The organism is Streptomyces sp. 8N706 (genome assembly GCF_052245415.1).
Classification (GTDB): Bacteria; Actinomycetota; Actinomycetes; order Streptomycetales; family Streptomycetaceae; genus Streptomyces.
The window spans coordinates 1-54,956 of the sequence record NZ_JBQQBW010000015.1 but is presented as its reverse complement, the minus strand read 5'-3'; the positions used below and the strand labels follow the sequence as shown (position 1 = coordinate 54,956).

Below are 54,956 nucleotides of genomic sequence, written 5' to 3'. Positions count from 1 at the left end.
CGGTCTCGGACGGGATGAAGGTCCCCTCGTGGCCGAACTCCTCGACGAGGGACCGGGTCCTGGCCGCGGTGCGGTTGTGGACGGCGACGGTGTGACCGTGCCGGGCGAAGTTCCGGGCCAGGTTACGGCCCATCACCGCGAGGCCGGTGACGCCGATCTGTGCCAACGTGTCCATGCTCAACTCCAGGGATGGTGGCGAAGGGTCCATGGCCGTCCGCCATGGCCTCCACTCGTAAGCGTGCTCCTGAAACCCCAGTGGTGCTGCGTTCCGCCCACATTCTCACGATGTGAGCCGCCGCCTTTCGATCTGTAGATACGCAGGCGTGGAACAGGGCGCTCAATGGGGCTCCGGTGGAGCCGTCACGGTCGGTGCGGTGGCCGAGGGTACCGCGCGGCGCCGGATCCCGCGCGTCGGCCGGACGGTCCGCGGCGCTCCCGTACAGCGGTGGTGACCTGCGGCGGCGCGGCTGGGCCGGGTGGCTCGCCGCGAACGCACCGGCCGGCGCCGGGAGGCGCGGGAGGGGTGCGGGAAGGCGTGCGGTGAGGGCCCCGCTACGCGGCCCGGCGACCCTGTACGTGCCGTCAGCCTTGTTCGGACCATTCCCCGGTCTCGGGGACGATGTGCACGGCGGCTTCCTCGGCCGACGCCGCCGCGCCGTCGATACCGATGTCGCTGGCGACCATGTCCTTCTCGTCGTCCGGGTGGGCGCCCTCGTCCGGAGCCACGAGCCGGCCCGCACGCCGCTCTCCGACTTCCTCGTCCCACAACTCGCCGTCGCCGTCCGGCAGATCCCCGAGACCGTCCCCGTCCGGCACCTGGACGTCCGGCGTTTCATGGGCGAGCCGCTCCTCCAGGGGCTCGCCGTCGTGCTGCTCCCCCGCCGTCGTGCCCAAGCTCTCCACGCCCCAGGGTCTCTCCGGCGGCGAGTACCCCTCGTCGAGGACCTCCTCCAGCCCCCGGTCGTCGAGCGTGTCCTCGGGTTCGAGCAGACCGGCGTCGTCCTGCACCTCGGATCCGTCCGGCTGATAGACGTCGTCGCCCATCATGTTCTCGCTCATCGCTGGGCCTCGCTGATTCGTGAGCGGCGCGGGCCAGTCACCTCGAACTGCACGATCACAACGCCTTTACGGGGGCCTTTCGTCTCCAGCATCGCTCAGTCCCCGCCGCGGGTCCAGACAGGAGCCGCGGAGCTGTTCTAGGGCGTGTTTCGAAAGTAGCGCCGTCCGCCCGAAGGGCGGGGTCGCGGCGGCTGGTGCGTGCGATCGCAAGGCGGTGGGGGTACCCCCGGCCGGAGGCTGGGGGAGGTCGTCCTCGTACTGGGCGTACTCGGACGAGCCCGACAACGCAGCGAGCGTGCGTGCCAGGCGTCGCGGGCCAGGCGGGACTTTCGAAACACGCCCTAGGCGCCCAGGACCTCGCCGAGGTCGTAGCGGACGGGCTCCTCGAGCTGGGCGTAGGTGCACTCGCCCGGCTCCCGGTCCGGTCGCCAGCGGCGGAACTGTGCCGTGTGGCGGAAGCGGTCGCCCTGCATGTGGTCGTACGCCACCTCGACCACCCGCTCCGGGCGCAGCGGCACCCAGGACAGGTCCTTCGTGCCGGTCCAGCGGCTGGGGGCACCGGGCATACGGCTCTGGGCGTGCGCTTCCTCGCTCACCCAGTCCGCCCAGGGGTGGCCTTCGAGCGAGGGCATGCGCAGGGGCTCCAGCTCGGTCATGAGCTGCTCTCTGCGGCGCATGGGGAACGAGGCGCAGACGCCGACGTGCTGGAGACGCCCCTCGGCGTCGTGGAGGCCGAGGAGCAGGGAGCCCACGACGGGGCCGGTTTTGTGGAGCCGGAGACCGGCCACGACGCAGTCGGCGGTCCGCTCGTGCTTGACCTTGACCATGACGCGTTCGCCCGGACGGTAGCCGAGGTCGGGGTGCTTGGCGACGACCCCGTCCAGGCCTGCCCCTTCGTAGCGCCGGAACCACTGCTCGGCGACGGCGAGGTCGTCGGTGGCGGGGGCGGTGAAGACCGGGTCGGTGGCGTCCGCGAGCGCCGCGGTGAGCGCGTCCCGGCGCTCGCGCAGTGGTGTGTCCATGAGGGACGCATCGCCCAGGGCGAGCAGGTCGAAGGCGACGAAGCCGGCCGGCGTGGTCTCGGCGAGGAGCCGTACGCGGGAGTCGGCGGGGTGGATGCGTTCGAGGAGCGCGTCGAAGTCGAGGCGGCCGCCCCGGGCGATGACGATCTCGCCGTCGATGACACAGCGGGGTGGCAGATGGGTGCGCAGAGCGGTGACCAGCTCGGGGAAGTAGCGGGTGAGCGGTTTACCCGAACGGCTGCCGATCTCGATCTCGTCGCCGTCCCGGAAGACGATGGCCCGGAAGCCGTCCCACTTCGCCTCGTACCGCATGCCGGGAGGGATCGTGGCCGCGGACTTGGCCAGCATCGGCTTCACGGGGGGCATCACCGGAAGGTCCATGATCCTGATTGTGGTCCCGCTCCCGGCCGCGCGCCCGCCGGGAGGCGGCACGGCGCACCACGGCCTAGCGTGGCCCTATGGGAGAGACGGTGGAGCTCACGGTGGGCGGGCGGTCGGTGCGGCTGTCCAACCCCGAGAAGGTGTATTTCCCCGAGCGGGGGTTCACCAAGCTCGACCTCGCCCGCTACTACCTGGCGGTCGGCGACGGCATCCTGCGGGCCCTTCGGGACCGGCCGACGACGCTGCAGCGCCACCCGGAGGGCGTAGAGGGCGAGTCGTTCTTCCAGAAGCGGGCCCCCAAGAACCTGCCGGAGTGGATCCCGACCGGGAGGATCTCCTTTCCCAGCGGGCGGCACGCGGACGAGATCTGCCCCACCGAGCCCGCCGCCGTGGTGTGGGCGGCGAACCTGGGCTGTCTGACCTTCCATCCCTGGCCGGTCCGGCGGAATGACACCGAACACCCCGACGAGCTGCGGATCGATCTCGACCCGCAGCCGGGGACGGACTACGACGACGCCGTACGCGCCGCCCTGGAGCTGCGTGAGGTGCTGGCCGGCCTGGGCCTGCGGGGGTGGCCGAAGACCTCGGGCGGGCGCGGGGTGCACGTGTTCGTTCCGATCGAGCCGCTGTGGACCTTCCCCCAGGTACGCCGGGCCGCCATCGCGGTCGCGCGGGAGCTGGAGCGGCGTGCTCCGGAACGGATCACGACGAAGTGGTGGAAGGAGGAGCGCGGCGCGAAGGTCTTCGTCGACTACAACCAGACCGCCCGGGACCGGACCATCGCGAGCGCCTACTCCGTACGCCCCTATCCCCATGCCCCGGTCTCGGCGCCGCTGCGGTGGGGTGAGCTGCTCGAGGCCCGGCCGCAGGATTTCGACCTGGCGTCGATGCCGGTGCGCTACGCCGATCTCGGGGATGTGCACGCGGACATGGACGACCACGCGTTCCGGCTGGAGTCCGCGCTGGAGTCGGCCGCCCGGGACGAGCGGGAGCACGGACTCGGTGACCTGCCCTATCCCCCGGAGCATCCCAAGGTCGCGGGGGAACCCAAGCGGGTGCAGCCCAGCCGCGCCAAGCACTGAATGATCCGACGGAGCGTCAGAATTCGACCTTCTCGGCGCGGCATAGCTCGGCGCCCATATTGCGCTCCATCATGCGCAGCGCGGCCTCTGCGAGATCGTGGTGGATAGGGGCGACCGCGTCATCGGCGACGGCGACGGTCAGATGCCGGATGTGCGCGTCCAGGGCGGAGTACAGCACGCACTGCTCGGTGACCTGTCCGGAGAGGACGATGCGGCTGATGCCCTGTTGGGAGAGCAGATACTCCAGCGGTGTCTGGTAGAAGATCGAGTGCCGTGCCTTCACCACGAAGAGCGAGCGGTCGTCGGGCCGGACCGGCTCGACGAGATCGGCGTGCGAGCCCCGCAGGGCCACGTCGAGGATCTCGTCGTGGTGGGAGCGCCACCGTCCGAAGTTGTCGTTGACATAGATGACGGGCACGTCTTCGTCGCGGGCGCGGGCGATGAGGCCGCTCATGGCGGGCAGGGCCGCGCGGACGGAGGGGATGAGGAGATCGGCGTCCTCGTGCTCATAGGTGTTGATCATGTCGATGACGATGAGTGCCGTCTGCCGCATGGTCGCCTCCGTCCCGGGGCCGCTCACCCCTGCACTGTCCACGGTAGGCGCCCCGTGTCCACCGGAGGCGCCCGAGGACGCCTGCCCGCTCGGCGAGCGCGGGCCGGGGGATTGCGTCACGGTGGACAGTACGGCCGCCGGGTGGCCCGTACCGCCGACAGGTGGCCGGTGCGGCCTGGTGAGGAAGGAGCGGGCTGTGGATCCGGTGGCGGCCTTGGAGCGGATCGCGTTCCTGCTGGAGCGCGCCCAGGCCCCCACCTACCGGGTGCGTGCCTTCCGTACGGCCGCGGCCACCCTGGCGGAGCTGCCACCGGCGGAGGTCGAGCGCCGGACGGCCGCGGGCACGCTGGAGTCCCTGAAGGGGCTCGGGCCGAAGACGTCCCAGGTCGTACGGGAGTCGCTCGAGGACCGGATCCCCGCTTATCTGGTGCGGCTGGAGTCCGAGGCGGACGAGCCGCAGGCGGCCGGCGGCCAGGAGCTGCGCGCGGCGCTGCGCGGGGACTGCCATGTCCATTCGGACTGGTCGGACGGGGGCAGCCCGATCGATGTGATGGCGCGTACGGCGGCGGCCCTCGGCCACGACTGGGCGGCGCTGACCGACCATTCGCCGCGGCTGACGGTGGCGCGGGGGCTGTCGGCCGGCCGGCTGCGCGAGCAGCTGGAGGTGGTGGCGGAGGTGAATGCGGAGGTGGCGCCGTTCCGGCTGCTGACCGGTATCGAGTGCGACATCCTCCTCGACGGTTCCCTGGACCAGGAGGAGGAGCTGCTCGACCGGGTGGACGTGGTCGTGGCCTCGGTCCACTCCAAGCTGCGGATGCGGTCCGCGGAGATGACCCGGCGAATGGTCCGGGCGGTGCGCAATCCGCTCGTCGATGTGCTGGGGCACTGCACGGGCCGGTTGCTGTCGGGGCGTGGCCGGCCCGAGTCGCAGTTCGAGGCCGAGAAGGTGTTCGCGGCGTGTGAGACATCGGGGACGGCCGTGGAGATCAACTGCCGGCCGGAGCGGATGGATCCGCCCCGCCGGCTCTTGCGCCAGGCCGTGGAGGCGGGGGTGTTCTTCGCCATCGACACCGACGCCCACGCTCCGGGACAGCTCGACTGGCAGATCCACGGGTGTGCCCGCGCGGCGGAGTGCGGTGTTCCCGAGGAGCGGGTCATCAACACCTGGACGGTGCACCAGTTGCGGGACTGGACGCGCACCCGCACATCCCCGCGCGCACAGTGACCCACGGGAGGCGAAGGAGCGGCTCATGGCAGGGACGGACTACGCGTCGGCGGTGACCCTGCACGTCAACGGCGAAGCGCGCGAGCTGGTGGTCGACCACCGCACCACCCTCCTGGACGCCCTGCGGGAGCGGATGGGCCTCACGGGAACGAAGAAGGGCTGCGACCACGGGCAGTGCGGCGCCTGCACGGTGCTGGTGAACGGCAGACGGATGAACAGCTGCCTGCTGCCGGCCGTGGCGCACGACGGCGCCGAGATCACCACCGTCGAGGGGCTCTCCTCCGGCGGTCGGCTCCATCCGCTGCAGGAGGCGTTCCTGGACCGCGACGCCTTCCAGTGCGGTTACTGCACCCCGGGCCAGATCTGCTCGGCCATCGGCGCGCTGCGGGAGATGGCGTCGGGGTGGCCGAGCGCCGTGACCGGGCCCGGGCACCGCACCGGGGAGCCCGTACCGCCCGGCGACGAGGAGATCCGGGAGCGGATGAGCGGCAACCTCTGCCGCTGCGGGGCGTACCAGACCATCGTCCGGGCGGTCGGGGACGTCGCGGGAGACCGTACCGGCCGGGACGCGGGCCAATCTCGTCGATCTGATGAAGCTCGGAGTGGAGTCCCCCGGCCTGCTGGTGGATGTGACCGGGCTCCCCCACGACACCATCGAGCCGACCGCCTCCGGCGGGCTGCGCATCGGCGCGGCGGTACGCAACAGCGATCTGGCCGCCGACCCCGAGGTCGTCGCCCGCTGCCCGCTGCTCTCCCAGTCCGTGCTCGCCGGTGCCTCCGGGCAGTTGCGCAATGCCGCGACCGTCGGCGGCAATCTGCTCCAGCGCACCCGCTGCCTGTACTTCCAGGACGTCGGCAAGCCGTGCAACAAGCGGGTGCCGGGCTCGGGTTGCCCGGCCCGACCGCCCGGTGTGCACCGGGATCTCGCGATTCTCGGAGCATCACCGCACTGCATCGCGACGAACCCCTCGGACATGGCCGTCGCCCTCGCGGCCCTCGACGCGGACGTACTGGTGCACGGGGTGTCGGGCCCGCGGACCGTACCCGTCACCGAGCTGCACCGGCTGCCCGGCGAGCACCCGGAGCGGGACACCGTGCTGCTGCCCGGCGACCTCATCACGCATATCGAGATCGGGCCCGTGCCCGAGGCGGTGCACTCGCTCTACCGCAAGGCCCGTGACCGCGCCTCGTACGCCTTCGCTCTCGCCTCGGTGGCCGCCGCGCTGGAGGTGCGCGAGGGGACGGTCCGCCGGGTGCGGCTCGCCTTCGGCGCGGTGGCCCCCAAGCCGTGGCGGGCGCGGGTCGCCGAGGAGCGGCTGCAGGGCGCGGAGGCCACGGAGCGGTCGTTCGCCGGTGCCGTCGAGGCGGAACTGGCCGCCGCCGAGCCACTGCCCCAGAACGCCTTCAAGGTCCCGCTGGTCCGGAATCTCGCCGTCCGGGCCCTGACCGACCTCGCGTCCGGGGGGTTCGCCGCCGGCCGGGCGCCGGAGGACGCGCGATGAACGCCCCGAGCGGTCCGGGCGAGCCGGTCCCCCGTATCGAGGGCCGTGACAAGGTGACCGGCGCCGCCCGGTACGCGGCCGAGCACTTCCCCGACGGCAGGGTGTACGCCTGCCCCGTCCCCGCCACGATCGCCAAGGGCCGGATCACCGGCGTCGACTGTGCGCGGGCCCTCGCCGAACCGGGTGCGCTGACCGTCCTCACCCATGAGAACGCCCCGCGTCTGGCCGACTCCGGCGAGGCCACCCTCGCCGTACTGCAGTCCGCGCACGTGGCGCACCGTGGCCAGTTCGTGGCCCTGGCCGTGGCGGAGACCCTGGAGGCCGCCCAGGCGGCCGCCGCGGCCGTACGGATGGACTACGCGCCCGAGCCCCATGCGGTGCTGCTCGAACCGGGCGACGGCGACAGCGGCGAGCACGCCCCCGGCAGGGCGGACGACCGGTCCACGGGCAGCCGCGCGTGGGGCGACTTCGACGGCGCCTACGCCGCGGCGGACGTGCGGATCGACGCCGTCTACCGGATTCCCGCACTGCACAACCACCCCATGGAGCCGCATGCCGCGACCGCGGTGTGGGCGGGCGGCAGACTCCGCGTGTACGACTCCAGTCAGGGGGCGGGCGCCGTCCGCCAGGCGCTCTCCACGCTGTTCGGCCTGGACCGGAACCGGATCACCGTGGTCGCCGAGCACGTCGGCGGTGGCTTCGGTGCCAAGGGCACACCCCGGCCCCATGTCGTCCTCGCGGTCATGGCGGCGATGCGAACGGGCCGCCCGGTGACGCTCGCGCTGCCCCGGGCACGGATGGCTGCCGTGGTGGGCCACCGGGCCGCCACGGAGCAGCGGGTACGGCTCGGCGCGGCGGCCGACGGGCGGATCCGGGCCCTGGCCCATGAGGTGGACACCTATGTCTCCACGGTGGGGGACTTCCTGGAGCATGCGGCAACCCCGACGCGGTCGATGTACGCCCACCCGAACAGCCGTACGTCCCACCGCATCGCCCGCCTGGATGTGCCCGCGCCGTCCTGGATGCGCGCACCCGGTGAGTGCTCCGGGATGTTCGCCCTGGAGTCGGCCATGGACGAACTCGCCCTCGCCTGCGGTGTCGACCCCGTCGAACTGCGGCTGCGCAACGAGCCGGACGCCGATCCGGACTCGGGGCGGCCGTTCAGCAGCCGTCATCTGACGGAGTGCCTGCGCGAGGGGGCCCGTCGCTTCGGCTGGGACGGCGGTCCCCGGCGCCCCGGTACCCACGCCCGGGGCCGCCTGCTGATCGGAACCGGCATGGCCGCGTCGACGTATCCGGCCGACGTCGTCCCGTCGTACGCCGCGGCGCACGCGGAGACCTCGGGGGACGTACGGATCGAGGTGAACGCCACCGACATCGGCACCGGTGCGCGGACGGTCCTCGCCCAGATCGCCGCCGGCGTACTGGGCCTGCCGCCCGACCGGATCCGGATGGACATCGGCAACAGCGATCTCCCCAAGGCACCGGTCGCGGGCGGCTCCGTGGGCACCGCGTCCTGGGGCTGGGCCGTGCACAAGGCGGCCCGCGCCCTCGCGAGCCATCTGGCCGAGCACCCCGGCCCGCTGCCCGAGGCCGGGTGGAAGGTGTCGGTGGACACCAGGGACGAGGTGGCAGCGCTCTCGGAGGCCTACGCACGGCGGTCGTTCGGGGCGCAGTTCGCCGAGGTCCAGGTCGACCGGGACACCGGCGAGACGAGGGTCCGCCGGATGCTCGGCGTGTTCGCCGCGGGCCGTATCCTCAACCCCCGTACGGCGCGCTCCCAGTTCATCGGAGCCATGACCATGGGCGTGTCGATGGCGCTGATGGAGGGCAGCACGATGGACCCGGTCTTCGGGGACCACGCCGAACGGGACCTCGCCGCCTACCACGTCGCCGTCTCGCGGGATGTACCGGACGTGCAGGCGTACTGGGTCGAGGAGGAGGACCCGCACCTCAACCCGATGGGGGCGAAGGGGATCGGCGAGATCGGCATCGTCGGCGCCGCGGCGGCGGTGGCGAACGCCGTCCATGACGCGGCCGGAGTGCGGCCCCGCGCCCTGCCCATCACCCCCGACGCACTGCTTCCGGCGTTGCCGGACCCCGGCCGGGGGGCAAATCTGTAGAGGACTCGCGGACGGTCTGGGGCCTCCGCCGCAGGAGGCAGCCTTGCACGCTTTCATGCATGCGATCGGCGCGTTCGCCGTCCGCCGAGCCGCATCCGGGAGGAGGCCCGCACGCTGCCCCTGCGGCGGGCCGTCGCCCTGGCGCTGCACGCCACGGGTACGACAGTGACCTCGGCCGGGCTGATCCTGGCCGCCACGTTCGGGGTCTCCGCGCTGACGGGGCGACGGAGGAGATCAAGCAGCTGGGCGGCGCGATCGCCATGGGCATCCTGCTGGACACCTTCCTGGTCCGGGTGCTTCTGGTGCCCGCCGCGGTCATCCTGCTCGGCCGCTGGAACTGGTGGCCGTCGGCGCTGTCCCGGAAGCACCCCGACGAGCACACCGCGCAGCCCGCCCCCCGTGCCGCACCCTGAGCTCCGCTGCTCCGGGCCGCTCCGGGCTGCTGGGCTGCTCCGGCCTGCTCCGGGCTCCCGGAAGCCGTATGAGCATGGCGCCGAAAGGACATTCATGGAACGGCAGTCGGTGGGCAGACGTCGGGGAACGGAGGAGGCGAAAACGCATGGTAGTGATGGAGTCCGATGAGACGGACAGCGCCCGGGCACGGCACGCCACGGCCGACTTCCTGACCAAGGTCTGCCCCTGGGCGGACCTGGATGCCGTGATGCTGGTGGTGTCGGAGCTGGTGAGCAACGCCGCCCAGCACACGGCCGGTTGGTGGCGGCTGCGCGTCCAGGCGTTCCGCAGCCGGCTCGTGGTCGAGCTGGACGACGCCAGCGATGTCCTCCCCACCGCGCGCAGACCGGACATGACCGGTGGCGGCGGGCTCGGGTGGCATATGGTCCAGCGGCTGGCCACCCGCGTGGAGGTTCTCCACCAGCCCAAGGGGAAGACCGTACGTGCGATCTGGCTGCGCGCCGAACCCGCGCCGGGGCACGGCGGGTAGCGCGTAGCGGCGGGTTCCCGCCGTGCCTGGGCACGGCGGGCAGCCGCCGCTTCCGGAACGGTCCGGCGGCCGGGGCACCGGCACCCCCTGGGCGGCCGTTCACCTCCGGCCGCCAGGGGGCGCACCTGTGCTTCCTGTGGCCAGGCGTCCGTTCCACGGGCTCAGGCCCGGGCGATACGGTTCACCGCTACGGGCTCACGGTTGGGCCAGAAGTCCCGCCCGCAGCCGGGCCAGCACCTTCGACAGCAGTCGTGACACATGCATCTGGGAGACACCGAGCTCGGCGCCGATCTCCGCCTGGGTCAGTTCCTCACCGAACCGCAGCTGGAGGATCTTCCGGTCGCGGGGACCGAGCTCTTCGATGAGCGGCTTGAGGGTCTGCAGGTTCTCCACACCCTCCATGGCGGGGTCCACATCGCCCAGTCGGTCGGCGTAGGTGCCACCGCCGTTGTCGGAATTCTCGTCGACCGGGACGTCGAGGGAGCTGGCGGCGTAGCCGTTGCTCGCGACGATTCCCTCGATGACTTCCTCGGTGCTCAGCTGCAGATGCTCGGCCAGCTCCGCGGTCGTCGGCGTCCGGCCCAGGGTGCGGGACATCTCGTCGGTCGCCTTGGCGAGTTCCAGCCGGAGCTCCTGGAGACGGCGCGGTACGTGCACCGACCAGCTGGTGTCGCGGAAGAAACGCTTGATCTCGCCGACGATGTAGGGGACGGCGAAGGTGGTGAACTCCACCTCGCGCGACAGGTCGAACCGGTCGATCGCCTTGATCAGGCCGATCGTGCCGACCTGGACGATGTCCTCCATCTCGTCGGCCCGGTTGCGGAAGCGCGCGGCGGCGAACCGCACGAGCGACAGATTGAGTTCGATCAGTGTGTTGCGGGCGTACTGGTACTCGTGGGTGCCCTCCTCCAGCTCGGCCAGACGGTCGAAGAAGATCTTCGACAGCGCCCGGGCGTCCTGAGGCGCCACTTGGGTCGCGTCCTCGATCCACGGCAGGCCCGCGAGCGTCGTCTCAGCTGCCTGCGAGGTCTCGCTCAGCTCAAGGTCGACCGAACCGGTGGATGCCGTGATGCTCACTACGCCCTCCCATGTCGTATGTCGTGGCTGGACGATGAGCCGTGTACCCGGGCCGTACGCATCCACACATCCGTTACCCCTGCTCGTCGCCCCGGGCCCCCTCGGGCCCCGCCGAGGACCCTCTGTGCCGGGCCCGGGAACGGCTACGCCAGCAGCGCGGCGAAGTCGTCCTCGCGGGCGCGGAGTTCGAGCTCATCGAGGGCCTCGCGGGCAAGGGCAGCCGCCTTGCCGCTCCGTCGCCCGGGAAGCCGCGTCCGGTGCCCGTCCGGGAGCCGACCGCTTCCGGCCCGCCCTTCCACGGCCGACGACAGCCCGGCTACGTCGCGGAGTACGGGGAGAGTTCGAGCAGCCGGGTCCGGGCGGTCTGCAGCCGGTGGGCGAGGATCTCCGCGAAGGTACGCATCAGGACGACGCCGAGTGCGGGGTCCTCGTCGCACAGATCCCGTACGTCGTCCCCGTCGAACACGTAGGCGCGGACCGGGCTCAGCGCCTCGGCGCCGAAGTCCCATTCATACGGGGGGAACAGCCACGACCACCCCAGCAGATCGCCCGGCCCCAAGGTCGCGACGGTCGCTCGCCGCCGGCTCGACAGGCTCAGGTCGAGGGTGACGGCGCCGGAGCGGATCACCCAGAACCCCGCCGCCTTCCCCCCTTCTTCGAAGATCCGGGCGTCCTGAGGGAAGGACACCTCCTCGGCCAGTTCCATCAGACGATCGCGGTAGGCGACCGGAAGGGACCGCAGAAACCGGGGCGCAGTAGTCATGGCCGAGTGCCTCCTCGCCTCCGAACGCCACTGCCAGGCGTCGCCGGGTGGACGTACACCTGGTACCCCCATTGGACCCATGTTCGACCGTCGACGGCATCCTGAACTGTCGTCCCGTGCCTGCCATGGCGAAGCCGGACGGACAGCCAGGAGCCCGGGGTCACCCGGGACCGGCGGGGGCGCTGCTCGGGTCAGGAGGCCCGGTCGGCTTCCAGGACGGCCGCGGCGGTCCGGGCGAGACGGTCCAGATAGCGGTCGGGCAGCGGGGTGCGTACCACGGCCAGCCGCCAGTAGAGAGGGCCGATGACCGTGTCCAGAGCGAACCTGACGTCGGTGTCCTCGGGCAGCTCGCCCCGCGCGACGGCGCTGCGTACGATCGCGCCGCCCACGCTCTCCTGGGCTTTGATGAGGGCGGACTGGAGGGTGTGCGCGATCTCACCGTTGCGGGCAGCCTCCGCCAGCAGGTCGGGCACGATCTGGGAGGCGAGGGGGTGCCGCAGGGCCTGTGCCGTCGATCCCAGCAGGGCCCGCAGATCGCCGCGGAGGCTGCCGGTGTCGGGTGCGGGCGTGTCCTGGATCGCCACGGCGGACACCACCCCGATCACCATCTGCAGCTTGGACGGCCAGCGGCGGTACACCGCGGTCTTGCCGACTCCGGCGCGGCGGGCGACGGCCTCGATGGACATCCGCCCGTATCCGACCGCGGCGAGCTCCTGGAACACCGCGGCCCGGATCGCCGCGGTGACGTCCTCCTGGAGGACGGCGGCTCCGGCGGGGACGCGGCGGGTGATCGGCTTGTCCACTGGTGGCATGCGCTCACTCTACCCGCGCCACGACGAAACGGTTGCGTTGCGTCGCAGAGATGGCCTAGCTTGACGAAACGACGGGACGGTTGCGTTCTGTCGTTGACTCACGGGAGCGCACACCATGGACCGATCCCCCGCCGCCCTGGCAGCCCAGTACGGCTTGACGGTGAGCGGCGCTCGGCCGGGCCTGCCGGAGTACGTCGGCCGGCTGTGGGGGCGGCGGCATTTCCTCGTCTCCTTCTCGCGGGCGAAGCTGCATGCCCAGTACAGCCAGGCTCGACTGGGACAGTGGTGGCAGGTGGTGACGCCGCTGCTGAACGCGGCGGTGTACTACTTGATCTTCGGCGTGCTGATCGGGACCCGGCACGGCGTGGAGGATTTCGTGCCGTTCCTGGTGACGGGAGTGTTCGTCTTCACCTTCACGCAGAATTCGGTGCTGGCGGGCACACGGGCGATCTCGGGGAACCTTCGGCTCGTACAGGCGCTGCACTTTCCGCGGGCCTCGCTGCCGATCGCGCTGTGTCTGACGCAACTGCAGCAGTTGCTGTACTCGATGGTGGTCCTGCTCGCCCTCGTGCTGGGGTGGGGCGAGAGGCCGCATCTCGCCTGGCTGCTGGCCGCCCCCGCGCTGCTGCTGCAGTTCCTGTTCAACGCCGGACTCGCGCTGTTCATGGCCAGGATCGGCAGCCGGTTGCCGGATCTGGCACAGCTGATGCCGTTCACGCTGCGGGCGTGGATGTACGCGTCCGGGGTGATGTTCAGCATCGGCCACCTCACCGCGGGCAGGCGCGTCCCCGGCTTCGTACAGTGGTTGCTGGACATGAATCCGGCCGCGATCCATATCGATCTGATGCGGTTCGCTCTGATCGGCAGCTTCCGGCAGTCGGGACAGCTGCCCCCGTACGCGTGGACGCTGGGCGCGGGCTGGGCGCTGGTGATCGGTATCGGCGGGTTCGTGTACTTCTGGAAGGCGGAGGAGCGCTACGGCCGTGGCTGAAGAGAGCGGTACCCCCGAGGCACGGGTCCCCACCGTGATCGCTGACGATCTGCACATCGTGTACCGGGTGCATGGCGGCCCCCGGGGGAAGGGCAGTGCCACGGCGGCGCTGGCCCGGATGGTCGGGCGGGGCGGGAGCGGATCCGGCGTGCGTGAGGTGCATGCGGTGCGGGGGGTGACGTTCACGGCGTACCGGGGGGAGGCGATCGGTCTGATCGGTTCGAACGGTTCGGGGAAGTCGACGCTGCTGCGGGCGATCGCGGGGTTGCTGCCGGCGGAGCGGGGGAGGGTCTACACCGATGGTCAGCCCTCGCTGCTGGGGGTGAACGCGGCGTTGATGAACGATCTGACCGGTGAGCGGAATGTGATCCTGGGCGGTCTGGCGATGGGGATGTCGCGTGAGGAGATCCGGGACCGGTACGAGGGCATCGTGGACTTCTCGGGGATCAATGAGAAGGGCGATTTCATCTCGCTGCCGATGCGGACGTACTCCTCGGGGATGGCGGCGCGGCTGCGTTTTTCGATCGCGGCGGCCAAGGATCACGATGTGTTGATGATCGACGAGGCGCTGGCCACGGGGGACCGCAAGTTCCAGAAGCGTTCCGAGGAGCGCATCCGGGAACTGCGCAAGGAGGCGGGCACGGTCTTCCTGGTCAGCCACAACAACAAGTCGATCCGGGACACCTGCGACCGGGTGCTGTGGCTGGAGAAGGGCGAACTCGTCATGGACGGCCTGACCGAGGAGGTCCTCAAGGAGTACGAGAAGTCGGCGTCCTCCACCTGACCGACCCCCTGACCTCCGCCGCCGAGCGGATGAAGTACGCCCTCCTGCCCCACCATCGAGCTTCGCCACCGGGGTACGGGTGGTAGGGACATGGCCCATCGGAGGACGCGGTCCGAGGAGCAGCCGGCATGGAGTGGTTCACCGATTCCGACTACTGGCTCAGCCGACTGGTCTTCCAGCGGGCCCTCGCCGCCGTCTATCTGGTCGCCTTTCTGACCGCCGTGAACCAGTTCCGGGCCCTGATCGGTGAGCGCGGGATGCTCCCCGTGCCGTACTTCGTGGAGCGGGTGCCGTTCCGCCAGTCGCCCAGCGTCTTCCACTTCCGCTACTCCGACCGCCTCTTCGCCGCCCTCGCGTGGACGGGTGCCGCGCTCTCCGCGGCGGTGCTGGGCGGGGCGGCCGACGCGGTCCCGCTGTGGGGCTCGATGCTGATGTGGGCGCTGCTGTGGGTGCTGTATCTGTCGATCGTCAACGTGGGCCAGACCTGGTACAGCTTCGGCTGGGAGTCGCTGCTGCTCGAGGCGGGCTTTCTCGCGGTCTTCCTCGGTAACGAGCGCACAGCGCCGCCCGTCCTCGTGCTGTGGCTGCTGCGCTGGCTCCTCTTCCGCGTGGAGTTCGGCGCCGGGCTCATCAAGATTCGTGGTGACCGCTGCTGGCGCGATCTGACCTGTCTCCACTACCACCATGAGACCCAGCCGATGCCGGGTCCGCTCAGCTGGTTCTTCCACCATCTGCCGAAGCCGCTGCACCGTGTCGAGGTCGCTGCCAACCATGTCGCCCAGCTCGGCCTGCCGGTGTTGCTGTTCACACCGCAGCCGGTGGCGAGCATCGCCGCGGGCGGGATCATCGTCACCCAGCTCTGGCTCGTACTGTCGGGGAACTTCGCCTGGCTGAACTGGCTGACCATCATCCTCGCGGTGCCCGCGATCGACGGTGAGGCGGCCGCCGACGTACTGGGGCTGCCCGAGCCACCCGCGCTCGCCCTGGCGCCGGGCTGGTTCGAGGCCGTGGTGATCGCGGCCACTGCTCTGGTCGTGGTGCTCAGCTACTGGCCCGCGCGCAATCTGGTCTCCCGCCACCAGCAGATGAACCGGTCCTTCAACCCGTTCCACTTGGTCAACACCTACGGCGCGTTCGGCTCCATCAGCCGCACCCGCCGCGAGGTGGTCGTCGAGGGGACCGACGAGCCGGTGGTCACGCCGGACACCGTGTGGCGGGAGTACGAGTTCAAGGGCAAGCCGGGCGACCCCGCACGGCTGCCGCCCCAGTTCGCGCCCTATCATCTGCGGCTCGACTGGCTGATGTGGTTCGCCGCGCTGTCGCCGGCCTACTCGCGCTCGTGGTTCCTGCCCTTCGTCGAGAGGCTGCTGGAGAACGATCCGGCCACGCTGCGGCTTCTGCGCTCCAACCCCTTTCCCGACGCCCCGCCCACCCATGTCCGCGCACGGATCTACACCTACCGGTTCACCACGCGGCAGGAGCGGCGGGAGAGCGGGGACTGGTGGGCCCGGACCCTCGTGGGCGACCACCTTCCACCGGTCGCGCTGGAGAAGCCGGCGGGCAGTTCCCCGAAGGACGACACGTCCTGAGGTCACGGGCCGGACCACACCCGCACCTGGAGAGGCGTTCAAGCACCGCGCCGGTCACAGGGGTTCGAGCCGGACCATCGTGGTGTTCGCCGACGGGGCGGCAGGGCTCGGCAGGGTCGGCGGGCCCGATACGGCCGCCCGGCTGAACCGCGGGAACAGGGGCGTGCAATCCGGACGCATCGGGTAACCGCAGCAAGCACGGCGATTGCTCGGCACCGAGAAAGGCGGTTGCAGACATGGCAGAGTTCCTCACCGACATCCGGACCATCAGGGACCGGGCCCGCAATGAGATCGGCAAGGGCCCGGTGACCGACGCGTACGGCGCGGATCTGGGCCGGGTGGTCCAGGTCCTCAATGAGGCTCTGGCCACCGAGATCGTGTGCACACTCCGTTACAAGCGGCATTACTACACCGCAACCGGCCTCTACTCCGAGCCGGTCGCCGCCGAATTCCTCCAGCACTCCCAGGAGGAGGAGCAGCACGCCGACATGCTGGCCGAGCGCATCGTCCAGCTGGGCGGCGAACCCGACTTCAACCCGGACACGCTGACCCGGCGGGCGCACGCCGAGTACGACGCCAGCGCCGACCTGTTGGAGATGATCAAGGAGGATCTGGTGGCGGAGCGTGTCGCGATCGCCGCGTACACGGAGATCGCCCAGTGGATCGGCTCCGGTGATCCGACCACGCGCCGGATTTTCGAGCAGATCCTGGCGCAGGAGGAGGAGCACGCGGACGACATGCGGACGCTGCTGGAGCGGATTCCGCGGGACCGGCCGGGAGTCTGACCCGCCGTCTGAACCAGCGAAACCGGCGGAACCGGCAGATCAGCTCCCGCGGGCCGCAAGCGGACGGAGCGGCGGGCCGGCCCGCGGCGAGCCCGGCCGGAGCGGCCCTGCCATGGTCAGGGGCCTGCGGTTCCGTTCCGCTCGGCCGGCTCCGTCCCCGCGTGTGCGGCCCGCTCGAGTGCCTGGCGCTCCCGCCGTGCGCGGAGTCGGTCCGCCGCCGAGGCCTCGGTGATGTCGAGGAAGATCTGACCCTGCACCTGAAGCTTCTCCCGCATCGCCTCCTTGATGCGCTCGGAGACCTCCTCGACCTCCTCGCTGTCCAGCCCCGCCACCAGGTCGATACGGGCCGCCACCAGGGTGTCCTCCAGGCCCAGCCGCATCGTCAGCACCGTGGTCACCGTGTCGACCTCCGGCTGCCACTCCAGGAACTCACGGATGGCGTGGCGCAGTTGCGGGTCCACGGCCTCGCCGATGAGCTGCCCACGGGCCTCCGCGCCGAGCCGGTACGCCACGTACACCAGCAGCCCGCCGATGAGCAGGGAGGCCCACGCCTCGTAGACCACCTTCCCGGTCGCCATGTGCAGGCCCATGCCCACGATGGCCAGGACCACGCCGAGACAGGCCGTGCTGTCCTCCGCGAGGACCGTACGCAGCGCGGGATCCATCCCCGCCCTGAGCTGCCGGAGCATACCCCGGCCCTCGCGCCGCGCCTGGCCGCGGACCTGGAGCAGCGCCTTGGCCAGGGAGGTGCCCTCGGCGACCAGCGCCACCCCCAGGACGGCGAGCCCGGCCGCATAACCGCCGCGGGTCTCGCCAGTACCGGTGGACCGCAGGGCCTCGATGCCCTGGAAGAAGGAGAAGCAGCCTCCCATGACGAAGATGCCGACGGCGGCGAGCAGGGACCAGAAGTACCGCTCCTTGCCGTAGCCGAAGGGATGGTCGGCGTCCGGTTTCCGCTTGCTGCGCTTCAGCGAGGCCAGCAGGAAGACCTCGTTGAGGCTGTCGGCGACGGAGTGCGCGGCCTCCGAGAGCAGGGCCGGTGAGTGTGCGAGGGCCCCGCCGACCGCCTTGGCCACGGCGATGACAAGGTTGGCGGCCAGTGCCACGAAGACCGTCACCTTGGTCGTGCTGTCATCGGCGCGCTGCCCGGTGGCGCCGCCGTCCTGTGGTGCGCTCATTGACACGACGACTTCCCCGCCGGTGCCGCGTCAGTCAAGGCTGCCCGGTAGCGAGATGACCTGCTGCGATCGTTGCGAGGCGCCGGACCGGCCTCTGGGGTCCCCCATGCCGAAGGCCAAGGGGAGGGCTTGCTCGGCCGTCCGGGCACCGCAACCGGGGCACTCCCTCAGCCTCCGTTCCCCCAACCAGCGGTAGGTGGGGGGCCGTGCAGGGCGGCGAGCGGGGCCAACCTTGGCCGACGCGGACGAGGGCCCCGCTCGTACGCGCGGGGCCGCGGCGCCCGCCGAGCGAGGCCGGCGCGGCCCGGACCTCAGAGCCAACGGCCGCCGAAGGTGCGCCGCCGGCGGTACAGGACCCAGCCCGTACCACCTAGCAACAGGGCGCCCGTGACCGACGCGAACCAGACCGTGGGCGGCTTGTCGTCCGGTACGGCGACGGCCGCCGCATGGCTGACGGCGGTCCCGGCGTCCTTGACCGGCCGGTGCACGGCTTTCGCCGCGGCACCTCCGCGGTGGCCGTACAGCGTGCCGACGGCAGAGACCTTGCCGGACGCCGCGAATCCCCAGTCGAGCAGGGAGCGGGCCTCGTGGTAAACGGCGTTGAAGGCGCCCGACTGGGGATTCATCACCGTGACCACGAGCGTCCGCCCGCCGCGGCGGGCGGCGGCCACCAGAGTGTTGCCGGCATGGCTGGTGTAACCGTTCTTCACCCCGATCAGGCCGCGGTACCGGTCGAGACCCGGGGCGCCGACGAGCAGCCGGTTGGTGTTCTGGATCTGGAAGTAACCGGTCGCCTTGCCGTTCGGCTTCCGGCCGGTCGGAAAGCGCGCCACCGCGGTGGAGGAGTAGCGGACGAAGTCGGGCCGGGCCAGACCCGCACGGGCGAAGAGCGTCAGGTCGTACGCCGAGGAGACCTGTCCCGGGGCGTCGTATCCGTCGGCGGAGACCACCCGGGTGTCGTGAGCGCCGAGCGCGCGGGCCTTGGCCTTCATCTGGGCGATCGTCTTGGGCATCGATCCGTTCATCGCCCCCAGGGCGTGGACGGCGTCGTTGCCCGAGCTGAGGAACACCCCGCGCCACATGTCCGCGACGGTGTAGCTCTTCCCCGGCCGGATGCCGACCTGGCTGCTGCCCTCGCCGACCCCGGCGAGGTCCGTCGCGGTCACCTTGCGGAGCACCTGCTGCGGCAGCTTCGGCAGCACGGTCACCGCGAACAGCGTCTTCAGCGTGCTCGCCGGGGGGAGCCTGCGGTGCGCGTTATGAGCCGCCAGCACCTTCCCCGTATCCGCGTCGGAAACCATCCACGACAGGGCCGAGAGGTCCGAGGGGAGGTGCGGGGCCCCGGGCTTCCGCAGGACCTGCACACCGGGGCGGCTCAGCCTCGGCCCGCCGACCGAGGCGGTCCGGCCGTGGTGCTGCCCCTCGCCATCCGCATGCGCCGGCACCGCCGGGCAGGCGAGTACCAGGCTCCCGGCGGCGACGGTCATCGCGGCGATCCGCGTCTTCAGTCCAGCCTTCATGTCCATATCTGCACCGTAGGAACGGTGTGCGGCCTGTGCCGCGAGTTCCTGCTCCATCCGGGACGACAATCCGATAAGTCGTCAGGTTGGCGTAACGGCTGCCGATATGACGTGGTGTCGGCCATATGGGGTCACATAGGGGCCAGAAGCGGCTGCTGGCCCGACGGAGCGGAGTCGGCCACACACCGTACGGCGCCCTCGAGCACCGACAGCAACGGGGAATCCACCAGGTGGACCGACATCCCCACCATCCGGCCCAACTGCTCGGCCAGACCGCCCAGCAGCGCTCCCCCGCCGGTGAGCACCAGTCCGCGTTCGATGATGTCGTCCGCGACGCTCGCGGGGCAGTGGCCGACCACACTGATGACGGTGGCGGCGATCCGCTTGACCTCCGGAGCGGCGACCAGCAACAGCTCGCCCACCGACATCATGGCGGACTTGGGCAGATCGCTGACCCGGTCACGGCCGCGCACCTCCAGGCAGGTGTTCCGTCCGGCGGCCAGCGCCCGGCTGAGGGTGATCTTGACAGCCTCGGCCGCCTCGGCGCTGAGAGCCAGCGCGTGCTCCCGCTGCAGATAGCCGCTGATGGCCGCTCCGAAAGCGTCACCGGCGGTGGTGGTGGACTCCGCCGCCACCATGTTGCCGAACGCGAAGGCGGCGACCTCGGTCGTCCCCGCACCGATGTCGACCACCATGGTCCCGGTCGCGTCCCAGACCGGGACCCCGGCGCCGATGGCGGCCAGTGTGGCCTTGGGGACGAGGCGGACCGAGCGGGCCCCGGCGAACTGGAAGGCCTCCTCCACAGCGCTCTTCTGCACCTCGGTGGCCTGCGCCGGTACGCCTGCCACCACGCGGGGCGGCAGCCAGGACCGCAGCCGTCCGCGGTGCTGCTGCCCCAGGGCGTGCCACAACAGCCGGGTGGCCGCGTCGAAGTCGGTGATCACACCACGGCGGATGGGCGAGATCGTCTCGATGGCCGGTGGCGTACGGCCGGCCATGCGCTTGGCGGCATCGCCGACCGCCATGATCTTGCCGGTGCGGGTGTCCACCGCCAGGACCGAGGCGCCACGGAAGCGGACGCCCCGGGGCCCGTTCACCCTGGTGCAGGACGTTCCGAGGTCAACGGCCAGATGGGTGGCCCCAAGAGCCTGAGACAGAGCCATGGAGAGTCCTTTCACCACTGGTGTCCAGGTGTCCAGTTCTGTGTCCAGACTCCGGCCCGCACGGGCGATACCCCCGCATCACCCGCCGTCCTCCCCCAAAAGAGTGTGACGACCCGGTTGTCATATCCCCCGTCCAGCCCTCGCCGGGCGCGACTGCGGTCCCGGGGACCGCTCCCTCCACCGCCAGGCGCCCGACCCGCCCCTACGGTGCGGCCGACGGCTCGCGGGGCCGACGGAGCGTCAGTCTCCGACGGCCCCGCCGACTGCCGATGAGCCGTCAGTGCGCCGCGACCGGAGCCGGACGGGCGGTGTCGCGCGTCGTTGGGAGACCCCTCCGACAGGAGCGGCCTCTGCGGAAGTGAGGGCAAGCCCGGCCACCACCTGCGGCAGTGCGGTTGCCTTCGGCGAACATGAACTGAAATATCCCCTTATGAATGCGATGCGCACTCCGATGTCCCTCGCGGCCGCCGCCGGCATCCTCGGGGCGGCTCTCGCCGTCGCCCGGCTCACGGCTCCCGCCGACGGCGGAGCAGCCGCCCCCGGCGCGGTACCGGACGCCGCGGCACCGCGGTCCTCGCCCTCGCTGTCCTTCGTCTACGGCCCCGGAGAGCTCACCGAGTCCCTCGACACCCCGCGCACCGGAATCTGCTACGCCCTCGGGACCGCCGGTACCGCGACCGCCTTCCGCAACGGGAGCGAGCAGCGCGCGGAGCTGTTCCCCGATCCGGACTGCGGCGGACGTCCGGGGCCCGCGTTGGACCCCGGACAGAGCGCCACCGGCACCGGGCCCCGGTCGAGCGTGGTGTTCGTCGTCCCCGGTGGCGGGAGCGCGGGACGCTGACCCCGCCTACCGCACCCGGTACCGGGTGAGCCGGACTACCGCTCGTCGGCCGGATGCACGAGGTCGGTGTTGTACGCGGTGTCGTCGCCGCTCACGGCCCGGCTGGGGGATCCATCCACGGACACCGGGACATCACCGGCGAGGGTGATCCGCTGGACCCGGCGCGGAAGCGTGCCGTAGTCGGCGACCGCGTAGTGCTGGGTGGCGCGGTTGTCCCAGAAGGCGACGTCACCCGGCGCCCAGCGCCAGCGAACGGTGTTCTCCAGAGCGGTGATATGCGTCTGGAAGAGACGCAGCAGCTCACGGGAGTCCTCGGCGGTCCAGCCGACGAAGCGACCGGCGAAGCCGCCGAGGACGAGCGCGCGTTCACCCGTCTCGGGATGGACGCGCACCACCGGGTGCTCGGTCTCGAAGTCGATCGAGGTGAAGACCTGGCGGTGCCGGCGTGCGGCCTCGTCGTCATCGGACGGCTTGTAGGCCGCGTAGTCGTACTGGTTGGAGTGCACCACCCACAGCCGGTTGGCCAGTTCGCGCAGTTCGGCCGGCAGGTCCGTGTACGCGGCCGCGGTGTTGGCCCAGACGGTGTCGCCGCCGTACGGGGGGATGGTGACGGCGCGCAGGATCGAGCCGAGCGGGGGCCGCTGGACGAAGGTGACATCGGTGTGCCAGTGGTTGGCGCGGCTGGTCGTCCGCCCGTAGTCCAGGTCGAGGACGGCGGGTGCGCCGTCGAGCGCCGGGACCGTGGGGTGGGCGACGGTGGGCGTGCCGAAGCGGCGGGCGAAACGCTCGTGGGACGCGGTGTCGAGGTCCTGCCCGCGGAAGAAGACGACCTTGTGCTCGAGCAGGGCGCCGCGGATCAGGGAGACCGTGCCGTCGTCGAGGTCGGCGGCGAGATCGACTCCGCTGATCTCGGCTCCGATGTTCCCGGCGATCTTGACGACGTCGACGGTGGGGTGTGCGGGTGCGGTCATGGCGAAGCAGCTCCGGTGGTGGGAGGGCAAGGGTGACGGGAAGGCAGCGGCACAACAGGGGGTGCCATGGCCCGGGCCTCGACGGCCGGACGAGGGAGGCGGCCCTGATCAGGGGGCCGGGCGGCCGTGGGGGCGGCCCCGGCTCGGGTTCGTCGCGGGGCGGAGCGCCGCCCACGCTTCAGGGGATGCCCGGACGGCAACACCGGCGTGATGGATTCCGGCGGGCTTACCGGGCGTCGCGCCACGGGGGCTGTCCGGAGGGACAGATCCCCGGAGTCTCAGCGGCCCGTACAACAGAGGAATGAGGCCATGCGCCGATGCTGGCAGCGTGCCCCGGAGCAGGTCAACGGGCCCGTGTTACAGCATCATGGCAGTCCTGCGAAGCCCGGGCTCGCGGTGCGGTCGCCTCCGGTTTCCCGGCCCAGCCCTCCGGGTGCGGGACGGGTCCGCCCTGCGGCCATGCGGCCTCGATGGCGTGTGCGAGGCTCCGCCGGTGCGGGTGAGTGCGCGGCCGGGAAGGTGACCCGGGCGCGGGCGGCGCGTTGGCTGACTGTGACAGCGATGCAACTCAGACCGGCCGCGGGGCGGCGCAGGCCGCTGAGTCGGCCGGCGGAGGGCGAAACGGTTCCCCGGCCGGCGGACGCGCCGATCTACGCCGCCTTGATCGAGAGCTGGGAGTCGGAGGGCAGAGCCGTACCGGGCCACTACGACCACGAGTGGATCAGCCTGGTGCGCCGTCCCCACTGGCCCGGCCGCTGAGAAGAGGCCCTACGGCGCGTCGGGGACCCATGGTGGCCCTGTGGGGCGGACGATCAGGCTGACGGTCATTCGTACACAGGAGGATGTCATCGTGGCCACGACGCGCACCGCGCACACCGAGTGGGAAGGCGAGTTGCTGAAGGGGGCCGGGGAGGTCACCTTCGACTCCTCCGGAGTCGGGCACTTCCCCGTCACGTGGGCCTCCCGTGCCGAGGAGCCCGGCGGAAAGACCAGCCCGGAGGAGCTGATCGCCGCCGCTCACTCCAGCTGCTTCGCGATGGCTCTGTCGAACGGCCTGGCCAAAGCCGGTACGCCGCCGACGGGACTGCGGACCCAGGCCGAGGTCACGTTCCAGCCGGGCACGGGTATCACGGGGATCCACCTCACCGTGGCGGGCCAGGTCCCCGGGGTGGACGAGGCCGCCTTCAAGGCGGCCGCCGAGGACGCGAAGGCGAACTGCCCGGTCAGCCAGGCACTCGCGGGTACGACCATCACGCTCAGCGCCAAGCTGTCCTGAGCCGAGCAGCCCGGGAGGAAGGACGGCGCCCCGCCGGGGAGGCCCGGCGGGGCACCGTCGTGAGAAGGACGCTCCCTGCCAGGAGTTGACGGCTGGGAGCTCAGCCGCTGAGCGGTGAGACCTCAGGGCTGGGAGCTCACAGAAGGATGCCCCTGGCCTCCAGATAGGCCACCGGCTCGATGTCCGAGCCGTATGCGGAGCTCGTGCGCACTTCGAAGTGCAGATGCGGGCCGGTGGAATTGCCGGTGTTGCCGGAGTATCCGAGCAGGGTCCCCGCCCTCACGCGTGCCCCCTCCTTGACGACGACCTCGGAGAGATGCGCGAAGAGGGTGTAGTGCCCGTCGTCCAGCTTCACCATCACCATCTCGCCGTAGTCACCGCCCCATCCGGCGCGCGTGACGACCCCGGAGCCGATGGCCTTCACGGAAGTGCCTTCCGAGACCGCGAAGTCGATGCCCGTGTGGTGCCCGGCGATCCAGTCCCCCGGAATTCCGTAGGCGGCCGACACACTGTCGGAGGTGACAGGCCGGGACCAGGCGCCCGAGACCTCATCGGCCGCGTCTTCCTGCCACGGGGATCCGGTCTCGTCGTCCCCGTAGTCCTCTCCATAGCCCTCCTCGGGGTCCTGGTCGAGCTCCTCCTCCCACGGGTCGTCGTCCAGCGTCTCCGTCTCCAGGGCGGGACCGCGGTTGTCGGTCATGGACGCGTCACGCTCGGGGCCGTGCTGGTGCGCCGGGGGCGGATCGCCCTCCAGTGCCCGGGCACCGCCCGCGGCGGGCACGATGAAGAGCGCTCCCAGGAGACCGCCGCATATGAGGTGCCGGACGAGGTGGGGGCGTGGGTGGGGCTGGTGCGCCCGGCGCAGATCTACCGTGCTCACAGGGTGTCCTTTCCATACGTCGTAGCGTGGTGGGTCGGTGGAGTGGCCCGTCGGGGCTCGGCTGCACGGCGGACCCCCGGGCTCCGGGACGGCCGCGGTGCGTCCGTGCCGGAGAGCGGGGGCCCGCGAGACGGAGTCATGGCCGTGGGGGCTCAGGCCTTGTGGCCGCTCCGGCGGCGCATGACGAGGACGGTGGCGGCGCCTCCGGCCGCCAGCAGCGCCGCTCCCCCGGCGATACCCACCCCGCTCATCCCGGCGAAGCTTCCGCCCTCACCCGCGTTGGAGCCCCCCGTCGCGCCGTGCCCGACCGTGAAACTCGTCTCAGCCGACGCCCCTCCACGCCCGCACCGCGTCCGTACCCGGAACGTCTCCCCCACTCGCGCCCGGGGCGACACCCGCGCCGACCCCACGAAGTTGCTTCCCCCCTTGTCCCGCAGCGTCACCGACCGCACGAACCCCGCCGACTCCGCTGTCACCGTCCGCTCCCGGCAGCCGCCCCGCTGCACCAACGTCACCTCGGAGCCCGGCGCCGGGGACCTCGGCGACACGCTCAACGACCCCCGGTCCCTCGGCCCCGGCCGGTCTCCGGAGCCCGGCCGGTCCTCCGCGACCGCCCCCACAGTCGAACCACCCACAGCAACAACCGCCAAAGCCGTCACCGCCACCAGACGCACACCCATACCCATGAACGAACTCCCTCGGCACGGATGCGGTACCTCACCGACCGCAATCGACAACCGCGCCGTCCCTCCCCATGCCACCCCCACACCCCGTCAAGCGCACGCGCCGCGACCCCTCTCCCCATCCCGCAAACGGACGAGCCCATCCGCCTCCATGGCCCCAACTCCGCAGGTGACACAGCACCACGTGCGACAACACGGCCCGACACAAAGACACCCCGCACCCACCCCCCAACGGGTGAGGAACGCCGCCGGACCGGTGAGCGGCGTCATCGCGCGCCGGGAGGTGATGCCGGGTGTGATGCTGGGAGATGTGTACGAGGAATGGTTCTCCCCCACGGCCGGCGCGGTCCTGTGGACCCGGACGGCGGACGACTCGCCGCAGCGGGTCCTGCCCGACGGCTGCACCGATCTCATCTGGATGGGCGGCGAGCTGGTCGTGGCGGGCCCGGACACCCGCGCCCATCTGGCGGAGGGCTCACCGGGTACGCGGTACGTCGGGCTGCGGTTCCCTCCCGGCCGGGGGCCGGTCGTACTGGGCGTACCCGCGCACGAGCTGAGGGACCAGCGCGTACCGCTGGCCGCGCTCTGGCCCGGCGGGCGGGTCAGATTGCTGGCCGATCGGGTCTCCGACGCCGCCGACCCGGCCGGTGTTCTCGAGGGGATCGCCGCGGACCGGCTGCGTGAAGTCCGTCCGCCCGACCCTCTGCTGGGAGCGGTCATCACCGCGCTCCGCGCGCGCGAGTCCGTCCACGGGGTGGCCGAGGCGGCCGGTGTGGGCGAGCGACAACTGCACCGCCGCTGTCTGGCGGCCTTCGGATACGGCCCGAAGACGCTGGCCCGGGTGCTGCGGATGAACCAGGCGCTGGACCTCGCCCGCGAGGGGACTCCGTTCGCGGCCGTCGCGGCAGCCGCGGGCTACGCGGACCAGGCACACCTGGCTCGAGAGGTGAAGGCTTTCGCCGGCGTGCCGCTCAGCGAGCTGCTGGCGTAGCTGCCCCGACGCGGAGCTCCCTCGGGCAGCGGCGCTCCGTGACGGCGAACGCCGCCCTCGCGGCCCACCGTCGCGGACCGCGCCACCGCACGACGCCCGGTCGCGGGTACGGGGATCCCCGGGGCGCCCGGACACGGGGCGCCCCGTCGCGCGGCACGCCGTCGCGGACCGCGCCGCCGCACGACGCCCGGTCGCGGATACGCGCTTCCGCCGGGCGCCCGGTCACGGAGCGCACCGTCACCCGGCGAACGCCGTCACGGCTGGGGAAGCGGGGCGAAGAGGTCCACGGCGTTCCCGTCCGGGTCCAGGACCGTGGCGTAGCGCTGCCCCCAGAAGGCGTCGAAGGGCTTCAAGTGCCCCGGGGAGCCCGCGTCGACGAGGGCCGCGTACGTCCGGTCGACGTCGGCGGGGTCGTCGCAGGCGAAGGCGAGGCCCACACGGTGTCCGCCCCGCGGGGGCGTCCAGTCGGGGTCGAAGGAGCGGATGGTCTCCGTGGTGTCCCAGGCGATACGCAGTCCGCCGGGCACGGATGCCTCGACGTGCGGCTGGGTGTCGGCACCGGCCGGGATGTCCAGGCCGAGCCTGCGGTAGAAGGCGAGGGACGCCGCCATGTCGGCGACGACGAGGCCGATGAGATCGAATCGAGGTGTCATACGGCGAGCGTAGGCAGCGCGGGACGGGCCGGTCTTGAAGGAATCGGACGTCGTGTACGTCTTCCCGGCTCGCCTCTCCGGTGCCATCGGATCACCGCGGAACCGCGACGCAGGACATCGCGACAGAGGGCGCCGCTCCATCGGTGGGCGGGAGGGGGCAGAGGGACAGCGGCAGAGGACAGCGGCGGACAGAGGTGAGCGGCAGCCGCCGGCGACTGCCGCTCGGGAAGGCAGGAGGAAGCCGGTGGGGTGGCCGGCTGCCTCCAGCCGGGTCATGCCGTGCGTCGAGTCCTCATCACCGCCCCCGCGGTGAGCATTCCGAGCAGGCACACGACGGCGCCGACAATCACGTTGTTCCAGATCATCCCGGCGTCCGGGAAGCGGGTGACCACCCAGGGCGAGATGATCAGCCAGATACCCATCGGGGCGAGGGTCCAGCTCAGCCCACCGATCCTTTCCGGCGCAACGGCCAGCCCGATTCCCATCAGGGCCACGGCGATCCCCAGGAGGAGGTTGTTGAGGGTCAGCTCGGGCTCCGCGCCCGAGAAGTGGACCGTCCATGGGGAGATGGCGCAGTACACGCCCGCGAGGAACGCGACTCCGTCGATCGCTCCCGCCTCCGGCCCCTTGAGCATGCGCGCGTACCGGTCCCTCATCTCATGGACATCAGGGTGACCCGAGATGTCACCGGGGCGGTGCGAGAGGTCGGCCATGCGACTCGCCTCCTTCGTTCCTGCATCTCTGAACACGCTGCCCGACCACCGGTCGAGCAGTACCATTGTGCGCTTTGGAATGGTTTATGCATAGATGCTCCTTGAGATTGCCCCGGCCCGTGGCGGGACAATGGCGGACCGCGGAATACGGGAGGTACAGGGGCATGGGTCGCACGGAGAACGGCGCGAGCATGGGCCGCCGTCGTTTCCTCACCGCCGTGACGGGAGGGCTGACGGCCGGAGGTCTGACGGCCTGCGGGGACGGAGAGGGGCGGGCCGAGGAGCCATATCCGCGCCGCGGTACCCGGCGCACCCCGGACACCCCGCGCGCCTCGCCACGAGGCGGTTCGTCCGCGTCCGGGCCACGGCCGCTCTACCTCGGCGCCTACACCTCCGGCAGCGGTGGCGGCGGCCTCGGGCTGGCGACGTACGACCCGGAGACGGGCAGGATCGCCTCGTCCGGGGAGCTGACCGGTCTCGCCAACCCGTCCTTCCTCGCCCTCTCCCCTTCGGGCAAGGCCCTCTACGCGGTCAACGAGCAGGAGCGGGGCGGCGTGACCGCCATGGCTATCGATGACAACGGCAGGCCGAGGGTGCTGGGCACGCGCGACACCGGCGGCTCCGGCCCCTGCCACCTCTCCGTACATCCCAGCGGGCGCTACGTCCTGAGTGCCCATTACGGCTCCGGGAGCGTCGCCGTACACCCCATCGAGAAGAACGGGGCCCTGGGAGAGCGCACGGATCTCGTCCGGCACAGTCGCCCGGGGCCCGGGCCGGGGCAGGACGGCCCGCATGCCCACCAGGTCCTCACCAGCCCCGACGGCGGCCATGTGCTCGCCGTCGACCTCGGCAACGACACCATCTACACCTACCGGCTCGATCCCGCCGCCGGGACCCTCGAACAGACCGCGTACGCCACCCTGCCGCCCGGCACCGGCCCCCGCCATCTGACGTTCCATCCGTCCGGTGGATTCGCCTATCTGGCCAATGAGTTGGACAACACGGTCGTGGTCTGCCGCTACGACCGCCGCACGGGCCGGCTCTCCCCGGGGACCCCACAGCCCACCGGCACCGGCGAGGTGCGGAACTACCCGGCCCAGCTGCTGGTCACCCCGGACGGAGCCCACGCATACCTGGCGAACCGCGGGCACGACAGCATCACCCGCTACGCGGTGGAGGACGCGGGCGCCCGACTGCGCCTGCTGGACACCGTGCCGGTGCGAGGTGAATCGCCGCGGCACATCGCCTTCTCGCCGTCCGGCCGCCGACTGTTCGCCGCGAACCAGACGTCGGGGTCGGTGACCGTGTTCTCCGTGAACGGCGGCTCGGGCCGGCTGAAGCCCCTGGGGCGGCCGTTCGCGGCTCCGGCCGCCGCGTGCGTGCTGCCGGGAGGCTGACCGAGGGGGAAGGACCGGTTGGTGAGGCCCGCCCCTCCCCTCGACGAGTCGATGTGTCGACGTGTCGACGTGTCGACGAGCTGCTCAGGGGCGGAAGTCGTCCGCGTGGTCCTCCGCCCAGGTCGCGAAGGACCGGGCCGGGTGGCCCGTCACCTCCTCGACGGTGCGGGTGAGTTCGACCGGCGAGCCGTCGGTCGACTCCCACACATCGAGCAGTACGTCGGCGAAGGCCTCCGGCACGTAAGCGGCCGCCTCCTTCTTCCATGCGTCCCGGCTCACGGCATTGACCGTCACAGGCCGTCCCGTCACCCGGGCGAGGTGGTCGATCTGGTCCTGGAAGGTCAGGGACTCCGGTCCGGTCAGGGTCCACGCGGTGCCGTCCGGCCGGGGATCCTTGAGGGCTTCCAGCGCGACATCCGCGATGTCCGCCTCATGGATCGGGTCGGTGTACGCGTGGGGGTAAGGGAGGCTGACCGCGCCGGTGGACTTGACGGCCCGGGACCACTGGAGCGCGTTGGTGGCGAAATGGCCCGGTCGCAGAAAGGTCGAGGCGATCGGTGAGGCTTCCAACGCCTTCTCGGCGTCGACATGGAGCCGGGCGATGGCATGGGTCTCGGCGTCGGGTGTGAGCACCGAGGACGAGGAGAGCAGTACGATCTGCCGGACCCCCGCCCTGGCCGCCTCCTCGAGGAAGGTGTCGAGACGGGACGCTTCGGCATAGAGGAACACCGAGGTGACGCCCTCGAGGGCGGCGGGGAAGGTGTCCGGTTCCGTCAGGTCGCACCGGACCGACGGAATGCCGTCCGGCAGGTCGAGTTCCTCCGGCGCCTTCGATGCGGCGCGGGCCTCGAGGCCCTGGCTGTGCAGAAGCTCTAAGAGAGCGCGGCCGACCCTGCCGCGGCTTCCGGTGACAAGCGTGGTCATGTGGTTTCGCCTTCGTCGTTGGCGCCCCGTGCAGGGGCGGTTCGGTCCGGACGTACGCGGATCGCGCACGTGACGCCGCATAGAATGCAAGCGCGACGCACCTATTGCACACGCATAGGTTGCGCGACGCAAACGATATGCGAGTACGGAGGCGGCCGGTGACGGACCGAAGAGAGCTGCTGGAGCAGATCACCGTCGAAAGCCGCCGGCACTACGCCGCGTGGACCCTGCTCAACCAGGCGCTGGCCGACCACTTGAACCTGCACCCCACCGATCTGCAGTGCCTGGGCCTCCTCGGCCTGGAGACCACGCCACTGAGCACGGGCCGGATCGCGACACTGACCGGGCTGACTCCCGGCTCGGCCACCCGCCTGGTGGACCGCCTGGAGAGGGCCGGTCTTGTCCAACGGCGCACCGATCCCTGCGACCGCAGGCGTGCCCTGATCACTCCGACGCCGGGAGCCCTGACCACGGTGGGCGACGCATGGCGGGCCCCGGCCGAGGCCTTCGGCACGGTCCTCGACAGCTACACCGATGAGGAACTCGCCCTCATCGGCGATTACTTGAGGAAGGTCGCGGAAGTGGGCCAACGACAGGCCGAACGCCTGCGACACGGCCGCGAAGGCTCCGCCGGGCCCTGCTAGTAGGGCTGCGACCGGGACGGTTCACCGCTCGCGACGCCCGGCACGGCACTCCCCCAGCTACCGCTGGGTGGGGGGCCCCCGGCCGAAGGCTGGGGGGACCCCCACGCTGCGTTGCCGGAGTCGCCCGGGTACTCCCCTGGCCTTCGGCATGGGGGACCCCAGTACGAGGGCGATCTCCCCCGGACCCCGTCCGGGGGCACCCCCACCGCCGTGCGATGCACCGCACCGGACGCCGCGAGCTTCCCGGCAACCGTCCCGGTCACAGCACCAGGCCTGCGGGCACAGCTCCTCCCCCGGACTCCGTCCGGAAGTCACCCGGCCGAGCCGGCCGTGACCAGCCGGAGCAGCGGTCGACCTCCGCCGAGCGCCGGGCGTCCCGGGCCAGGGCGGCGGCGAAGGCGTGTGTGACCACGTCCCGGGCCCTCGCCTCCGGCCGGGCCGAGAGGGTGGGACCTCCCGGGGACCGGGGACCAGGGACCAGGGACCGGGGACCGACCGGGGACCAGGGCCGCGCCGACGTGTCCCGCTCGACGGGCCGGCCGGGGTCGCGGGCCCCGAGCCTGCGGCCGTACGGGCCGCCCCGACCCGCGGCGGGGACCCTGGAACGCCTCCCGGTACCCGTGGGGCCCGCTCTCCTGACGGCGGGTGAGCCCGCTGTCACTCGGCGCCGAACAGCTCCAGCAGTTCGGCCTTGCCGAACATACGGGCCGTCTCGACAGCGGACGGTGTGCCCGCCGCCGGGTCGGCGCCACCTGTGAGCAGGGCGCGGACGACCTCGTTCTCACCCTTGAACACCGCCCCGGCCAGCGGCGTCTGGCCGCGGTCGTTGGCCCGGTCGGGGTCGGCGCCACGACTCAGCAGAGCCTCCACGGCACCCGCATGGCCGTGGTAGGCCGCCAGCATCACCAGCGAGTCGCCCTTGTCATTGGTGAGGTTGACCGGAACACCCGCGTCGACATAGGCGGCCAGGGCGGCCGCGTCGCCGGAGCGTGCGAAGTCGAAAACCTTGCCGGCGAGCTCGATGACCTCCGGATCCACCTGACCTGCGGAGTCTCCCGATTCCGGAGTGCCCATCCGATGATCCGCCTTCCAGGTTCCGCGCCCGACCGAGTGAGGCGACAGCGTACTGCGGCCCGCCCCCCGTACGTCGTACCGGCCTCGGCGGCGATCGCCACGGTGCGGGACGCGCCGCCCGGTCGGCGCACTCCGGCTCCGCCAGGGGCGCTAAATTCCATGACAAATCCCCCATTTGCCGCTTTGCCGGGTTGGACACATGCTGCGAACCTGAAGCAACTCACGGTGACGGTGCCGTCCCCACCCCACAGGAGAACCCATGATTCTGTCCGTCTCGGGCGTCGTACTGCTCGCCATCATCGTCTTCCTGTTCTTCCGCAAGGACGGGCTCAAGGCCTCCCACGCCGTGGTCTGCGCGCTGTTCGGCTTCTTCCTCGCGGGCACGGCCATCGCCCCGAGCATCAAGGCCGGCAGCGCGAGCCTGGCCAGCCTGCTGGGCGGAATCAAGTTCTGACGCACCGTACCTCCACCAGTCCGACATCAGGAGACCGACGTGGCCCGGCGTCCACTGCCCCGCATCGTCACCACCGGCGCGCCGATGGCCCGGATCCGCGCGGCCGGGCGCACCACGGCCCGCACCACCATGGATGTCCTCCATCCACTCGTCGTCGTCCTCCGCGGACTGCGCCGTCTGGCCTCCGCCGGGCGGCGCCGGTGGTCCGTGACGCCGAAGGACCGCCGCGGCCCCGCCCTGTTCATGGCCGCGGCGGGCGCGGTGCTGGTCGCGCTCATGCCGTACGGGCCGGTGCTCGCGCTGCTCGGGCTGATGGCGGCCGGCGCCTGGGCGGGCCGCGACCGCGCCGAAGCGGGTCCGGACGAAGCGGAGACCGGACGGCTGCAGATCCTCTATGAAGCCCTGGTGCCGTACTTCTCCACGGCGGACGACCCGAGCCCGCTCTATGCGCACGGCGGGGACTGGCAGCAGGCCCTCTCCGGCCCCGAGTTCGACGACACCGGGCGGATCGTCCGGCTCCAGCTGCGCTATCCGCCGTACTTCAACGACGGCGATCCCCTGTCCCGGGCCCGGATCGAGCAGCTTCTGCACGCCAAGTGCGGGCGCGGACGGGAGTACCTGTTCGACTGGGACGAGGAGTTGAACGAACTCGGTATGACGGTGCTCGCGCCGCTCCCCACCGACATCCGCGCCCAACGCTTCGTCACCTCGCCCGGTGAGACCGTCCTCGGCTTCACCGACCTTTGCGACGTACAGCGCACCATTCCCGTGGCCGTGGGTGACACGACGCGCGACGCGGCGCCGGTGGTGTGGCGGACCGGCCCCCGGTCCACGGAGCCGCATCTGCTCGCGGTCGGCCAACCGGGCTGCGGAACCACGACCCTGCTGCGCTCACTCGCCCTCCAGGCGCTGGAGCACGGCGAGGTCCTGGTGGTCGACGGGAACGGCACGGGCGAGTACGCATGTCTGCTCGGGCGGGTGGGAGTGCTGGCCGTGGAGAGCGGGCTCGTCGGCGCGCTGGCGTCCCTGGAGTGGGCGGCCCACGAGACCGAACGCCGGCTGATCGCCGCCCACCAGGCCCGCCGGCTCGGCCGTCCGGCACCGGACGACACCCGCCGGCAGCTGTGGATCATCCTGGACCGGCCGTCCGTCCTCAGCCATCTCGCCGCCGCCGAGGGCCGGACCGATCCGCAGCAGCTGCTGCGGATCCCGCTGCGGCACGGGCGGGCGGCCCATGTGACGGTGTGCGTCGCCGACCAGTTCGACAGCGTCGAGTCACTGACCGAGACCGTACGGTCGCACACCAGGGCACGCGTCGTGCTCGGTCCGGCCACGGCCGATCAGGCGGGCGCCGTACTGGAGGCGCCGCCCCACACCACGCCCTGCGCCCATGTCCCTCCCGGTCGCGGCTATGCGCGGCTCGGCGCGGGCCCGGTGCACCGGCTCCAGGTGCCGGCCACGCCCGATCCGTACGAGGACACCACGAGCGAGGCCGACCGGCAGGCCGTGCTGGGACTGCTGCCGGAGCGGACGGAGCTGGGCGTCCTGGCCCAGCCGTCACCGGCACACGCGGCCGACGGCTGACCGGCCCGCCGTCCTGCCGCGCCACCCGGGGCTCGGGAGCTCAGGGACTCCGGACCTCAGGGACTCCCGGACTCCCGGACTCAGGCAACCAGGCTGCGCGGGTCCTCCGTGGCGGCGGGGGCGCCGGTCTCCACCAGATGGGCCGCCGCCGCGAGCCGGGTGGCGGCGGTCTCCGCGAGCGTCCCGCCCACCGTGAACGGGAGCCGTACGAACCCCTCGAAGGCACCGTCCACACCGAACCGGGGCCCGGAGGGCACCCGTACGCCCATCCGCTCCCCCGCTTCGGCGATCCGCGAACCGGACAGGCCGCCGGTGCGCGTCCAGAGGGTGAGCCCCCCGTCCGGGACGCTGAACTCCCAGTCCGGCAGATGCCGGCGGAGGGCCGCGACCACCGCGTCGCGGTTCTCCCGCGCCTGTGCCCGGCGGATGTCGCCCGCCGCCTCCCAGCCGCCGTCAGCCAGCAGCCAGGTGACGGCGAGCTGTTCGAGGACGGGCGAGCCGAGGTCGGCGTAGGCGCGGGCGGCGACGAGGCTGCGGATGACATCGGGAGCGGCACGCACCCAGCCGATGCGCAGCCCCGCCCAGAACGCCTTGCTGGCCGAGCCGACGGTGACGACGGTGCTGCCCGAGGGGTCGAAGGCGGAGACGGGGCGCGGACGTTGCAGGTCCGGCTCGAGCCGGAGCTCGGACATGGTCTCGTCCGCGATGAGCACGGTACCGGCCGAACGGGCGGCCGCCACCAGCTCACGACGCTGCTCCTCGGTGGCGAGGGCTCCGGTGGGGTTGTGGAAGTCGGCCATCACATACGCCATGCGCGGCGCGGCGTCACGCAGCACCTGCCGCCAGGCGGGGATGTCCCAGCCCGCGAGCCCGTCGGCCATGGCGACGGGCACCAGCCGGGCGCCCGCCTCCCGCATCAGCTGCAGGACGTTGGCGTACGACGGCGACTCGACGGCGACGCGCTCACTGCGGCCGGCGAAGAGATGACAGGTGGCGGTGACGGCGCCCATGGCGCCGGTGGTGACCATGATCTGCTCGGGCATGGTCGGGATGCCGCGGGCGGTGTAACGGTCGGCGAGGGTCTGGCGCAGGACCGGGAGTCCCGCCGGGTAGTCGCCGTGGGTGTGGGCGTACGGCGGGAGCTGTTCCAGGGCGCCCTGGAACGCTCGGGAGAGCCAGGGCTCGGGGGCGGGAAGGGCGGCGCAGCCGAGGTCGATCATCGACTCGGCGGCGTCCGGCGGGAGCGGGTCCAGACCGCGGGTGGGCAGCGGGCTGCCGGCCGGGACGGAGGTCCAACTGCCCGCCCCGCGCCGCGATTCGAGGAATCCCTCGGTGCGCAGGGCCTCGTAGGCCGAGGCGACGGTGGTACGGCTGAGGGCGAGGGCGGCGGCGAGTTCCCGCTCGGCGGGGAGGCGGGCGGCGACCGGGACCCGGCCTTCGAGCACGAGCAGGCGCACGCCGTCGGCGAGCGCACGGTAGGCGGGCACCCGGCGGCCTGCCGGGGCCCCCTGTCCGGCGGTCTGCGACCGGAGGAGCCGGGCGAGTTGCGCGGCACCCACCGCTGAAGTCCACTGACCCATCGCCTGCAGTCCACCTTCCCCGAATTGGCCATGGAACTGCATCAGTCCCCAGCCACAGGGTGACACGAGCCAGGCCACTTCCACCACCTCCTCCAGCCTCAGGGAGTTCTCCGTGTCCGGATCGAGCGGGTCCCGCCGTCTCACGCGCCGTCTCGTCCAGCTCTACGCCGGGCTGGTCCTGTACGGCGCGAGCGCGGCACTCCAACTGCGCGCCGGGCTGGGTCTCGACCCCTGGGACGTGTTCCACCAAGGGGTGTCCGAGCACGCGGGGCTGTCCATCGGCACGGTGTCGATCGCTGTCGGCGCTGTGGTCCTGCTGCTGTGGATTCCGCTGCGGCAGCGGCCCGGCCTCGGCACGATCTCGAACGTCGTGGTGGTCGGCCTGGCGATGGACGCGACCCTGGCGCTCGTACCGGGCGCCCACGGTCTGCCGCTCCGCGTCCCGCTGCTGATCCTCGCGATCACGCTCAACGGCGCGGCGACCGGCCTGTACATCTCCGCCCGCTTCGGGCCCGGCCCCCGGGACGGTCTGATGACCGGTCTGCACCGGCGCACGGGCCGCTCCGTCCGCCTCGTACGGACGGCGATCGAGGTGACCGTCCTCGCCACCGGCTACGCGCTCGGCGGGGCGGTCGGCGTGGGCACGGTGGCGTACGCGCTCGCCATCGGGCCACTCTCCCAGGTCTTCCTGCGGGTGTTCGCCATCCCGACGACACAGGGCGGGCACTCCCGGGTGGTGGCGCACGGCGGGGAATCGGGGCACGCCATACTGCCGCGGTGACCGCTTCCCGCCATCCCTTCCTCGACCACCCCGCCCCGCTCGCCTTCGCCCATCGCGGCGGGGCGGCCGACGGTCCGGAGAACACCGCGGCCGCGTTCCGGCGCGCGGTCCACGCCGGTTACCGCTATCTCGAGACCGATGTGCACGCCACATCGGACGGCGTGCTGGTCGCCTTCCACGACGCGACTCTGGACCGGGTCACCGACACACGGGGCCGCATCGCGGAGTTGCCGTGGTCCGAGGTGCGACGGGCCCGGGTCGCCGGCACCGAGCCGCTGCCCCGGTTCGAGGAACTGCTGGAGACCTTTCCCGAGGCGCGCTGGAATGTCGACATCAAGGCGGAGGCGGCGCTGGTCCCGCTGATCGAGCTCATCCGCAGGACCGGTGCCTGGGGCCGGGTGTGCGTCGGCTCGTTCTCCGAGGCCCGGATCGCGCGTGCGCTGTCCCTGGCGGGAGAGCGGCTGGCGACGTCGTACGGCACGCGTGGCGTGCTCGGGCTGCGGCTGCGCTCGTACGGGCTGCCCCTGCGGCCGCGGCGGGCGGCGGTCGCGGTCCAGGTCCCGGAAAGGCAGTCGGGGATACGGGTGGTGGACCGCGCCTTCGTACGGGCCGCGCACGCCCGCGGCCTGCAGGTGCATGTGTGGACGGTGAACGAGCCGGAGCGGATGGCAGCGCTGCTCGACCTCGGGGTGGATGGCATCATGACCGATCGGATCGACACGCTGCGCACGGTACTGACCGACCGGGGAGCCTGGGCCTGACCCCGGCCCCGCCGTGACGCGGCGGCGAACGGGGACGACAGGGGGCCCGGATGGGCACAGACACCGCGTACGGCGCGGCGGCCGGGACCACGGCCACGCCGGCCGAGCGGCAGCGGGAACAGCGGGGCTGGTACGTCTACGACTGGGCCGTCTCGGTCTACTCGTCGAGCGTTCTGACGGTCTTTCTGGGTCCCTATCTCACGGAGGTGGCCAAGGCCGCGGCGGACGCGGAGGGCTATGTGCACCCGCTGGGCATCCCGGTGCGGGCGGGGTCCTTCTTCGCCTACGCGGTCTCGGCCTCGATACTGCTGGCAGCGCTGGCGATGCCGCTGGCGGGGGCGGTCGCGGACCGTACGGGCCGGAAGAAGCCGCTGCTGGGCGCGGCCGCGTATCTGGGAGCGGGGGCGACGGCGGGGATGTTCTTCCTCGACGGCGACCGCTATCTGCTCGGAGGCTTCCTGCTGGTGGTGGCGAACGCCTCGCTCGCCGTGTCGATGGTGCTCTACAACGCCTTTCTGCCGCAGATCGCCGAGCCGGACGAGCGGGACGCGGTCTCCTCGCGGGGCTGGGCTCTCGGCTACGCGGCCGGAGCGCTGATGCTGATAGCGAATCTCGTCCTGTACGCGGGCCATGAGACCTTCGGGGTGTCCGAGGGGACGGCGGTGCGGATCTGCCTGGCGGCGGCGGGGCTGTGGTGGGGTGCGTTCGCCCTCGTCCCGCTGCGACGGCTGCGGGACCGGCGTACGCCCGGTCACGGCCCGGCGCAGGGTGGCTCACCGGTGCGGGGCGGCTCCCTGGGGCAGGGCGGGCGCCAACTTGTCGCGACGCTGAGGGATATGCGCCGCCATCCGCTGACACTGGCCTTTCTGGTGGCGTATCTCGTCTACAACGACGGGGTGCAGACCGTGATCACGCAGGCGTCCGTATACGGCTCACAGGAGCTGGGGCTGGACCAGACGACATTGATCAGCGCCATTCTGCTGGTGCAGATCCTGGCGGTGGCGGGTGCGCTGGGGATGGCGCGGCTGGCCCGGCGCTACGGCGCGAAGCGTACGATCCTGGGCTCGCTGGTGGCCTGGACCGTGACGATCGGCGCGGGCTACTTCCTGCCCGCGGAGACGCCCGTCTGGTTCTTCGTGCTCGCGGCAGCGATCGGGATGGTGCTGGGCGGCAGCCAGGCGCTGTCGCGCGCGCTCTTCTCACAGCTGGTGCCACGCGGCAAGGAGGCCGAGTACTTTTCGGCGTACGAACTGAGCGACCGGGGTACGAGCTGGCTGGGCCCGCTGCTGTTCGGTCTGACCTACCAGCTGACCGGGGACTACCGGGACGCGATCATTTCGCTCGTGGTGTTCTTCGTGCTGGGATTCGTGCTGCTCGCGCGGGTGCCGGTGCGCCGCGCGGTGGCAGCGGCGGGCAACCCCGTACCGGACCGGATTTAGGGTCGGCGGCCGAAGGCGGTAGTGTACGCCCTTGGCCTGCCGGATGGACCGTTACTGCGCGCTAAAGAGATGGAAACGCTGGGTGACATCTGCTGCCAGATGTGACAAACCGGGCGCTGGTGGGTACAACAAGGGGCGGCACGACGGGCGACGCATGTCCCGGAACGGGAATCTTCACCGCCGACCGGACGTTGACCGGATGACGACGACAGCGACACCTGTCCTGTGGGCTACAAGCCCGGGAGGCACGATTCATGAGTGAGCGAGCTCTCCGCGGCACGCGACTCGTGGTTACCAGCTACGAGACCGACCGCGGCATCGATCTGGCCCCGCGCCAGGCGGTGGAGTACGCATGCCCGAACGGCCATCGATTCGAGATGCCGTTCTCGGTAGAGGCGGAAATTCCGCCGGAGTGGGAGTGCAGGGCCTGCGGCGCCCAGGCACTCCTGGTGGATGGCGAGGGCCCTGAGGAGAAGAAGGGCAAGCCCGCGCGTACGCACTGGGACATGCTCATGGAGCGGCGCACCCGCGAGGAGCTCGAGGAGGTGCTGGCCGAGAGGCTGGCCGTCCTCCGCTCCGGAGCCATGAACATCGCCGTGCATCCGCGGGACAACCGCAAGTCCGCGTAGCGCCGAGGCGCACGCGCCGACGCAGCGCGAGGCCGCGGTCCGTGGGACACCCTCCGGTTTCCCACGGGCCGCGGCCTCTGCGTGTTTCCCACGGGCCGCGCCTCTGCGTGTTTCCCACGGGCCGCGGCCTCTGCGTGTTTCCCACGGGCCGCGCCTCTGCGTGTTTCCCACGGGCCGCGCCTCTGTGTGGGTGCCTGCCCGGCCCGCCCGCCCCTTCAGCCCGGCCCCCCTGCGTGAGGGCGCCCGGTCAGTGCGTGAGCGGCGGGCGCGGATCGTCCTCGTCGCGCCGTTCAGCACCGGTGCGGTCCTCACGGATGACCTCGCCCTGGACGATCTTGCCGTCGGGGCGGTGGATGCGCGACTGCTGGAAGGCGTCGCCGAGCGTGCCGACCCTCGCCGATCGCATACGGCGGGACAGCGACCGCTCCATCGTCCGGTGCAACAGCGTCCTCGTCGGGGGGAAGATACAGAGCAGGCCGAGCGCGTCGGAGATCAGCCCCGGCATCATCAGCAGCAGCCCGCCCAGCATGGGCAGGGTGTTTCCGCTGCTCTCGTCATCGGTCCCCGGCCCGTCCCCGGGCTGCCCTCCGGCCTGCGCCGCCTGGGCCCGCTGAAGGTTCGCGGTGAACCCGCGCCAGGCCCGGCGGCCGGCCCGCTTGATCACATAGCCGCCGAGGACCACACCGGCCACGAGCAGCAGCAGCACCGTGAGCCCGCCGAAAGCGTCGGCCACGACGATCAGCAGCCAGATCTCCAGCAGCAGCCAGGCGGCGACAGCCAGTGGCAGGACGGTGCGGGCGAGCGAGCGCTTCGGGCGGGTGCGCCGACCGCCCTGCGGCGGATGCTGGTGCGGAGTGCCGGTCGTCATGGTTCCCAGTGTGCCTGGGCAGGTGGCGGAATCGGAGCGCCGGGGCGGCGCATTCGCCGGGCCCGTGCATTGCGGGCGCCCTCCCGGGTACGCGAGCCGGACCGGCAACCATGCGCCCCCGACGGGCGCGGAAACGGAGTTGACCCCATGAACTGGCGTCAGAGCGCTGCCTGCCGCGACGAGGACCCGGAACTCTTCTTCCCCATCGGTACCTCGGGCCCCGCCGCGCTCCAGGCACAGGAGGCGAAGTCCGTGTGCGAACACTGCCCGGTCACCGAGCAGTGCCTGGAGTGGGCGCTGCGGAACAACCAGGACTCCGGCGTCTGGGGTGGCCTCGACGAGAACGAGCGGCGCACGCTGCGACGCCGTACCGCACGAGCGCGCAGCCGGGCCCGGCGCTGACAAGCCGCCGCCTGCCCGGTGACGTCCCGAGGGGGAGCTGCGGGACGGAACGCTCGACCTGCTGCCGTCAGTGCCGGCGGCCCGCCTCGCCCTGCCGGGCGTAGGCGGCCGGACCGTATCCGCTCGGCCGCCCCGGTCGCTGCCTCGCGTTCTGTCCGCAGGCGGGGCACATCGCCGCCCCCGTGGCCCGGACGGCCGCGGGACCGGCGCGGTGGACGGCCTCGCCCGGCGTCATCAGACGACCGGGACGATCAGGCAGAACTCGTTGCCCTCCGGATCGGCGAGCACCGCGGTGAGCCAGCCGCGGTCATCGAACGGCTCGCGCAGCACTCTCGCCCCGAGCTCACGGAGCCTGCTGAGCTCGGGCCCGATCTCGGGCACCCGCAGATCGAGGTGCATCCGGTTCTTGCCGACCTTCTGCTCGGGCACCTGCTGCAACAGCACCTCGGGGCCGCGACGACCCGGATCGGTGAGGCGGACGAACGGCGGATGGGTGCTGACGACGCGATAGCCGAGCGCCTCGGTCCAGAAAGCGGCAAGACTCCGCGGGTGCGCACAGTCCAGGACGACGGCGAGTTCCATGACGATCTTTCCTTCCGCTCCCGGCATGCGCTCCCGGGCGCCGGGTACCCGCGAGTGCCGGGGCCGTGGACGGTGTACGGGGGAGGTCGTGGCGTCCGGTGCGGCGCAGCACACGGCGGCGGCGTGTCCCCCGGCGCAGGCCGGAGGAGGTGCCGTACGGGGCGGGCGACCACTCGTCGCGGCGGCAGCAGAGCCCGGCAGGATCCCCGTATGCGAGTGAGGATGGGGTCATGAGCGAACGACCGACGGAAGCACCCGAGGAGCACGGCGGAGGCATTCCCCGGGACTTGCCGGACCAGCAGGCAGGCGCCCCGGAGACGCCCGACCACTGGGACGCCGACGAGCCGTCCCCCGAGGAGGAGAACGAGGCGGTGCCGGACACCGACGAGGCGGGCACCGGGCCGCGGGGGACACCCCAGCCCGAGGGCGTGAACCCGGAGGAGCCCGCCCCGGACGAACCGACGGACTGAGCGCTCACCGCGCGGCACGCGCGGGCCCGGCGCCCCCGCCCCCGGCCCGGCCGCGACCACGCCACGGCCCGGGCACATGGCCAGGCCCGTGCCCGTCGGTTCCGTGGCGGCGGGCTCAGGTTCGCGCCCCGTGGCGGCCCGCTCAGCGGTTGCGGAGCTCCGAGATCAGCTGGTCCTGGACATGCCGGCCCTGCCCTCGATGCCCACCGTCCTGGCCTCGCGGTACAGGTCCTCCCTCGTCCGGTCCTCGTACTGACCGGCCTTGCCGCCCTTACGCCCCGTCGCCCCCGCGCGATCCGCGGGAGTCGTTGGCGATTCTGGCGGCCTTCTCCTTGCTCGCGCCTTCGCGGCGCAGGGCCTGGTAGGGCTTCTCGTCCTTGATCCGCGGATCGGGCATGGGGAACACCTCCGTTACGCGTGCTGACAGGTACCCTCCCCCGTCCTCACCATGCCGCGCGGAACTCCGGCAGGAGGGTCTTGTGCGCCCATTCCAGGAAGGCGGGCTGAGTGTCGCCGCCGACCTGCACGAGCGCCACCTCGGTGAACCCCGCCTCCACGTACGGACGTACGGCCTCGACGAAGTCCTCGGGATCGTCACCACAGGGGATCGCCGCGGCGACGTCGTCGGGCCGTACGAACTGGGTGGCGGAGGCGAAGGAGGCCGGACCGGGCAGCTCGGAGTTGACCTTCCAGCCGCCGCCGAACCAGCGGAACTGGTCATGGGCCCGGCGCACGGCGGCATCGCGGTCCCGGTCGAAGCAGACGGGCAGCTGTCCCACCCGGGGCTTCCCCTCTCCGCCGTGCCGGGAGAAGGAGTCCAGCAGCTCCGCCTTCGGTTCGGCGGCGATCACGAGGTCGGCGCGGCGTCCGGCGAGCGCGCAGGAGCGCTCCCCCGACACCGCGATACCGATGGGCGGGGGCTGAGCGGGCAGGTCCCAGAGCTTGGCGGACTCCACGTCGAAGTGGGTGCCACGGTGGTTGACATGGCCGCCGGCGAAGAGGGCGCGGATGATGTCCACCGCCTCTTCGAGCATCTCGTGCCGTACGTCGACCGAAGGCCAGCCGCCGCCCACCACATGCTCGTTGAGGTTCTCCCCGGAGCCGAGGCCGAGCCGGAAGCGTCCCTCGGACAGCAGGTGGAGCGTCGCCGCCTTCTGGGCGATGACGGCGGGGTGGTAGCGGATCGTCGGGCAGGTGACATACGTCATCAAGGGAATACGGGACGTGGCGTGCGCGGCGGCGCCCAGCACGCTCCACGCGTAGGGCGAGTGCCCCTGCGAGTCCAGCCACGGGAAGTAGTGGTCGGAGGTGACGGAGAAGTCGAATCCGGCTTCCTCGGCGCGGACAACGTGATCCACCAGTTCGCGCGGACCCGCCTGCTCGGTCATCATCGTGTAGCCGATTTGCACCATAAGCCCCGGATGCCCCTACGCCCCCAACGGAAACATGCCGCAAAGCCGGTCGTGGTACCCGTGGGCGGAAGGCACCGGGGGCTCGAAGGAGGAACATCATGAGCCGCGACGGGAAGCGGGGTGCCGTGCTGTTCGATGTGGACGGCACCTTGGTGGACACCACCTATCTGCACACCGTGACCTGGTGGGAGGCGATCCGGCAGGCGGGCCACCGGGTGCCGATGAGCCGTAGTCACCGCGCCATCGGCATGGGGAGCGACCATCTGGTCCCCCATCTGATCGGGGAGGACCACGACCCCGGTGAGGGCGAACGCATCAGCGCCGGACACCGCACCCTGTACGCCGAGTACTGGACGCGGCTGGCCCCGCTGGACGGTGCCGCGGATCTGCTGCGGGCCTGCGCCGACCGGGGCTGGACCGTCGTCCTGGCCAGCTCGGCCCACCGTGATGAGCTGGAGGCGATGCGCCGTGCGCTGGGGGCCGAGGACGCGGTGAGCGGGGTGACGAGCGCCGATGATGTGGACGCGAGCAAGCCCGCCCCGGACCTGGTGCTCCAGGCGCTCGACCGGGCCGGCCCGTCCGCCGGGCGGGTCGTCTTCGTGGGCGACAGCGTGTGGGACGTGGCCGCCTGCGAGCGGGCGGGCGTGCCCTGTCTGGGGGTGCTCTCCGGCGGTATCTCCCGGCAGGAGCTGCTGGACGCGGGCGCGGCGGAGGTCTACGAGGATCCTGCGGAACTGCTCGACCGCCTCGACGACAGCCTGCTGGCCAAGCCCTGAACGCCGTACGGACGTGGTTCCCGTGTTCCCGTGGTTCCTGTTCGTGTGGTTCCCGTGTTCCCGTGGTTCCCCCCGCCCAGCGCGCTGTCCGGGCCCGCGGACCGCTGGGTGAACCTGTGCCCGAGGAGCGGTCGCTCTCCGCGAACCTGTGCACCCCGGGAGGCAGCCGCCAGGTCCTGTCCGACCCATGGCGTCATCCGCCGCACGACGGGGCCAGGCGGGAAGCGGCTGACAGGGCCTAGCGGTTCCTGCGCCCCAGGAGGCGGTTGGCCCGGTGGCCCAGGCCCCAGGCCGTGACCCGCCACAGCGCCTCGACGAAGATGTCGCGGCTCATCTTGCTGTCCCCGTGGACGCGCTCCACGAAGGTGATGGGCACCTCGACGACATGGAACCCTGCCTTCACCGCGCGCCAGGCCAGGTCCACCTGGAAGCAGTACCCCTGGGAGGCGACCGCGTCCATGCCCAGGCTCTCCAGCGTCTCCTTGCGGAAGGCCCGGAAGCCGCCGGTGATGTCGCGGATGGGCATGTCGAGCAGCACACGGGAGTAGATGCTGCCGCCGCGGGAGATGAACTTACGGGACGTGGGCCAGTTGACCACGCGGCCGCCGGGCACCCACCGGGAGCCGAGGACGAGGTCCGCGCTCTTGAGGGCGGTGAGCAGCCGGGGCAGCTCCTCGGGCTGGTGCGAGCCGTCGGCGTCCATCTCGACGAGGACGTCGTAGCCACGCTCGATGCCCCAGCGAAAACCGGCGATATAGGCCGCGCCGAGCCCCTCCTTGCCCTTGCGGTGCAGCACATGGACCTGGTCGTCCTCGGCCACGAGCTCGTCCGCGAGCTTGCCAGTGCCGTCGGGGCTGTTGTCGTCCGCGACGAGGATGTGCGCGTCCGGCACGGCGGCGCGCACCCGGGCGACGATCGGCTTGATGTTCTCCGCCTCGTTGAAGGTCGGGATGATCACCAATGCGGTACCGAGCGGTCCGTACGTCCGCTGAGTTCCTCCGCGCGGAGCCCCACCACGGTCGTTCACTGCTGCCCCTTCCCGTCCGTACGTCCCCGCCGGCCGAGCACGATTGCGGCGGCGCAGGACAGAAGGCCCACCATAGCGAGCGCCCACTCCGGACCTGCGCCGACGCGGTCGGCGAGGGTCGTGTCATCACGCAGGGGGAGGCGTGCGGTGAGCACGTCCCGGGTGAATTCCGCGGTCCGCTGCTGGATCGTGCCGTCGGGGGCGACGACGGCGCTGATGCCGCTCGTGGCGGCGGTGACGACGGCGCGGCCGTGCTCGATGGCGCGCAGCTGGGACATGGCGAGCTGCTGCTCGGGCTGGCCGGTGCGGCCGTAGGTGGCGTTGTTGGTCTGGACGACGAGGGCGCGGGCGCCGTCGGTGGTCGTGTCGCGGACGATCTCGTCGTAGGCGACCTCGAAGCAGATCACGTCTCCGAGCCGGGCGGGGCCGGTCCGCAGGACGCCGGTGTGGTCGCCCGGGTAGAAGTCGCGCGGGACCCGCTGGAGCCGGGTGATGACCTTGCTGAGCTGGTCGCGGAAGGGGACGTACTCACCGAAGGGCACCGGGTGCTGCTTGGTGTAGGAGGCCCCGGGGCCGGTCCTGGGGTCCCAGACGATGCCCTGGTTCTCGACGTAGCCCTCCTCGCCCGGGTGGTCGACGAGCGCGCCGACCAGGACGGGCACACCGATCGCCTTGACGGCCCGGTCGATCCGGTCGTACGCCTCCTGGTACTGGAAGGGGTCGAGATCGGAGGAGTTCTCCGGCCAGATGACCAGGTCGGGCCGCTCGGCGCGGCCGGCCTTCACATCCTTCGCCAGCTCGAGCGTGGCGTCGGCATGGTTGTCGAGGATCTTCATGGGGCGGCCCAGGAAGTGCATACCGGGCTGCTGGACATTGCCCTGGACGATGGCGATGTCCACATGATCGTCCCCGGCGGTGGGGACGGGTACGGCGTAGCCTGCGGCGCCGACGGCCATGGCGAGCGCCGCGGCCCCCGCTCCGGGCAGTGCCGCGCGTACCGTCCGCGGGGCGCGGCGCAGGCGCCGGAGGCCGACAGCCGTGGCGGCGGCCAGCGTACCGCTCAGGGCGACGGCGAAGGTGACCAGCGGGGCGCCGCCCAGGGCGGCCAGCGGCGTGAACGGAGAGCCGGTGTTGGCGAACGCCAGGCGTCCCCAGGGGAACCCGCCGAACGGGGTGCGGTCCCGGGCCCACTCCTCCGCGACCCACAGACAGGCCGCCCAGAGCGGCCACAGCGGGAGCCGTGAGGTGACGGCCAGGCCCGCGCCCAGTGCGGCGAGGAAGAGGGACTCGATGAAGGAGAGGCCGAACACCGCGTCGTAGCCGATCACATGGAGCCAGCGCAGCAGCACGAAGAAGAAGGGCAGGCCGAAGGCGAAGCCGGTCCAGGCGCCCTGCCGGGCGGTGCGGCCGCGGGTGAGGAGGCTCAGCGCGGCCACGGCGAGCACGGACAGCGGCCAGATTCCGTACGGCGGGAAGGCGATGGCGAGCGCCGCCCCGGCCGCGACGGCCGCGGCGGTACGCGGCGCCTCGCGCCGCGCCGTCCGGTACGCGCGCCGCGAGCGCCCGGGCCGGGGCGCCGCGGTCTGCTGGTCGGCGGGCACATCGGCCCCCGGTGTCGCATCACCGGGATCAGCGGTGGCGCGGCCGGGCTCCGCCCGGTCGGCGGAGCCTTCCGGTGCCGCGACGTCCGTTTCGCGATGGCCGGAAGCCGCCCCTCCGGTCGGGTGGGCGGCGGTGGTGTCGGGGCCCGATGGCACGGTCGCGGCCTTCCTGCAGGTCGTGCGGTCGTGAGCTGACCGTACATCGCCGCCCGGGGGTAATGGAGCCCGGGTTTGCCCAAGAGGGTGGAGGATTGCCCTCCGCTTAACCCCCTTCCGGGCGGTCCTCGCGGGCCGGCTCCAAGGGCTCGTGCCGGTGGCCTGGGAACTCCGGTGCACCCGGTGCCGCCCGGGGAGAGCACGGGCAGCGTGTCCCGGCGTCGCCGACGGCGGATACGGTCCCGGCATGGCAGGTGCAACGGACGGAGGGTGGCGACAGGCGTAGCGGCCCGGCCCGGCCGGAGGGGGTACGGATGCACACCAGAGGGGGTACGGATGCACACCAACTGCGGATCGGGGCCCGGCGCCCTTCGGGCCGACCTGGGACCCGCTGGCTGCGGGTCGACCGAGAGCCGTTGTCTACTGAACGTCCGGGCCCCACCCGGGTCGCACCTGCCGACCGGCCGATACCTTCCCTCGCCCCCGTGGCGCGGGCGCTGGACCTGGCTCCCAGTGGCGGCGCACCGTGCGGCGCACCGCCCCAATGCCCAGCGGCGTTCGGCGACTGCGTGGAGATTCCCCGGTCGGACGTCCCTTGGTGGACTCGGCCGAACCTACCGGCCGCCGCCCGCGTTCTGTCAACAGCCGCTTGACCTGCGGCGATTACGCGATTCGGCAGGTCAGTGGGGAAGATCCGCAGGTGACGCGACAGACCGGGGCCGGGACTTCGGACAGTGCGCCACCCCGGTACGTCACTCGTTCGGCCGTGCGTAGACCGTATGTCCGCCGACCACGGTCCGCAGACACACCGGCAGCTCGCCGTCCGGGGTGAGCTCGGGCAGGCCGGGGGTGCCCGAACGCGGGTCGGTGGACCAGCCGGCGACTCGCTCGTCGGGTACCTGGACCACCAGGTCCCCCGCGCGCCAGACCGCGTAATCGGCCGGCGCGCCCGGGACCAGGACGCCCGCGTCGTCGCGCCCGACGGCCCGCCAACCGCCCCGGGTGTGGGCCGTGAAGGCCGCGCGCACCTAGATGCGGTGTTCGGGCGTGCGGTGGAAGGCGGCGGCGCGGATGGTGCCCCAGGGGTCGAGGGGGGTGACGGGGCTGTCCGAGCCGAGGGCGAGCGGCACCCCCGCGCGCAGCAGGGCCGCGTACGGATTGAGGGTGCGGGCGCGTTCGCGGCCGAGCCGCTGGGCGTACATCCCGTCCTCTCCGCCCCAGGCGGCGTCGAAGGCGGGCTGCACCGAGGCGGTCAGGCCCAGCTCGGCGAAGTCGGCGATGGTCTCGGGGGTGAGCATCTCGGCATGCTCGACCCGGTGGCGGGCGGCACGGACCGGGCCGAGGCCCAGGAGCTCGGCGGCTCCCCGCACCCCCTCGGTGACGAGGGCGAGCGCGGCGTCGCCGATGGCGTGGAAGCCCGCCTGGAGCCCGGCCTCGGTGCAGGCGACGACATGCGAGGCGATGGCGGCGGCGTCGACATAGGGGGCGCCGGTGTGCGGGGCGGACCCTCCCGTGCGGCCGGGGAGCGCGTCCGCGTACGCCTGGTGGAGGAAAGCGGTGTGCGAGCCCAGGGAGCCGTCGACGAAGAGGTCACCACCGGCTCCGACAGCGCCGAGCTCACGGACCCGGTCGGCTTCCTTGCCGCTGTGGACCCGCTGCGCCCAGTAGCCCAGGACACGAGGGCCGGGCCCGGCCGCGGCGAGGTCGAGCAGCCCGAGGAAGTCGTCCTCGCCGGAGATGTCGGGGCCCCCGCACTCATGGATGGTGCCGATCCCGAGGGAGGCGGCACGCTCCAGGGCGGCGCGCTGGGCGTCGGTGCGCTGCTCCGGGGTGAGGGCGGCGTGCGCGGCGCGGCGTACGGCGTGGTGGGCGTCGCCGGTGAGCGGCCCGTCCGGATCGAAGCCGGGCAGGCCGTCGGCCCCGGGCACGAGGTCGAGCAGAGCGTTGCTCACCACCGCGGAGTGCACGTCCACGCGGCTGAGATAGGCGGGCCGCCCGTCCACGGCCGCGTCCAACTCGGCACGGGACGGGGGGCGTTGTTCGGCCCACCGGGCGGAGTCCCAGCCGTGGCCGAGGAGGACACGGTCCCCGGGGCGGGAGGCGGCGTGCGCGCGGACACGCTCCAGCGCCTCCGTGACCGTACGGGCACCGGAGAGGTCGAGGCCGGTGAGGGCGAGTCCGGTGGCGGTGGTGTGGACATGTGCGTCGGTGAAGGCGGGCGTGACGAGCGCCCCTTCGAGGTGGACGATCTCGTCGACGCCGTCGGCGAAGGCATCCGCCGCACCCTCGGAACCGACCCAGGCGACCGCGCCGCCCTCGACGACCATGGCTGTGGCGAAGGGGTCGGCGGGGCTGTGGACGGTCCCTCCCCGCAGCAGCACCGTGCGGAGTTCGTCGTCCTGGGTCGCGGGGCTCTCGCTCATGACAACCAGTCTCTCCCTGTTCACGGACCGGCACCCCGCCGGGGTCGGACACACGGTGGAGCCGGCCGGACGCTGCGGCGGGGTCGGACGTGCGGCCGGGCTGAGGCGTGGGGGTGGGTCAGACGCGCGGCGGGCGTGCTTCGTAGGGGGTGGAGAGCACGACCGTGGTGCGGGTGGAGACGCCGGACTGGGAGCGGATACGGCTGAGGAGGTGTTCGAGCTCCAGGGGTGTGGCGACCCGGACCTTGAGGATGTAGTTCTCATCGCCCGCAACGCTGTGACAGGCCTCGATCTCGGGAACGTCGGCGAGCCGGTCCGCGATGTCGTCGGGAGCGCTCGGGTCGAAGGGCTTCACCGAGATGAAGGCGGTGAGCGGCAGACCGACGGCCTCCGGGTCGACCACGGCGGCGTAGCCGCGGATGACCCCGCGCTGCTCCAGCCGGCGGACACGCTGATGCACCGCCGAGGTGGACAGGCCGGTGGCCTTGCCCAGGTCGGTGTAGCTCATCCGCCCGTCCTTGACGAGCAATTCCACAATCTGCCGGTCCAGTTCCTCCACAACGCAAGAACCTACAGCGCCCTGGCCCCCTTGGCACACCTGGCCTCCGGAAACATCGCCCCCGGGGAAGTCAGCAGAGGTTACCCGGCCGGACGTCCCGCCGGCGCCCCGGTCCGGGCCGGCAGCCCGCCGACGGCCGGTCGAGATCCATGGTGGAGCGACAAGCCCGCGGTCGCCCTGGAGGGGAACAGCACCACCAAGGTGGTGCGGACGGCCATCCACGACACCTCGGTGGGTATCACCTGACCAGCGCCTCCAGACCGGTCGTGGAAGAGGTCACGGTCACCGGCACCGCCGGTCCCGGCATCGCCCTGTCCGCCGGCGCCGACCCACTGCTGCGACGGGGCACCACGGCCCGTACGAAGAGCCACGGACTGGTCGTCGCGGAGCGCTCCCGCGGCACGTTCGAGGATTGCGCGTTCAACTCGGCCGCCGGCTCGGCGATCCGGGTGGCGGCTCCGGTTCCCCCTCCTTCGTACGTGCGGTCGTACGGGACTGCGCGGATGCGGCCGCGGCCGTCATGCTCGCCGGGGAGTCGACCGCGGAGTTCGACCGGCTGGAGGTGATCGACAGCGCGGGCGTCGCTGTCTCCATCCGCTCCCAGTCCCATCCGCTCATCCGCAACGCCCGGATCAGCGACTCGGCCCTCCGCTCGGCCGCCGTCGCCTGCTGATGGCCGGTTCACCGCTGCTTCCGTACGGGTGATCGTGGACCTCGTGTCCCCGCGACGCCGGTCCCGGGGCTTCCTTGGGATCAGCGCCGGGAGTTGGGCGCCACCGGGACGACACCATGGCCTCCGGGCAGCACGCCGGAGGGCGGAACGGCGCAGCGGACGCCGGGCGCGGAGGTGCATTTACACGGAAGATGTGAGGAAGGACACACACTTCGACCCGTGTCCGCGGGAGCGTCGCGATTACCTGCGACGCCGTCAGGGAAATGCTTGCTGTGGTCGAGGCCGCAGTGCCTCGGCGGCTCACCCGAGGGGGAGAAAAACCATGCGTAGCCTGAAGCGCCCCGGTCACAGCGACCGCACCCAGCCCCTGTCCGTCGGCTCGGAGCTCGAGCCGGACGACATCGAGACGGCCGACGACGGTGACGAGGACAGCGCCTACGACACGTACGAGATATTCCGGGTCATCTGCCCGGACTGCGCACGGGCGATCGCGCTGCTGGCCGAGGAGGACGTACTGCCGGAGCACGCGCTGTGCCCGACGCCGTGGGACCCCTTCGGCCTCACGGTCTGCCCCGGTACGGGTCGCGGGGTCGCCGACACGGTGCCCGCCGACGCGTCGCTCGCCGCACAGGAGCAGGACGCGGCGCTGCTTCTGACGCTGCCGGAGGGCCTGGACTGGCGTCGGCAGCCGTTCTCCCACGTGGGTGGTCCGGGTTCGCGGCCGTTGCGCGCGGCGCAGGCGTCGGCCCGGCCATAGCGCGCAGCCCGTGGCCCGCATCCCGTAGCGCGGCTGTCCGTCCCGCCTCCGTACCGCTGCCCGTCAACTGCCGGTCCGGGCTCCTGCCGACCGGTGCGGCGCACCATGCCGTCCGCGAGCGGACGAGATGCGGCCGCCGAGGCGGGAGAGGCCGGGGCCGGCTCGCAAGCGGGCGCCCGGTCGTCCTGCGCCCCGTGGCCGATCGTCTTATGAACGTTCTCAGGGCCTCGCCCCGGTGCGCCGTACGGACACGGACGGACGGGACGGCGGCACGACCGTCCGCCGGCACGTATGCGGCCGGCCGGCCGGGCCGCCGGTGACTCGGGGCCGGACGTCACCCCCGGAGGACGCGTAACGCACCGCTTCTCTCAGGGAGTTCCCTCACGCCCGTGACGAGGGCATCGTCGACCCGTGACTCTCCGCCCCGTGCGGGGGCGGAGAGTCGGAAGAGCGCTGCCCGCGCCCGGACGTACGGTTACCGGCTCTCCGGGCCCATCACGTGGCGGGCCACGACCATGCGCTGGATCTGGTTGGTGCCCTCCACGATCTGCAGAACCTTCGCCTCGCGCATGAACCGCTCGACGGGAAAGTCCGCGGTGTAGCCGTAGCCGCCGAGGAGTTGGACCGCGTCCGTCGTCACCTGCATCGCGGCGTCCGTGCAGAAGAGTTTGGCCATCGCGGCCTCTTTGGAGAACGCCTTCCCCGCGTCCCGCAGCCGCGCGGCCGCCAGATAGAGAGCGCGGCCGGCCTCGATCCGGGTCGCCATGTCCGCGAGCATGAAGCGCAGCCCCTGGAAGTCGGCGATCGGACGGCCGAACTGCCGCCTGTCCGCGGTGTAGACCAGTGCCTCGTCGAGGGCGGCCTGTGCCACGCCGATCGCGCAGGCGGCGATACCGAGACGGCCGGAGTCCAGGGCGGAGAGGGCAACCGCGAAGCCCTGACCCTCGTCCCCGATCCGGCGCTCGTCGGAGACCCGCACACCGTCGAAGTGGAGCTGGGAGGTGGGCGAGCCCTTCATGCCCATCTTGCGCTCGGGCGCGGCGGCGGACAGCCCGGGTGCGTCGCCCGGGACGAGGAAGGCGGTGATGCCCTTGGCCCCCTCCCCGCCCGTACGCGCAAGAACGGTGTAGAAGTCCGCCACGCCGCCGTGGGTGATCCACGCCTTGGTGCCGTCGATGGTCCAGGTGTCGCCGTCCCGCACGGCGCGGGTGCGCAGGGACGCCGCGTCGGAGCCGGACGCCGGCTCGGAGAGGCAGTACGCACCGAGGAGGCCGCCGCCGAGCATGGCCGGGAGGTGCTCGGCGCGCTGCTCCTTGCTGCCGAAGGCGGCAACGGCGTGGCAGGAAAGGGTGTGGACGCTGACGCCGAGGCCGACCGTCAGACGGGCCGCGGCGAGCTCCTCGAGGACCTGGAGATAGATCTCGTAGGGCTGGGCGCCTCCGCCGTACTCCTCGTCGTACGGGAGGGCGAGCAGGCCGGACTCGGAGAGCAGGGTGAAGACCTCGCGGGGGAAGCGGCTCGCGTCCTCCTCCTCGGCCGCGTGCGGAGCGATCTCCCGCTGGGCCAGCTCGCGTACGAGCGCGAACAGGTCCCGGGCCTCCTCGGTGGGCAGTTGGCGTTCCACCGGCTGTGCGGCGCGATCGGTCATGGCGGCGCTCTCCTCCCTGTCGGGCGCTGCGGCGGTCGGCCGCTCAGGGTGTGGCGGCGCCGCCGGACGTACTGCCGAGCCGAGCCTGCCTCTCCGGGTCTCGAAGGGGACTGACCAGCGGCTGTGGCGGGTTGAGTATGCCCGATCGGAAGCCCTCCGTCACCGGTTGGCCGGAGGGATCCGCACCGCAACCACAATTGGTCCGAACCATTGACCTATTGGTCTAGTCCTCCTAGGGTTTCCCCCATCGCTCTACGCGTCCATGTCAACTCGGCCCGAGGCCGCGGCACCCCACCCCGCCCTCCCCCACACCGAGGAGAACCATGCTCAGACCCACCCGTCCTCCCATCCGTATACGCGCCCTGTTCGCGGCGCTCGCCGCCGCCTGTGCCGCGGTGCTCGCCGCCACCCTGCTGGCGGGCCCCGCGGCCGCCGGCCAGCCGTCCGCCGCCCCGGAGAAGGCCGCGAAGACAGCCGCGACGAAGGCCGCACCCAAGGCCGCGGCAGGCTCCAAGGTGATCGGTTACTTCACCAACTGGGGCGTCTACCAGCGCAATTACCATGTCAAGAACATCGAGACCTCCGGCTCCGCGGGCAAACTCACCCACATCAACTACGCGTTCGGCAATGTCACGGGCGGCAAGTGCCAGATCGGCGACGCCTACGCGGACTACGACAAGTTCTACGACGCGGGCGCGAGCGTGGACGGCCAGGCCGACACCTGGGACAGCGGGGCGCTGCGCGGCAACTTCAACCAGCTGCGCAAGCTCAAGAAGCTGCACCCGAACCTCAAGGTGATCTGGTCGTTCGGCGGCTGGACCTGGTCCGGCGGATTCGGCGAGGCGTCCCGTAACGCCGCCGCGTTCGCCGACTCCTGCTACAAGCTGGTCGAGGACCCGCGGTGGGCGGATGTCTTCGACGGCATCGACATCGACTGGGAATACCCCAACGCCTGCGGGCTGAGCTGCGACACCAGCGGCCGGGACTCCTTCAAGACCCTGATGCAGGCGCTGCGCAGCCGCTTCGGCGGCGGGAACCTGGTCACCGCGGCGATCACCGCCGACGCCTCCTCGGGCGGCAAGATCGACGCCGCCGACTATGCGGGCGCAGCACAGTACGTCGACTGGTACAACCCGATGACCTACGACTTCTTCGGCGCCTGGGCGGCACAGGGCCCCACCGCCCCGCACTCTCCGCTCACCTCCTACTCCGGCATCCCGCAGCAGGGCTTCAACACCGACGCCGCGATCACCAAGCTCAAGGGGCTGGGCATCCCGTCGTCGAAGCTGCTGCTCGGCATCGGCTTCTACGGCCGCGGCTGGACCGGCGTCACGCGGAGCGCCCCCGGCGGAACCGCCACCGGCGCGGCTCCCGGCACGTATGAGGCGGGCATCGAGGACTACAAGGTCCTGAAGACCAGGTGCCCGTCGAACGGCACCGTGGCCGGCACCGCGTACGCCCACTGCGGCTCCCAGTGGTGGAGCTACGACACTCCGGCGACCATCGCCGGAAAGATGAACTACAAGAACCAGCAGGGCCTCGGCGGAACCTTCTTCTGGGAGCTCAGCGGCGACACCACGAACGGTGAGCTGATCAAGGCGATCAGCTGAGCCTCCGCCCCGCCCCCCACAAGGCGCCCGTCCGCCCCGCCCAGGGCGGACGGGCGCCGCGCAGCGGACCCAGCCGCGCCGGGCTCCGGGCGCCCCCGACCCCGCCGCGAAAACCGCAGCCGGGGCGGGGAGCCGACATTCCGCCGACTCCCCGCCCCGGCCGTTACCTCACACCCGAAGCACGCTCCGCGCCGGACGCCGGGCGCCTCCGGGCCACGCCCGGCAACCTTTTTTTGGGGGCGTTCGGGCCCGTTCTGGCACGTTCGGGGAGGGCGGAGAGGGCCACTGGGCGCTGGTGGCGCCTGCCAGGCTGCCCCCCGCTCGCCGCCCTGGCACCGCCTCCCCCGGCTACCCACCGACCGGAGGTTGGGGGAGGACCCAGCTGCGTTGACCGACCGAGGAGGCCCTCCCCCGGCCTCCGGCCGGGGGACCCAGAGGCCGGACCGGCGCCTTTGCAGCCGACCGCACCACGTCACCTCGCCACCGGCCAGGCCACGGCCGGCGCGGCACTGGCATGTCGCCGCACCGCCCGCGGTTCAGCCGACCACCCCGGCGCGCGGAGAAAGGTATCCGCACCATGGGGGGCTGATCGGACGCCGCGGGAGCAGACTGGTGGCGAACGGCCCATGCCCTTGCGCAGGCCGTACGCCCGCATCCGCTCCGAGCCGAGGAGTCCCAAGCCCATGACCGTCCCGACGGGCCCCGCCTCCGCTGTCCTCGACACCGCGTTCTTCCGCCGCTGGCTCCACCGTGCCACCGAAGTGATCAGCGCGGAGGCCAACCACCTCACCGAGCTCGACTCCCCCATCGGGGACGCGGACCACGGCATCAATCTCAAACGCGGCTTCACCTCGGCCCTGGCGGTCGTGACGGCCGAGCCGCCGACCACACCGGGCGCGCTGCTGAAGGCGTTCGGCACCCATCTCACCAACACGGTCGGCGGCGCGTCCGGACCGCTCTACGGCACGGTGCTGCGCCGGGCGGGCCGCGCGCTGGGGGAGGACGAGCCCGTCAGCGCTGAAGGGCTCGGCGAGGCGCTGGCCGCGGCGGTCGCCGGGGTGCGGCGGCTGGGCGACTCCGCGCCCGGGGACAAGACGATGGTCGACGCGCTGGCGCCCGCCGCCGAGGCGTACAGCGCGGCCCTGGGGAGTGGCGCCCAGGTGGC

At 72.0% G+C, this 54,956-nt stretch carries 55 protein-coding genes and 3 pseudogenes (1 of these 58 running past the window's edge); 31 read left to right on the top strand and 27 right to left on the bottom strand.

Annotation, left to right across the window (positions count from 1 at the left end):
* The 3 genes from gndA to ACTWQE_RS08790 all read right to left on the bottom strand — a co-directional run.
* Positions 1–175: the 5' end (the start) of an NADP-dependent phosphogluconate dehydrogenase gene (gene gndA / locus ACTWQE_RS08800; RefSeq protein WP_443328267.1), read on the bottom strand. 1,265 nt of this gene lie to the left of the window's left edge; only the first 175 of its 1,440 coding nucleotides appear in the window; the start codon lies at positions 173–175; its stop codon lies beyond the left edge, outside the window.
* A gap of 407 nt (positions 176–582) precedes the next feature.
* Entirely contained in the window at positions 583–1,059 is a 477-nt protein-coding gene (locus ACTWQE_RS08795; RefSeq protein ID WP_443328266.1) for a DUF5709 domain-containing protein, read from the bottom strand.
* Between the two features lie 341 nt (positions 1,060–1,400).
* Positions 1,401–2,462: an ATP-dependent DNA ligase gene (locus tag ACTWQE_RS08790; RefSeq protein ID WP_443328265.1), complete on the bottom strand. Its 1,062-nt coding sequence runs from the start codon at positions 2,460–2,462 to the stop codon at positions 1,401–1,403.
* A gap of 77 nt (positions 2,463–2,539) precedes the next feature.
* Between ACTWQE_RS08790 and ligD the strand changes: the two genes are divergently transcribed.
* A complete protein-coding gene (ligD, locus tag ACTWQE_RS08785; protein ID WP_443328264.1) occupies positions 2,540–3,544 on the top strand; it encodes a non-homologous end-joining DNA ligase in 1,005 nt (334 codons plus the stop codon).
* 16 nt (positions 3,545–3,560) lie between these two features.
* Here the strand turns inward: ligD and ACTWQE_RS08780 are convergent, their stop codons facing one another.
* On the bottom strand, positions 3,561–4,097 hold the full coding sequence (locus ACTWQE_RS08780) for a cysteine hydrolase family protein (protein WP_443328263.1): 537 nt from the start codon (positions 4,095–4,097) through the stop codon (positions 3,561–3,563).
* A gap of 196 nt (positions 4,098–4,293) precedes the next feature.
* Here ACTWQE_RS08780 and ACTWQE_RS08775 point away from each other — a divergent pair, with 196 nt between their 5' ends.
* From ACTWQE_RS08775 to ACTWQE_RS08750, 6 genes and pseudogenes are all read left to right on the top strand, one after another.
* Positions 4,294–5,322, top strand: a complete 1,029-nt coding sequence (locus tag ACTWQE_RS08775) for a PHP domain-containing protein (protein WP_443328262.1) — start codon at positions 4,294–4,296, stop codon at positions 5,320–5,322.
* Positions 5,323–5,347: 25 nt separating this feature from the next.
* Positions 5,348–5,869 (top strand): annotated as a pseudogene (locus ACTWQE_RS08770) ((2Fe-2S)-binding protein); the annotation flags it as partial.
* Between the two features lie 16 nt (positions 5,870–5,885).
* Positions 5,886–6,824: pseudogene (locus ACTWQE_RS08765) on the top strand (FAD binding domain-containing protein); the annotation flags it as partial.
* Positions 6,821–8,947 (top strand): xanthine dehydrogenase family protein molybdopterin-binding subunit, encoded by a 2,127-nt coding sequence (locus ACTWQE_RS08760; protein WP_443328261.1) that lies wholly within the window; start codon positions 6,821–6,823, stop codon positions 8,945–8,947. The pseudogene ACTWQE_RS08765 and the gene ACTWQE_RS08760, both read left to right, overlap by 4 nt.
* A 59-nt stretch (positions 8,948–9,006) precedes the next feature.
* Complete coding sequence (locus ACTWQE_RS08755; RefSeq protein ID WP_443328260.1) at positions 9,007–9,360, top strand: MMPL family transporter; 354 nt, start codon at positions 9,007–9,009, stop codon at positions 9,358–9,360.
* Between the two features lie 146 nt (positions 9,361–9,506).
* A complete protein-coding gene (locus ACTWQE_RS08750; protein WP_443328259.1) occupies positions 9,507–9,890 on the top strand; it encodes an ATP-binding protein in 384 nt (127 codons plus the stop codon).
* Between the two features lie 195 nt (positions 9,891–10,085).
* On the opposite strand, the gene ACTWQE_RS08745 is transcribed toward ACTWQE_RS08750, so the two are convergent.
* The 3 genes from ACTWQE_RS08745 to ACTWQE_RS08735 all read right to left on the bottom strand — a co-directional run bounded on the left by ACTWQE_RS08745 (position 10,086) and on the right by ACTWQE_RS08735 (position 12,542).
* Positions 10,086–10,961, bottom strand: coding sequence for an RNA polymerase sigma factor SigF (locus tag ACTWQE_RS08745; protein WP_443328307.1), 876 nt, complete (start codon positions 10,959–10,961; stop codon positions 10,086–10,088).
* A gap of 322 nt (positions 10,962–11,283) precedes the next feature.
* Positions 11,284–11,730, bottom strand: coding sequence for a Crp/Fnr family transcriptional regulator (locus tag ACTWQE_RS08740; protein WP_443328258.1), 447 nt, complete (start codon positions 11,728–11,730; stop codon positions 11,284–11,286).
* 191 nt (positions 11,731–11,921) lie between these two features.
* Positions 11,922–12,542, bottom strand: a complete 621-nt coding sequence (locus ACTWQE_RS08735) for a TetR/AcrR family transcriptional regulator (RefSeq protein WP_443328257.1) — start codon at positions 12,540–12,542, stop codon at positions 11,922–11,924.
* A 115-nt stretch (positions 12,543–12,657) separates the two neighbouring features.
* Here ACTWQE_RS08735 and ACTWQE_RS08730 point away from each other — a divergent pair, with 115 nt between their 5' ends.
* From ACTWQE_RS08730 to ACTWQE_RS08715, 4 genes are all read left to right on the top strand, one after another.
* Positions 12,658–13,533: an ABC transporter permease gene (locus ACTWQE_RS08730; RefSeq protein ID WP_443328256.1), complete on the top strand. Its 876-nt coding sequence runs from the start codon at positions 12,658–12,660 to the stop codon at positions 13,531–13,533.
* Complete coding sequence (locus ACTWQE_RS08725) at positions 13,526–14,317, top strand: ABC transporter ATP-binding protein (RefSeq protein WP_443328255.1); 792 nt, start codon at positions 13,526–13,528, stop codon at positions 14,315–14,317. Before ACTWQE_RS08730 ends, ACTWQE_RS08725 begins: the two co-directional genes overlap by 8 nt.
* A gap of 128 nt (positions 14,318–14,445) precedes the next feature.
* Complete coding sequence (locus ACTWQE_RS08720; RefSeq protein ID WP_443328254.1) at positions 14,446–15,906, top strand: lipase maturation factor family protein; 1,461 nt, start codon at positions 14,446–14,448, stop codon at positions 15,904–15,906.
* A gap of 236 nt (positions 15,907–16,142) precedes the next feature.
* Positions 16,143–16,691 carry a ferritin-like domain-containing protein gene (locus tag ACTWQE_RS08715; protein ID WP_443328253.1) on the top strand — a complete coding sequence of 183 codons (549 nt, stop codon included), beginning with the start codon at positions 16,143–16,145 and terminating at the stop codon, positions 16,689–16,691.
* Between the two features lie 116 nt (positions 16,692–16,807).
* Here the strand turns inward: ACTWQE_RS08715 and ACTWQE_RS08710 are convergent, their stop codons facing one another.
* From ACTWQE_RS08710 to ACTWQE_RS08700, 3 genes are all read right to left on the bottom strand, one after another.
* Entirely contained in the window at positions 16,808–17,869 is a 1,062-nt protein-coding gene (locus tag ACTWQE_RS08710) for a cation diffusion facilitator family transporter (protein WP_443328252.1), read from the bottom strand.
* 311 nt (positions 17,870–18,180) lie between these two features.
* Entirely contained in the window at positions 18,181–19,395 is a 1,215-nt protein-coding gene (locus ACTWQE_RS08705; RefSeq protein WP_443328251.1) for a D-alanyl-D-alanine carboxypeptidase family protein, read from the bottom strand.
* 125 nt (positions 19,396–19,520) lie between these two features.
* Positions 19,521–20,552, bottom strand: a complete 1,032-nt coding sequence (locus ACTWQE_RS08700) for a rod shape-determining protein (RefSeq protein ID WP_443328250.1) — start codon at positions 20,550–20,552, stop codon at positions 19,521–19,523.
* 430 nt (positions 20,553–20,982) lie between these two features.
* Between ACTWQE_RS08700 and ACTWQE_RS08695 the strand changes: the two genes are divergently transcribed.
* Entirely contained in the window at positions 20,983–21,393 is a 411-nt protein-coding gene (locus tag ACTWQE_RS08695) for a hypothetical protein (RefSeq protein WP_443328249.1), read from the top strand.
* 35 nt (positions 21,394–21,428) lie between these two features.
* Here ACTWQE_RS08695 and ACTWQE_RS08690 read toward each other — a convergent pair whose 3' ends face one another.
* On the bottom strand, positions 21,429–22,364 hold the full coding sequence (locus tag ACTWQE_RS08690) for a TauD/TfdA dioxygenase family protein (RefSeq protein ID WP_443328248.1): 936 nt from the start codon (positions 22,362–22,364) through the stop codon (positions 21,429–21,431).
* A gap of 561 nt (positions 22,365–22,925) precedes the next feature.
* Between ACTWQE_RS08690 and ACTWQE_RS08685 the strand changes: the two genes are divergently transcribed.
* Positions 22,926–23,123 carry a hypothetical protein gene (locus ACTWQE_RS08685; RefSeq protein WP_443328247.1) on the top strand — a complete coding sequence of 66 codons (198 nt, stop codon included), beginning with the start codon at positions 22,926–22,928 and terminating at the stop codon, positions 23,121–23,123.
* 91 nt (positions 23,124–23,214) lie between these two features.
* The gene (locus tag ACTWQE_RS08680; RefSeq protein WP_443328246.1) at positions 23,215–23,640 is read left to right on the top strand and encodes an OsmC family peroxiredoxin; all 426 of its coding nucleotides are present in this window, start codon (positions 23,215–23,217) and stop codon (positions 23,638–23,640) included.
* Between the two features lie 136 nt (positions 23,641–23,776).
* Here ACTWQE_RS08680 and ACTWQE_RS08675 read toward each other — a convergent pair whose 3' ends face one another.
* Entirely contained in the window at positions 23,777–24,520 is a 744-nt protein-coding gene (locus ACTWQE_RS08675; RefSeq protein WP_443328245.1) for a M23 family metallopeptidase, read from the bottom strand.
* Positions 24,521–24,672: 152 nt separating this feature from the next.
* Positions 24,673–24,996: a hypothetical protein gene (locus tag ACTWQE_RS08670; protein ID WP_443328244.1), complete on the bottom strand. Its 324-nt coding sequence runs from the start codon at positions 24,994–24,996 to the stop codon at positions 24,673–24,675.
* Between the two features lie 517 nt (positions 24,997–25,513).
* Between ACTWQE_RS08670 and ACTWQE_RS08665 the strand changes: the two genes are divergently transcribed.
* On the top strand, positions 25,514–26,194 hold the full coding sequence (locus ACTWQE_RS08665; RefSeq protein ID WP_443328306.1) for a helix-turn-helix domain-containing protein: 681 nt from the start codon (positions 25,514–25,516) through the stop codon (positions 26,192–26,194).
* Between the two features lie 254 nt (positions 26,195–26,448).
* On the opposite strand, the gene ACTWQE_RS08660 is transcribed toward ACTWQE_RS08665, so the two are convergent.
* Both ACTWQE_RS08660 and ACTWQE_RS08655 read right to left on the bottom strand, forming a co-directional pair.
* The gene (locus ACTWQE_RS08660) at positions 26,449–26,847 is read right to left on the bottom strand and encodes a VOC family protein (RefSeq protein WP_443328243.1); all 399 of its coding nucleotides are present in this window, start codon (positions 26,845–26,847) and stop codon (positions 26,449–26,451) included.
* Between the two features lie 272 nt (positions 26,848–27,119).
* Positions 27,120–27,560: an SPW repeat protein gene (locus tag ACTWQE_RS08655; RefSeq protein ID WP_443328242.1), complete on the bottom strand. Its 441-nt coding sequence runs from the start codon at positions 27,558–27,560 to the stop codon at positions 27,120–27,122.
* A gap of 164 nt (positions 27,561–27,724) precedes the next feature.
* Between ACTWQE_RS08655 and ACTWQE_RS08650 the strand changes: the two genes are divergently transcribed.
* Positions 27,725–28,957, top strand: a complete 1,233-nt coding sequence (locus tag ACTWQE_RS08650) for a lactonase family protein (protein ID WP_443328241.1) — start codon at positions 27,725–27,727, stop codon at positions 28,955–28,957.
* A gap of 84 nt (positions 28,958–29,041) precedes the next feature.
* Here the strand turns inward: ACTWQE_RS08650 and ACTWQE_RS08645 are convergent, their stop codons facing one another.
* Positions 29,042–29,881: an NAD(P)H-binding protein gene (locus ACTWQE_RS08645; RefSeq protein WP_443328240.1), complete on the bottom strand. Its 840-nt coding sequence runs from the start codon at positions 29,879–29,881 to the stop codon at positions 29,042–29,044.
* A gap of 158 nt (positions 29,882–30,039) precedes the next feature.
* Between ACTWQE_RS08645 and ACTWQE_RS08640 the strand changes: the two genes are divergently transcribed.
* Positions 30,040–30,525: a MarR family winged helix-turn-helix transcriptional regulator gene (locus ACTWQE_RS08640; RefSeq protein ID WP_443328239.1), complete on the top strand. Its 486-nt coding sequence runs from the start codon at positions 30,040–30,042 to the stop codon at positions 30,523–30,525.
* A gap of 657 nt (positions 30,526–31,182) precedes the next feature.
* Here ACTWQE_RS08640 and ACTWQE_RS08635 read toward each other — a convergent pair.
* On the bottom strand, positions 31,183–31,599 hold the full coding sequence (locus tag ACTWQE_RS08635; protein ID WP_443328238.1) for an ankyrin repeat domain-containing protein: 417 nt from the start codon (positions 31,597–31,599) through the stop codon (positions 31,183–31,185).
* A gap of 259 nt (positions 31,600–31,858) precedes the next feature.
* On the opposite strand from ACTWQE_RS08635, the gene ACTWQE_RS08630 reads away from it, so the two are divergent.
* Positions 31,859–32,053, top strand: coding sequence for a hypothetical protein (locus tag ACTWQE_RS08630; protein WP_443328237.1), 195 nt, complete (start codon positions 31,859–31,861; stop codon positions 32,051–32,053).
* A 39-nt stretch (positions 32,054–32,092) separates the two neighbouring features.
* The gene (locus ACTWQE_RS08625; RefSeq protein WP_443328236.1) at positions 32,093–33,637 is read left to right on the top strand and encodes a hypothetical protein; all 1,545 of its coding nucleotides are present in this window, start codon (positions 32,093–32,095) and stop codon (positions 33,635–33,637) included.
* Positions 33,638–33,717: 80 nt separating this feature from the next.
* Here ACTWQE_RS08625 and ACTWQE_RS08620 read toward each other — a convergent pair whose 3' ends face one another.
* On the bottom strand, positions 33,718–35,217 hold the full coding sequence (locus ACTWQE_RS08620; protein ID WP_443328235.1) for an SCO1417 family MocR-like transcription factor: 1,500 nt from the start codon (positions 35,215–35,217) through the stop codon (positions 33,718–33,720).
* 112 nt (positions 35,218–35,329) lie between these two features.
* On the opposite strand from ACTWQE_RS08620, the gene yczE reads away from it, so the two are divergent.
* The 4 genes from yczE to ACTWQE_RS08600 all read left to right on the top strand — a co-directional run bounded on the left by yczE (position 35,330) and on the right by ACTWQE_RS08600 (position 38,827).
* Positions 35,330–35,998: a membrane protein YczE gene (yczE, locus tag ACTWQE_RS08615; RefSeq protein ID WP_443328234.1), complete on the top strand. Its 669-nt coding sequence runs from the start codon at positions 35,330–35,332 to the stop codon at positions 35,996–35,998.
* A complete protein-coding gene (locus ACTWQE_RS08610) occupies positions 35,995–36,759 on the top strand; it encodes a glycerophosphodiester phosphodiesterase (protein ID WP_443328233.1) in 765 nt (254 codons plus the stop codon). The genes yczE and ACTWQE_RS08610 overlap by 4 nt, the downstream gene beginning before the upstream one ends.
* Positions 36,760–36,809: 50 nt before the next feature.
* Positions 36,810–38,198, top strand: a complete 1,389-nt coding sequence (locus ACTWQE_RS08605; RefSeq protein WP_443328232.1) for an MFS transporter — start codon at positions 36,810–36,812, stop codon at positions 38,196–38,198.
* 254 nt (positions 38,199–38,452) lie between these two features.
* The gene (locus tag ACTWQE_RS08600) at positions 38,453–38,827 is read left to right on the top strand and encodes an RNA polymerase-binding protein RbpA (protein WP_055472566.1); all 375 of its coding nucleotides are present in this window, start codon (positions 38,453–38,455) and stop codon (positions 38,825–38,827) included.
* Between the two features lie 247 nt (positions 38,828–39,074).
* On the opposite strand, the gene fxsA is transcribed toward ACTWQE_RS08600, so the two are convergent.
* Positions 39,075–39,695 carry an FxsA family membrane protein gene (fxsA, locus tag ACTWQE_RS08595; RefSeq protein ID WP_443328231.1) on the bottom strand — a complete coding sequence of 207 codons (621 nt, stop codon included), beginning with the start codon at positions 39,693–39,695 and terminating at the stop codon, positions 39,075–39,077.
* A gap of 147 nt (positions 39,696–39,842) precedes the next feature.
* Between fxsA and ACTWQE_RS08590 the strand changes: the two genes are divergently transcribed.
* Positions 39,843–40,097, top strand: coding sequence for a WhiB family transcriptional regulator (locus ACTWQE_RS08590; protein ID WP_443328230.1), 255 nt, complete (start codon positions 39,843–39,845; stop codon positions 40,095–40,097).
* A 234-nt stretch (positions 40,098–40,331) separates the two neighbouring features.
* Here ACTWQE_RS08590 and ACTWQE_RS08585 read toward each other — a convergent pair whose 3' ends face one another.
* Entirely contained in the window at positions 40,332–40,706 is a 375-nt protein-coding gene (locus ACTWQE_RS08585) for a VOC family protein (protein ID WP_443328229.1), read from the bottom strand.
* 203 nt (positions 40,707–40,909) lie between these two features.
* Between ACTWQE_RS08585 and ACTWQE_RS08580 the strand changes: the two genes are divergently transcribed.
* The gene (locus ACTWQE_RS08580; protein ID WP_443328228.1) at positions 40,910–41,149 is read left to right on the top strand and encodes a hypothetical protein; all 240 of its coding nucleotides are present in this window, start codon (positions 40,910–40,912) and stop codon (positions 41,147–41,149) included.
* A 271-nt stretch (positions 41,150–41,420) separates the two neighbouring features.
* Here ACTWQE_RS08580 and ACTWQE_RS08575 read toward each other — a convergent pair whose 3' ends face one another.
* Positions 41,421–41,546 carry a DUF7218 family protein gene (locus ACTWQE_RS08575; protein ID WP_443328227.1) on the bottom strand — a complete coding sequence of 42 codons (126 nt, stop codon included), beginning with the start codon at positions 41,544–41,546 and terminating at the stop codon, positions 41,421–41,423.
* A gap of 46 nt (positions 41,547–41,592) precedes the next feature.
* Positions 41,593–42,561, bottom strand: coding sequence for an LLM class F420-dependent oxidoreductase (locus ACTWQE_RS08570; protein WP_443328226.1), 969 nt, complete (start codon positions 42,559–42,561; stop codon positions 41,593–41,595).
* Between the two features lie 98 nt (positions 42,562–42,659).
* Between ACTWQE_RS08570 and ACTWQE_RS08565 the strand changes: the two genes are divergently transcribed.
* On the top strand, positions 42,660–43,337 hold the full coding sequence (locus ACTWQE_RS08565) for an HAD family hydrolase (RefSeq protein ID WP_443328225.1): 678 nt from the start codon (positions 42,660–42,662) through the stop codon (positions 43,335–43,337).
* Positions 43,338–43,575: 238 nt separating this feature from the next.
* Here the strand turns inward: ACTWQE_RS08565 and ACTWQE_RS08560 are convergent, their stop codons facing one another.
* The 4 genes and pseudogenes from ACTWQE_RS08560 to ACTWQE_RS08545 all read right to left on the bottom strand — a co-directional run bounded on the left by ACTWQE_RS08560 (position 43,576) and on the right by ACTWQE_RS08545 (position 49,103).
* Entirely contained in the window at positions 43,576–44,364 is a 789-nt protein-coding gene (locus ACTWQE_RS08560; RefSeq protein WP_443328224.1) for a polyprenol monophosphomannose synthase, read from the bottom strand.
* A complete protein-coding gene (gene lnt / locus ACTWQE_RS08555; RefSeq protein ID WP_443328223.1) occupies positions 44,361–46,121 on the bottom strand; it encodes an apolipoprotein N-acyltransferase in 1,761 nt (586 codons plus the stop codon). The genes ACTWQE_RS08560 and lnt overlap by 4 nt, the downstream gene beginning before the upstream one ends.
* A 752-nt stretch (positions 46,122–46,873) precedes the next feature.
* A pseudogene (locus ACTWQE_RS08550) lies at positions 46,874–48,544 on the bottom strand (amidohydrolase).
* Between the two features lie 118 nt (positions 48,545–48,662).
* Positions 48,663–49,103 carry an Lrp/AsnC family transcriptional regulator gene (locus ACTWQE_RS08545; RefSeq protein WP_443328222.1) on the bottom strand — a complete coding sequence of 147 codons (441 nt, stop codon included), beginning with the start codon at positions 49,101–49,103 and terminating at the stop codon, positions 48,663–48,665.
* Positions 49,104–49,133: 30 nt separating this feature from the next.
* Here ACTWQE_RS08545 and ACTWQE_RS08540 point away from each other — a divergent pair, with 30 nt between their 5' ends.
* The 3 genes from ACTWQE_RS08540 (at position 49,134) to ACTWQE_RS08530 (ending at position 50,533) form a co-directional block, all read left to right on the top strand.
* Entirely contained in the window at positions 49,134–49,349 is a 216-nt protein-coding gene (locus ACTWQE_RS08540) for a hypothetical protein (RefSeq protein ID WP_443328221.1), read from the top strand.
* Between the two features lie 166 nt (positions 49,350–49,515).
* On the top strand, positions 49,516–49,776 hold the full coding sequence (locus tag ACTWQE_RS08535) for a hypothetical protein (protein ID WP_443328220.1): 261 nt from the start codon (positions 49,516–49,518) through the stop codon (positions 49,774–49,776).
* 322 nt (positions 49,777–50,098) lie between these two features.
* A complete protein-coding gene (locus ACTWQE_RS08530; RefSeq protein WP_443328219.1) occupies positions 50,099–50,533 on the top strand; it encodes a hypothetical protein in 435 nt (144 codons plus the stop codon).
* Between the two features lie 475 nt (positions 50,534–51,008).
* Here ACTWQE_RS08530 and ACTWQE_RS08525 read toward each other — a convergent pair whose 3' ends face one another.
* Complete coding sequence (locus ACTWQE_RS08525) at positions 51,009–52,181, bottom strand: acyl-CoA dehydrogenase family protein (protein ID WP_443328218.1); 1,173 nt, start codon at positions 52,179–52,181, stop codon at positions 51,009–51,011.
* A gap of 323 nt (positions 52,182–52,504) precedes the next feature.
* Here ACTWQE_RS08525 and ACTWQE_RS08520 point away from each other — a divergent pair, with 323 nt between their 5' ends.
* Together ACTWQE_RS08520 and dhaL are read left to right on the top strand one after the other, a co-directional pair.
* Positions 52,505–53,791 carry a glycoside hydrolase family 18 protein gene (locus ACTWQE_RS08520; protein WP_443328217.1) on the top strand — a complete coding sequence of 429 codons (1,287 nt, stop codon included), beginning with the start codon at positions 52,505–52,507 and terminating at the stop codon, positions 53,789–53,791.
* Between the two features lie 683 nt (positions 53,792–54,474).
* Positions 54,475–54,956 (top strand): dihydroxyacetone kinase subunit DhaL (gene dhaL / locus ACTWQE_RS08515; RefSeq protein WP_443328216.1); only part of this gene is annotated, 482 nt, incomplete at its 3' end.

Coding starts and splice junctions, on each gene's coding strand:
- ACTWQE_RS08795 (WP_443328266.1), bottom strand. CDS start 1,059: ATGAGCGAGAACATGATGGGCGACGACGTCTATCAGCCGGACGGATCC.
- ACTWQE_RS08790 (WP_443328265.1), bottom strand. CDS start 2,462: ATGGACCTTCCGGTGATGCCCCCCGTGAAGCCGATGCTGGCCAAGTCC.
- ligD (WP_443328264.1), top strand. CDS start 2,540: ATGGGAGAGACGGTGGAGCTCACGGTGGGCGGGCGGTCGGTGCGGCTG.
- ACTWQE_RS08780 (WP_443328263.1), bottom strand. CDS start 4,097: ATGCGGCAGACGGCACTCATCGTCATCGACATGATCAACACCTATGAG.
- ACTWQE_RS08760 (WP_443328261.1), top strand. CDS start 6,821: ATGAACGCCCCGAGCGGTCCGGGCGAGCCGGTCCCCCGTATCGAGGGC.
- ACTWQE_RS08755 (WP_443328260.1), top strand. CDS start 9,007: ATGCGATCGGCGCGTTCGCCGTCCGCCGAGCCGCATCCGGGAGGAGGC.
- ACTWQE_RS08750 (WP_443328259.1), top strand. CDS start 9,507: ATGGTAGTGATGGAGTCCGATGAGACGGACAGCGCCCGGGCACGGCAC.
- ACTWQE_RS08740 (WP_443328258.1), bottom strand. CDS start 11,730: ATGACTACTGCGCCCCGGTTTCTGCGGTCCCTTCCGGTCGCCTACCGC.
- ACTWQE_RS08735 (WP_443328257.1), bottom strand. CDS start 12,542: ATGCCACCAGTGGACAAGCCGATCACCCGCCGCGTCCCCGCCGGAGCC.
- ACTWQE_RS08730 (WP_443328256.1), top strand. CDS start 12,658: ATGGACCGATCCCCCGCCGCCCTGGCAGCCCAGTACGGCTTGACGGTG.
- ACTWQE_RS08720 (WP_443328254.1), top strand. CDS start 14,446: ATGGAGTGGTTCACCGATTCCGACTACTGGCTCAGCCGACTGGTCTTC.
- ACTWQE_RS08715 (WP_443328253.1), top strand. CDS start 16,143: ATGGCAGAGTTCCTCACCGACATCCGGACCATCAGGGACCGGGCCCGC.
- ACTWQE_RS08710 (WP_443328252.1), bottom strand. CDS start 17,869: ATGAGCGCACCACAGGACGGCGGCGCCACCGGGCAGCGCGCCGATGAC.
- ACTWQE_RS08705 (WP_443328251.1), bottom strand. CDS start 19,395: ATGGACATGAAGGCTGGACTGAAGACGCGGATCGCCGCGATGACCGTC.
- ACTWQE_RS08700 (WP_443328250.1), bottom strand. CDS start 20,552: ATGGCTCTGTCTCAGGCTCTTGGGGCCACCCATCTGGCCGTTGACCTC.
- ACTWQE_RS08695 (WP_443328249.1), top strand. CDS start 20,983: ATGAATGCGATGCGCACTCCGATGTCCCTCGCGGCCGCCGCCGGCATC.
- ACTWQE_RS08690 (WP_443328248.1), bottom strand. CDS start 22,364: ATGACCGCACCCGCACACCCCACCGTCGACGTCGTCAAGATCGCCGGG.
- ACTWQE_RS08685 (WP_443328247.1), top strand. CDS start 22,926: ATGCAACTCAGACCGGCCGCGGGGCGGCGCAGGCCGCTGAGTCGGCCG.
- ACTWQE_RS08660 (WP_443328243.1), bottom strand. CDS start 26,847: ATGACACCTCGATTCGATCTCATCGGCCTCGTCGTCGCCGACATGGCG.
- ACTWQE_RS08655 (WP_443328242.1), bottom strand. CDS start 27,560: ATGGCCGACCTCTCGCACCGCCCCGGTGACATCTCGGGTCACCCTGAT.
- ACTWQE_RS08650 (WP_443328241.1), top strand. CDS start 27,725: ATGGGTCGCACGGAGAACGGCGCGAGCATGGGCCGCCGTCGTTTCCTC.
- ACTWQE_RS08645 (WP_443328240.1), bottom strand. CDS start 29,881: ATGACCACGCTTGTCACCGGAAGCCGCGGCAGGGTCGGCCGCGCTCTC.
- ACTWQE_RS08635 (WP_443328238.1), bottom strand. CDS start 31,599: ATGGGCACTCCGGAATCGGGAGACTCCGCAGGTCAGGTGGATCCGGAG.
- ACTWQE_RS08630 (WP_443328237.1), top strand. CDS start 31,859: ATGATTCTGTCCGTCTCGGGCGTCGTACTGCTCGCCATCATCGTCTTC.
- ACTWQE_RS08620 (WP_443328235.1), bottom strand. CDS start 35,217: ATGGGTCAGTGGACTTCAGCGGTGGGTGCCGCGCAACTCGCCCGGCTC.
- ACTWQE_RS08605 (WP_443328232.1), top strand. CDS start 36,810: ATGGGCACAGACACCGCGTACGGCGCGGCGGCCGGGACCACGGCCACG.
- ACTWQE_RS08600 (WP_055472566.1), top strand. CDS start 38,453: ATGAGTGAGCGAGCTCTCCGCGGCACGCGACTCGTGGTTACCAGCTAC.
- fxsA (WP_443328231.1), bottom strand. CDS start 39,695: ATGACGACCGGCACTCCGCACCAGCATCCGCCGCAGGGCGGTCGGCGC.
- ACTWQE_RS08590 (WP_443328230.1), top strand. CDS start 39,843: ATGAACTGGCGTCAGAGCGCTGCCTGCCGCGACGAGGACCCGGAACTC.
- ACTWQE_RS08585 (WP_443328229.1), bottom strand. CDS start 40,706: ATGCCGGGAGCGGAAGGAAAGATCGTCATGGAACTCGCCGTCGTCCTG.
- ACTWQE_RS08580 (WP_443328228.1), top strand. CDS start 40,910: ATGAGCGAACGACCGACGGAAGCACCCGAGGAGCACGGCGGAGGCATT.
- ACTWQE_RS08575 (WP_443328227.1), bottom strand. CDS start 41,546: ATGCCCGATCCGCGGATCAAGGACGAGAAGCCCTACCAGGCCCTGCGC.
- ACTWQE_RS08570 (WP_443328226.1), bottom strand. CDS start 42,561: ATGGTGCAAATCGGCTACACGATGATGACCGAGCAGGCGGGTCCGCGC.
- ACTWQE_RS08565 (WP_443328225.1), top strand. CDS start 42,660: ATGAGCCGCGACGGGAAGCGGGGTGCCGTGCTGTTCGATGTGGACGGC.
- ACTWQE_RS08530 (WP_443328219.1), top strand. CDS start 50,099: ATGCGTAGCCTGAAGCGCCCCGGTCACAGCGACCGCACCCAGCCCCTG.
- ACTWQE_RS08525 (WP_443328218.1), bottom strand. CDS start 52,181: ATGACCGATCGCGCCGCACAGCCGGTGGAACGCCAACTGCCCACCGAG.
- ACTWQE_RS08520 (WP_443328217.1), top strand. CDS start 52,505: ATGCTCAGACCCACCCGTCCTCCCATCCGTATACGCGCCCTGTTCGCG.